Source organism: Streptomyces sp. NPDC055140, from assembly GCF_053607285.1.
Window position 1 is genome coordinate 56,397 of record NZ_JBSGTG010000009.1, and the last position, 55,325, is coordinate 111,721.

Sequence of the window (55,325 nt, forward strand, 5' to 3'; positions counted from 1 at the left end):
GACATCGAGGCCGGCCTGGACGAAGTTCGGCGCCAGCTGCCAGCCGGCGGTGATCCCGTGGTCGTCCAGCCAGTCCGTGAGGGCGTCCTCGCGGTCGGAGGTCTCCAGAGGGGTCAGGACAGGAGCCTTGGACACCTGCTCGGCCGTCCGCTCCTGGATCTCGACGAGTGTCTCCAGCGTGGCCCGCCGGTACGGGCCCGAGGCGATCGCGCCCAGCTTGTGCCGCATGCCCGCGACCCGCTCGCGCAGCGACGACGTGGCCCGCGCCGCCGCGGCGGCCGGGTTGTTGAGCTCGTGGGTGAGCCCGGCGGACAGCGAGCCGAGCGCCAGCAGCCGTTCCCGCTGGCCGACCGTCTGCTGGACGTTCCGCGTACCGAAGAACAGCCCTTCGAGCAGGTGGACGGCCATGGGGAACCATTCCCGCACGACGGCCGCGAAGGTCTCCGCGGGCAGGACGAAGAACCGCGCGGGCTCAGTGACCCGCATCGAGCTGTTGTACGTCTGCGGGGCGCGATCGCCGAGATAGGACTGGAAGGCGCCCGCGTACACACCGCGACTGGAGCTCCGGTTCACCTCCACGTCGTCGGCACCGACGCGGCGCGACATGACGAGCGTGCCCGCAAGGAGCACGTAGAAGCAGGTCGCCGGATCGCCTTCCGCGTACACAGGCCCGGGATCGAAGGCCTCCACGCGGCCCTCGCGGCACAGCCGGTCGAGCTGGTCCGGGTCGAGCTTCTCGAACAGGAACAGTGAGCCCAGTTCCTCGCGGCTGCACGGAACCGGCCGCCCGTTCACGACTGCTCCAGATACCGGTGTACGAGCATGACGGCCATGGCTCCCTCTCCGACGGCGGACGCGACGCGCTTGGCGGACTCGGAGCGTGCGTCCCCGGCCACGAACACACCGGGCACATTGGTCTCCAGGTGGTACGGCGGCCGGTCGAGATCCCAGTCCGCGGGCGGCCGTCCGTCCGGGGTGAGGTCGGGACCGGCCATGATGAAGCCCCGCCCGTCCCGCAGCACCGTCCCCTCCAGCCAGCCGGTCAGCGGCGCGGCCCCGATGAACACGAACAGCCACTGCGCATCCACGAGTTCGGTGTGCCCGCTCGCCACGTCGCGCAGGGTCAGCTGTTCCAGATGCTCGGATCCGTGCGCGGCGTCGAGGACGGTGCCGGTGCGTACGGAGACATTGGGCGCGTCCTCGATCTGCTGGACGAGATAGTGCGACATCGAGGCGGACAGCGACGGGCCCCGCACGAGGAGGGTGACGGACTTGGCGCCCCTGGCCAGGTACATGGCGGCCTGTCCCGCCGAGTTCGCGCCGCCGACGATGTACACGTCGTGCCCCTGGCAGGCGCTCGCCTCGGTCAGCGCGGAACCGTAGAAGACCCCGCACCCCGTGAGTCCCGCGAGGCCTGGGGCGTCGAGCTGGCGGTACGACACTCCGGTCGCGAGGATCACGCTGTGCGCGGAGACGGCGGAGCCGTCGGAGAACAGCACGGTGCGCGCGGGCCCGTTCACCTCCAGGCCCGTCACCTCACGTGCGGTGAGGATCTCGGCGCCGAACCGCGCGGCCTGGCGCCGGGCCCGTTCGGTGAGCTGTGACCCGGACACGCCGTCCGGGAAGCCGAGGTAGTTCTCGATCCGGGAGCTCTGGCCCGCCTGTCCGCCGGTCGCCGAGCGTTCCACGAGCACGGTCCGCAGGCCCTCGGACGCCCCGTAGACGGCGGCGCCGAGCCCCGCTGGGCCGCCGCCGACGACGACCAGGTCGTAGAAGTCGGCCGTCGGCGTCGTGGCCAGGCCCACCCGCGCGGCCAGCTCGGCGTCCTCGGGTTCGACGAGCGCGGTGCCGTCCGGGGTGATCACGAGCGGGAGCCGTGAGCCGTCCTGCCCGGCGGCGGCCAGCAGACAGCGGGCTTCCGGATCCTCGGACGAGTACCACCGGTACGGCACCTGGTTACGGGCGAGGAACTCCCGTACGTCCGACGACCGCGCCGACCACCGGTGCCCGACGACCTTCGTGGTCGCCACGGGCTTGCGGTCGGTGGCCCGCCAGGTCTCCAGCAGGTCCTCCACGACGGGATAGAGCTTCTCCTCCGGCGGGTCCCACGGCTTGAGGAGGTAGTGGTCGAGGTCGACGACGTTGATCGCGTCGATGGCGGCGCTGGTGTCGGCGTACGCGGTCAGCAGGACCCGGCGCGCGCCCGGATAGATGTCGATGGCCTGCTCGAGGAACTCGATGCCGTTCATCTCGGGCATCCGGTAGTCGGCAAGGATCACCGCCACCAGGTCGCCGCGCAGCTTGAGCTCGCGCAGCGCGTCCAGGGCGGACGCCCCGGACTCCGCGCGCACGATCCGGTACGACTCGCCGAAGCGCCGCCGCAGGTCCCGGGCGACGGCGCGGGAGACCCCCGGATCGTCGTCCACGGTCAGGATGACGGTGCGCGCTGGGCCTGCGGCCTGTGCCATGCGGCTTCCACCCCGAACTCATCGGCGTCTCGCCCCGGCGCCGGTCCGCGCGGACGTGCGCGCGCGAGCGGCCGGAGAACCCCATCGTAAGTTCGATCGGCCGGGTTCGCGCTGGAACGCCCGCGGGGTGCGTAACCGCGGGGATGCGTCAGTCCGGGAGGCGTGTGCCCCGCGTGAGGTCGCCGGGGTCCGTGTTCGCGCCGCACATGATCACGGCGACCCGCTCACCGGGTGCGGGCGTGTAGACGCCTGAGGTCACCGCCGCGAGCGCCGTGGCCGCAGCGTGCTCCACCGCGAGCCGCCGGTCGTCCCACAGGGCCTGACGTGCGGACACGATCGCCTCGTCGGTCACGAGAACGGACCGTACGTGGTCCTTGCCCGCCCATTCGAGCGCCATCTCGGAGGTGCGGCGTGCGCCGAGGGAGTCCGCCGCGACGGAGTCGACCGGGACGTCGACCACCGCGCCCGCCTCCAGCGCGGAGTGCAGGGCGCAGCACCGCTCCGGCTCCACGGCCACGACACGCACGCCGTGCGCACGCGCCGACGCGGCGATGCCCGTGAACAGTCCGCCGCCGCCCACCGCGACCAGGACGGTTTCGACGCCGGGCAGCGCCTGAACGAGCTCCTCCATGACCGTGCCGGCACCGGCCGCGATCAACGGGTGGTCGTACGCGTGGGACTCCAGGGCGCCGCTCTCGGCCGCGTACTTCTGCGAGGCCGCCAGCGCCTCCGCGTACTCCGAGCCGACCTGCCGGACCGTGGCGCCCAGCCGCCGGAGCCTGTCGACCTTCACCGCGGGCGCCGTCTCGGGAACGAAGACGGTGGCCTGCACCGAGTGCCGGGCCGCGGCCCAGGCGCAGGCGAGCCCGGCGTTGCCCCCGGAAGCGATGACGACGCCTGCGTCCGGCATCAGGCCCGCCTCGATGTGGCTGCGGACGAAGTTGAAGGCGCCACGCGCCTTGAACGAGCCGGTGTGCTGCATGAACTCCAGCGCAAGCCACCCTTCGGCCTCACCGAAGGCACCGTCGAAAGCCCCGTCGCCCAGCGGGGCCACCACGAGCGGGCGTGTGTGCCCCGCGATGCGGTCGGCCGCGGCCCGTACGTCGTTGAAGGCAATGGTCACGAGCTTCTCCTCGGATGAGCGGGTGGTGACGACCCTACGAGAAGGGGTCGGCGCCCCGGCAGCCGTCACCCGTTGCCCCGCACCGGCGTGCCAGTGCGAACGGACCGGCCTTGAATGGGACGCCCCAGGTGCCCTTCCCCCCGGAAGGGGCGTGGAGCCTCCATGCACGTCCCTCGGAAAGCTGCCGCACGTCCTGTCCGCCCAGAACCCGCTGCTCTCCGCGGAGGGCGACCCGGAAACCCCACCCGCCGAGGTCAAGCGCCCGTAGCAACCGCGCAGGGTCCACGAACTGGACATCTCCGCTTTTGAATGCCGTGTGCAGCTAACCTGTGCCGGTCCATTCGACAGGAGGCGTCAGTGAGCAACGGACGGATCGTCGCCGCCCTCGACGGGGCCTGCGTGCGCAGGTTCACGACGGGCCAGGTCATTCTCGACGACATCAACTGGACGGTGCGCTCCGGCGAACACTGGGCCCTGCTCGGCGCCAACGGCGCCGGCAAGACCAGCGTGCTCCGCCTCATCGGCGCCTTGATGCACCCCACCACCGGCACCGTCGAGGTCCTCGGCCACCGCCTCGGCAAGGTCGACGTACGCGAACTGCGCGCGCACATCGGTCTGGTGTCGAGCGCGCAGCGCGTGCCGCAGGACCTCACCGGGCACGCCGTCGTCCTGACCGGGCACACCGGCACCGTGCAGCCCCTGTGGCGCAAGTACGACGCCGGCGTACGCGAGCGCGCGCACACGCTCCTGGCCGAGCTCGACATCAAGGAGCTCGCCGACCGGCCGTACGGCGTCTGCTCCGGTGGCCAGCGGGCGCGCGTCCTCATCGCCCGCGCGCTGATGGCGGACCCGTCCCTGCTCCTGCTCGACGAGCCCTTCAGCGCGCTCGACCTGCCCTCGCGCGAGGACCTCATCGACACGATGCGTCAACTCGCCGAGGGGCGGCGGGGGTTGGCGACCATCACCGTCACTCACCACCTGGAGGAGCTGTCGCCGGCGATCGGGCACGCGCTGCTCCTGCGCGACGGCCGCGTTCTGGCGGGAGGCCGGGCCGACGAGGTGCTCACGTCCGCCCGGATGACGGCCTGCTTCGGCCGCGCCATCGAGGTGTCACGACACGGGGGCCGCTGGCTGGCCCGCTCGGGCACCACGAGCTGGGGTCCCCCGGTCGCGGGAGCCTGAAGCTACGTCCACCCGGGGGCAGGGGGCCGCTCGGTCCAGCCGGTCGTGGCCACCACCTCGCGGGCGATGTCGGCGACCGTCCGCCCGTCGGTCGCCACTCGCACGGTGTCCGCGGGTGCCTGCTCGTCCAGGAGGCGTGCCTTGCGGGCGCTGCCCCGCAGCTCCGTCTCCAGCTCCGAGCCGAGCTCCCGGGCGGTCAGCCGCTCGGCGGCAGTGGCGTCGGAGGCGGTGAGCAGGACCCGTACGATCCGTACGCCCGTTCCCATCGCACGCTCGAACATGCCGGCCGCCTCGGGCAGCACGCTGACCGTGTTCGTGTAGATGAGGCGGCGGTAGCCGCGCCGGGCGAAGTTGCCCCACACGGCCGTCAGATTGTCCTCGGTGATCCCGGCCCGGTGCGGGTCGCCCTCCGGCGCCGGATGCACCTGCCCCATGAAGTCGCCCTCGATCACGGCGTGTGACACCTCCATGGCGCGCAGGAGGGCCGACACCTCCCAGCCCACGGTCGTCTTGCCGACACCGGCCCGTCCGCCGAGGAGCAGCAGTTCCGCATCACTCATGACAGCAGGGTGACAGGGCACGGCCGACATGCGCGATCCGAAATTGCCGTGATCTTCCCCGCCGCGAGCCCTGGACCTCGAGTGCGGTTCAGTTTCTAGGCTCGGACGCACCGAAGGATCGTGTGCACCGGACGGAGCGAATCAGCCATGGAGTACTCGCACAGCGACGCGGAACTGATCGAGCAGCCCATCGGCTACTGGGCCTGGGCCGCCTACAAGGCTGTCGTCACCCGCACCCGCGGCGCGCTCGCGGAGAAGGGCACCACCCAGCCGCAGTGGTGGGTCCTCGCGCAGGTCGCACGGGCCGACCGCATCAAGACCCGGGCCGAGGTGTCCGACACCCTCAGCGGCTACCTCGACGTGGGCGATGTCGTCCTGGCGGAGGAGATCGACGCGACGATCGCCCACGGCTGGCTCGCCGAGGACGCCGAGGGGCGGCTCTCGCTCACGGCGGCGGGCACAGACTTCTTCGACGAAGTGGCCGTACTCCAGCGGGAGTTGTGGACCGAGCGGCACGCGGGAATCTCGGACGAGGAGTACCTGACCACCCTCAAGGTGCTTCAGCGCTTCATCCACAACACGGGCGGCCACGCCTGGCACCACTGACGGCGGCCGGGCGGTCCGGCCACAGGACACGCCGCCGATGACGTAATCGGACCTCCGTCCCCTGCGACTGGGACACCCTGTGGTCGTTCGACCGCGGGGTGCCCGGCACCGTTCGCCGCACGCGCGGCACACGCAAGGAGGCGGGACGCGTCGTGAGGGATTCCGGAATCGACTACGAGCAGGTGTTCCAGGCGCTGCCCGGCTCGGTCGCACTGCTCAGACCCGACCTCGTGTACGCGGATGCCAACGAGGCGTTCTGCCAGATGTCGGGACGCACCCGTGAACAGCTCGTCGGCCGGTACCTGTTCGACGTCTTTCCTGACAACCCCAGCGACGAGGGGGCGAGCGGCATGCGCAATCTGGAGCTTTCGCTGCGGAGAGTGGCGGCCACCGGGGAACGCGACACCATGGCGCTCCAGCGGTACGACGTCGAGTACCCCGACCGGCCCGGCCGGTGGGAGGAGCGCTACTGGAGCCCGGTCAACGCCCCCGTCTTCGGCCCCGACGGCAGCGTCGTACTGCTGCTGCACCGGGTGGAGGAGGTCACCGAGCTGATCCGCGCCCGGGGCGGCCGCGACGGTGACTGGGCAAGGGTGCTGGAGGCGGAGCTGTACACCCGCGCCAGGGAACTCCAGGAGGTCAACGAGCGGCTGCGCCAGGCCCACGCCCGTGAACGCGAGGTGGCCCTGACCCTCCAGGCCGCGATGCTGCCGGTGCCGGAACGCGTCGTCGGCGGCAGGTCGGCCGTGCGCTACCGGCCGGCGGTGGGCGCTCTGAACGTGTGCGGCGACTGGTACGACCTGGCCGAACTGCCAGGCAACCGGACCGCGGTGGCCGTGGGTGACGTGGTCGGCCACGGCCTGCACGCGGCCGGCGTCATGGGCCAGCTCCGCAGCGCCCTGAGCGCCGCCGTGCTCGTGGCCGACGGACCCGCGGCCGCGCTCGACGCACTCGGCCTCTACGCCCGCTCGGTCGAGGGCGCCGAGTCCACCACCGTCGCCCTGGTGGTCATCGACCACTACCACCACACCCTCGCCTACAGCAGCGCGGGCCACCTTCCGCCCGCGCTGCTGCACACCGACGGCACAGTGGAGTTCCTCGACAAGGCGACCGACCCGCCGCTCGGTGCCCGTCCCGAACCCGCCCCGAGGCCCGAGGCCGTGGTCACCTTCGAAGAAGGCGCAGCCCTGGTCCTCTACACCGACGGCCTGGTCGAGCGGCGCCGCGAGGACATCGACACGGGCCTGACCCGCCTCGCCGACTGCCTTACGCGCAATGTGTCGGCGGACGCGGAACGCCTCGCCGACACCGTGCTTGCCGAACTGATCCCGCGCGGCGGCAATACCGACGACACGGCCTTGGTGATCATCCGTTTCTGAGTGACGCGCCTTACCCGCGCGCGGAGTTGCGGTGCTGGAGGGTGCGGGCGAGACGTGGTCCCAGCCACTGCTTGAGTCTGCGCAGTGACTGCAACTGGTCGGCGGCCTGGTCGATCCGGTAGTAGAGCTGGGGTGGGATGTGGGGGAGCAGCGGGGAGTGCCGCTGGCCGAGCAGGGCGAACATGTGGGCCGGCGGGAGCTGGATGTAGCGGGGGAGGTTCTCGTACCACTGCGCGCTGTGCCGGGCCGCGCTCTGGACGGACAGCAGCTCGCTCTTGCGGGTGCGCTCGTAGTGGCTGAGCGCCGGCTGGATCGTCTTCGCTTCGGCCAGGGAGCCGGCCAGGGCCATCGCGTCCTGCATCGCGAGGGTCGTGCCCGCGCCGATGGAGTAGTGCGTGGTGTGCGCGGCGTCGCCGAGCAGCACCAGATTGCCGTGCGACCAGGTCCGGTTGGTGAGGGTGCGGAAGGTCTGCCAGGGGGCCGGTCCGCCGAGGTCGCTGCGGCCGATGAGGGAGTGGCCGTCGAGGAGCGACGCGAAGATTCCCTCCAGGCGGCGCAGGCTCTCCTGCTGAGGGAGGCGGTCGAGTTCGAGGCCCTGCCAGGTCGCCTTGGAGCACTCGACGACGCAGGTGCTGTGCTCGCCGCTGTACCCGTACGCGTAACACCAGATCCAGCCGTGCGCGGTCTGTGCGAAGGCGAACGTGAAGGAGCGGAACACCTTGGTCGTGCCGAGCCAGAGGTAGGGGTTGCGGCCCAGGGTGGCGTGCGTGCCGAAGTGGCCGGCATGGCGGTCGCGCATGCTGCTGTTTGCGCCGTCACCGGCCACGATCAGGTCGGCCTCGGGCAGCTGCGCGCGGTCCGGGATCTCGTGGCCGTACTCGATGTCGACGCCGAGGGACTCCGCGCGGCGGGCGAGGATGTCGAGGAGCTTGTGCCGGCCGATGGCGAAGCCCTCGTCCCCCTCATGGGTCGTGGTGCGCTCCCCGACGTGGGCGACCCCGTCACGCCAGCGCAGCGACCCGTCGCTGATCGCGGACGCGGAGTGCGGGTCGTGGCGCCTGAGCCGCTCCAGCATGTCCGGCCAGTAGGTGACGCCCCAGCCGTAGGTGGAGCCGGCCGGGTTCCGCTCGAAGACGGTGATGTCGTGCGAAGGGGCCTGAAGCTTCAGCAGGATCGAGAAGTACAGGGTGGCGGGTCCTCCACCGACACAGACAACCTTCACGCACACTCCCATGGTCTTGTCGCGGCCCGGCCTCGGCGCCCGGCGGCATCCGTGCAACGACGGTAGGGGGTAGTGGTTCCGCGAACGCGTACAACACCCGCTAAAAGCACCCGAAGTGCTCAGGGTGCGGTGCGGGCGTAGCGGCCCGGGGTAGTGCCGAGGACCCGCTTGAAGTGCCGGGTGAGGTGCGACTGGTCGTAGAACCCGGCGGCGGTCGCCACCTCGCCCGGCGGCTGCCCGCCGAGGAGCAGGCGGCGCGCCAGATCGACGCGGCGGGACATCACGTACTGGTGCGGCGGGATACCGAATGCGCCGCTGAAGGCGCGTACGAGATGGGTCGGGTGGGCGTGGACGAGACGCGCCGCCTCGTCCAGGGCGATGCCGTCCAGGAGCCGTGCGTCCAGGAGATCCCGCAGGTCGTGGGCGACGCCACGGGCGGGCTGCTCGGTGTCGGTGACCCCGGGGCGCAGGTGGGTGCGCAGCCGTTCGCCGATCAGCGCGAGGCGGCTCTCCGCCTCGAACTCGTCCCCGGGGTGGGCGAGGGCGCTGTGGAGCCGGCCGACGCGGGTGCGCAGGACGGGGTCGGTGAGGTCGGGTCCGTCCACCGCCGCCCCGATGAATGTCTCGTCGAGCTGCGTCATGTCGAGGTAGAGGACGCGCTTGCGGAAGCCGTGTGCGGTGGCGGGCGACCCGTTGTGCGGCACGCGCGGCGGAAGCAGGCTGACGGTGTCGTTCGGTGTGCCGCGCTCATGGCGGTCCAGGTGGTATCGGACCGCGCCGTCGTCGACGATCAGCAGCGTCCACGCGTCATGCACGTGCATGGGGTACGTGTGCTCGGTGAAGTGGGCGTGGAAGACCTCGACCACACCCGCGACCTGCGGGCGCCAGGCGGAGATCTCGGGCCGGGGCACCATGCAAGGAACGTACAAGACCGGACCGGCCTCGACAGAGCAGTCTCGAGGCATGAGAACGATGGACGAGATCCCCACCGACGTCGCGAGCCCGGCGCCGGCCGCGGCGGACGACCATTCCGGCCCCGCGCCGGTCCGTTTCGACACCAAGATCGCCGTCCTGCTGCGCGACGACCTGGAGCCCTGGCAGCGGCTCAACGTGACCGCGTTCCTGGTCAGCGGGCTCGGTACGGCGGCCCCCGAGGTGGTCGGAGCGCCGTACGAGGACGCCGACGCCACCGCGTACCTGCCGATGTTCCGCCAGCCGGTGCTGGTCTTCGAGGGGTCGAAGCAGACTCTGGCCACGGCGCACGGACGTGCGCTGTCGCGCTCCCTGCCGACGGCCGTGTTCACGGCGGAGCTGTTCGGCACGGGCAACGACCGGGACAACCGTGCCGCGGTCCGGGCCGTGCCCGCCGACCGACTGGACCTGGTGGGCATGGCCGTGTACGGCCCGCGCAACGCGGTCGACAAGGTCCTCAAGGGGGCGCGGATGCATCCCTGAGCGACGAACCTCCGGGCCGCATTTAATCGGGTGCCCGGCACCGGTCCGGTTCCCTACACTCGCCACGTATTCACGCCGCTGCCCTTCGTCGCAGCGCGCGCCGTGACAAGTGAGGGGAGCCGGGCCGTGCGTCACCGCACCGCTGTCGTCGTTCCCCGGTCACGGTTCGAGGTGATCCTGGTGTCTCGGTGTGCCCGGCACCGGCTGCGCGGCCGGTACCGGACCCCCGTGACGAACATCTGACACCTCGCGTGTCCGCACGACCCCGAACCGACCCTTCGGCGGGGCCCGTTGCGCTGTCCGTCCGGTAATCGCGCTGCCTCTGTGTGGAACCACCTGAAAGGCCACAGGCGTGCGTACCGACCTGCACCGTCATGACACCGACCCTCTGACCGCCGTCCGTAACGTGGGCATCCTCGCCCACGTCGACGCCGGCAAGACCACCGTCACCGAACGGATCCTCTACACCACCGGCGCCACCTACAAACGCGGCGAAGTCCACGACGGCACCACCGTCACCGACTTCGACGTCCAGGAACGCGAACGGGGCATCACCATCTCCGCCGCGGCCGTCAGCTGCGCCTGGGACGGGCACCGGATCAACCTGATCGACACTCCGGGCCATGTCGACTTCGCCGACGAGGTCGAGCGCTCCCTGCGCGTGCTGGACGGCGCCATCGCGGTGTTCGACGGCGTCGCGGGCGTCGAGCCGCAGAGCGAGTCGGTCTGGCGGCAGGCCGACCGCCACGGCGTGCCGCGCATCGCCTTCGTGAACAAGCTCGACCGCGCCGGTGCCGACCTCGACACGGCGGTCGAGTCGATGCGCCGGCGCCTCGACACGGTCCCGATGGTGGTCCAGCTGCCGGTCGGCCGCGAGGACGCGTTCACCGGTGTCGTCGACCTGATCCGCATGCGCCTTCTCACCTGGCGCGAGGGCGGTGAGACGTACGAGGAGGGGCATGTTCCGCAAGAGCTCAGCGAGGAGGCGCGGCGGCGCAGGCGCCTCCTCGAGGAGACGGTGGCGCAACTGCATCCCGGCGCACTGGAGGAGTTCTGCGACGGATCGGCTCTGTCCGCCGGGACGTTGGCAGGAGCGCTGCGGGATCTGACGCGCAGCGGCGAGGGCGTCGTCGTGCTGTGCGGTTCGGCGTACCGCAACCGCGGTGTCGAGCCGCTCCTGGACGCGGTCGTCGCCTACCTGCCGTCACCGCTCGACGCGCCCGCGGTCCGCGGCGCCGTCGGCGACGACGAGCAGGAGCGGGCCTGCGATCCGGCGGCACCGCTGGCCGCGCTGGTGTTCAAGGTGCAGGCGACTCCTCGCGGGCGTCTGACCTATCTGCGGCTGTACTCGGGAACAGTTCACAGGGGAGAGGCGGTGTGGGATGCGGGCGCACGGCGTACGGAGCGGATCGGCCGGATCCTGCGCGTCCAGGCCGACCGGCACACCGAGGTGGAGCGCGCGGTGGCCGGGGACATCGTCGCGGTGGCCGGAGTGAAGGCCGCCCGCAGCGGCGCGACCCTGTGCGCACCCGACGCGCCTGTCGTCCTCGAACCGCCCACGGTGGCCGAACCGGTCGTCTCCGTAGCGGTCGAGGCATGCAGGAACGCCGACAGTGCCCGGCTGGTGTCCGCGCTGGCACGACTCGTCGAGGAGGACCCCTCGCTCGTCGTCAGGACCGACCGCGAGAGCGGCCAGACGGTCCTTTCGGGCATGGGTGAACTGCATCTGGAGGTGGCGGTGGAGAAGATCCGCCGGGCCCACGGTCTGGAGGTCGGCGTCGGCAGGCCGCAGGTGGCCTACCGCGAGACGGTCTCGCGCGGGGTGTCCGGTCTGGTGTACCGGCATGTCAAACAGGAGGGAGGAGCAGGCCAGTTCGCGCACGTCGTCATCGACGTACGGCCGCTGCCGGTGGCGCAGGACGGTGCGGGCGACGGCGCGGCGGACTTCGTGTTCCGGTCGGTCGTCACCGGCGGACGGCTGCCGCGGGACTACGTCCAGGCCGTGGAGGCCGGGTGCGGGGACGCCCTGAGCGAGGGCCCCCTCGGCGGCCATCGGGTCACCGGGGTGCAGGTCACGCTCACCGACGGGTCCACGCACCCCAAGGACTCCTCGCCGATGGCGTTCCGTACGGCGGGCCGTTTCGCGCTCAGGGCGGCCTTCCGGGCGAGCGTCATGACGCTCCTCGAACCGGTCGTCGAGGTCACGGCCACCGTCCCCGAGGACGCCGTGGGCGGGGTGCTCGGGGACCTGGCGGCGCGACGCGGCCAGATCTCCGCCTCCGCGATGCGCGCGGGCACCGCGGTCGTCACTGCGACGGTGCCGCTGGTCGAACTCTTCGGCTACGCGTCCCAGTTGCGCGGCCGGACCCAGGGCCGGGGCACGTTCACCAGCCGGGCGACCGGCTACGCGCCGGTTCCGGGTGCGGTGTCCGACCAGATGGCTTCGCGGTAGCCGCGCGAGCGATGGCCCCGTCCGTCCGAGGGCGGGCGGGGCCGTCCGGCCGTGGTGCGGGCCAGAGTTCAATCGGCCACGGACAGCACCGTCTTCGCCGGGGCCGTCCGGTTCTCCAGGGCCTCGTGCACCTTGCCGGCGTTCTCCAGCAGCTCGACCGCCGGCAGTGGCTCGTCCAGGATGCCGCGGGCCACCAAGGAGATGACGGCGGTGAGCGCCTTGGTGCAGGTCGCCGGGCGCAGATGGGCGACGCCGCCGATACTCAGGCCGGACACCGTGCGCGTCGCCAGCCAGGTCTCGTCACCGGAGAAGGGCCGGTCGTCGCGGCTGGCGTTGCCGAGGACGACATGGCGTCCGAAGGGGGCGAGGCGCCGGAACGCGGTGGCGCGCAGCGAGCCGCCCACCGGGTCGATGACGACGTCCACCGAACCGTCCGGCGTGAGGCGGTCGAGACCGTCGGCCAGCGCGTCCGCAACCACCACGTCCGTGCACTCGGCCGGCGCCCGGTCCGGGTCGCGGCCGACGACCCCGATCACCTGCCGGGCCGGGAAGAGCGCCGCCATCCGCGCCGTGGTGGCGCCCAGGCCACCGGTCACCCCGAGAACGAGGACCCGGTCCCGGGCGTCGAGCCGGGCGACATCGTGCAGTGCCACCCACGCGGTGACGCCGTTGACGATGGCGGCGGTGACGCGGCGCAGGTCGACGCCGTCCGGCACCGGAGCGGCCATCGTGTGGTGCGCGACGGCGACCTGCGCGTAGCCGCCGGCGCGCTGTCCGCGCCCGAAGTCGTTGAGCAGCGCGGCGACGCTCCGGCCGACGGTGAACCCCTGGACATCGCGGCCCACGGCACGCACCCGGCCGGTGACCTCGATCCCGGGGACCATCGGCGTCCACAGCGGGAACGCCCCGGAGCGCAGCAGCGTGTCGACGAACCCGACGCCCGCGTACGTGACGTCGATGCTGATCTCCCCGGGACCCGGCTCGGGAACGGGACGGTGTGACACGGTGAGAGCGGAGGCGGGCCCGAACGCGTCGACCCCGGCGGCGAGCATGGTCTCGTCATTCATCAGCGGATCTCCTTTCCAGACAGCCCGGCAGTGCATGGCGTCGGGATCCGGCCGCATGCCCGCAGACGCCGCCCCGGACCACGACCGCATCCCCACGGACCGACCTTGCCACCGCGGCGGCCGAACGGCGGGACCACACGGGCGAACACAACACCGGGCCGCCGGTACCGCCTCTCAGGTCCCGCTCCCGGGGCGCGGCGTCGACGGCCTCCCCAGCCGCGTACCTTCTCCCTGTGCAGCTCATCGAGATATCCGATCTGGTCGTGGAGCACGACCCCGGCACGCGTGAACGCCTGCCGGTGCGGGGCGCCGACGTCGTCGCGCGGCTCGCCGCCGCGGGTGACCGCAATGGCGCCCGTATCGCCGCCGGGCTGGCGTGCGACGACGACGGGAACCTCGATCCGCTCGCCGTGGACCGCCGGCTCGTCGCCGTCCACACCGAGCTCCAGCGGCTCAGCGAGGAACTGCGCCTCGGCGACCGCATCGCCGAACTCCTGCGTCCGCTGCTCGCCGTGATCCGCGCCGCCGGGCCGACCGACGGCCCGCTGCGGGTGGTCGACGTCGGCTGCGGCCTCGGCTACCTCGTGCGGTGGCTGGCCGCGTCCGGCGCCCTCGGCCCGGATGTCGACCTGATCGGAGTGGACTTCAACGCGGCCCTGGTCACCGAGGCCGCGCGGCTCGCCCGCGCGGAGGGACTGCCCTGCCGCTTCGTACGGGGTGACGCTTTCGCCCTCGACGAGCCCGCCACCGTGTACGTGTCGACGGGCGTCCTGCACCACTTCCGGGGCGATGACCTCGACGCCTTCTTCGCCGCCCAGGCCACGCCGGGCACCGCCGCGTTCTGCCACTTCGACATCGCCGCCACCGGTCTCGCCCCGATCGGCGCGTGGGTCTTCCACCGGGCGCGGATGCGCGATCCGCTGGGCCGCCACGACGGCGTGATGTCGGCCCGCCGCGCCCACGACGACGAGACACTGCTGGCGGCCGCCGCCCACGCCGACGGGCTGACCCCGCTCGTGTACGAACCACGGGGCCGCAGCAACCCGTTCTGCACCACGCTGCGCCCCGTCATCGGCGTACGCCCCGACCTGCTGCCGCCGCTACGGGCCGAGCTGGGACCCGGACCGTCGGGCCGCCTGGTCGGGCGTGCGGACACCGTGGGCGGGACGCGCCAGGGGGCTTCGGCGGGGGAGGGCGCCGGGTGAACGCCTTCCTGCTCGCCGCTCTGGCGCTCGTCGACGCGGCGTTCGCCGGGTTCCGTGCCTACACCGGTCGGGACGGCCGCATCCGTAAGTCGACACGGGCGCTGCTCGCGGCCCGCCGCGGTCTCGCGATCGGCGCCCCTGTGCTGCTGCTGAGCGCGGCCCTCGCCGTGACGCTGCTCGTCGCCGCGGCGGACCGGGGCGCGCGCTACGCCGAACTCGACGCCGCCGCCCACCGGATGCTCCTGTGCTACGCGCCGTACACGCTGATCGTCGCACTGAGCCTGGGCTGCTACCTGTGGGGCCCGTTCCGGGCCGGCACCCTCGCCGTGGTCGTCGGCCTGGGGCCGCTGACCCTGGTGCGCCCGCTGGTGGTGCTCGCCGGGGCGGTCGCGGCCGCGTGGGGTTCGCTTCCGGCGGCCTCGGTGGCGGTGGTCGCGGCGGTGGGGGTGCTCCTGGTGGAGCCGTTCGTCCACCGACGCTGGTACGCGGAGCCGGTGTGAGCGGCGCCGCGTACCCGTGGACAACTACAGGCTCGCGTCGCGGTGCGTGGGGCGGCCGTCGAGGACGGTGAGCAGCACCGGCAGGTCCGGCAGCGCGGTGTCGGCCGTGGTGAGCGGGTTGTCGGCGAGAACGGTGACGTCGGCGCGACAGCCGACGGCGATCCGCCCGGCCTCGTGCTCCTCGCCCGCCGCGTAGGCCGCGTTGACCGTCAGACCCTGGAGCGCCTCCAGCGGCGTGAGCGCCTGCTCGGGTCCGTGCGGGTCCTGGGTGAGGTCGCGGCTCGGGCGGCGGTGGCGCGCGCCGGCCATGACCCCGAGCGGCGGATACGGGGCGATCGGCCAGTCGGAGCCGAGGAGCACGGTGGCGCCCGAGTCCTGCAGATCGCGGCAGCGCCAGGCGCGCGATGCGCGCTCCTCACCGAGGCGGCGCGACCAGTTGTCGGTGTGGTCGGCCCGGGTGAAGTCGCAGCAGTGGGTGGGCTGCATGGACGCGATGACGCCGAGCGCGGCGAACCTGCCCAGGGTGTCGTCGGGCACGGTCTCGATGTGCTCGACCCGGTGGCGCGCCCCGCGCCCGCCGGTGGCCTGCGCCTTCTCGACGGCATCGAGAACATGGCGTACGGCTGCGTCGCCGATCGCATGGGTGGCGGTGGGCACCCCTGCGCGGTGCAGCTCGCCGATGATCCGCGTGTAGACCTCGGGGTCCGGCCAGAAGGCGTGGGTGGACTCGCCGTGGCAGTCCGGGCGCTCCAGCCAGGCCGTGCCGTTGTCGATGGTGCCGTCCATGAAGATCTTGACGCCGTCGGTGCGCCACAGCGCGCCGCCGTCGCCCTGCTGCTCGATGAGCGCCCGTATTCCTTCGGCGTCGGTGCCGGGCTGGCACCACGGCGCGACCCGCAGCCGGAGCGCGAGCTCACCGGCCGCGTCCAGCTCGGAGAACAGGGCGAGGCTGTCGCCGTTCGCGTCCATGACGTGACCGCCGGTGAGCCCCGAGGCGGCCATGGCGCGCAACGTGGCGGCGAGCCGGTCGCGGCGCTCCTCCCGCGTGGGCCGCGGGGCGACCCGTTCCACGAGCTCGCAGGCGGCGTCCTCCTGGAGCAGACCGGTGGGACGGCCCTGCTCGTCGCAGACCACTTCTGCGGAGGCCTGGTCGAAGGTGCGCGGGCCGTCCACACCGGCCAGTTCCAGCGCGCGCCTGCTGGCCAGCATGGAGTGGGCGTCGAACAGCAGCAGAAGGGCCGGTACGCCGTCGAGGACGGAGTCGAAGGGGGCGATCCCGACGGGCCGGTCGCCGAAGACGTTCGGGTCGAGCCCCCAGCCGTGCAGCCACGCCCCCGGCGCCAGGTTCCGTACCTCGGCGGCGAGCGCCGCGCGCACGTCCTCCACGCCGGTGCAGCCCGACAGGTCGAGCCCGCCCGTCAGCTCGGCGCCCGAGACGGGGTGGAGATGCCCGTCGACCAGGCCCGGGGTCACCACGGCGCCCTTGAGGTCGATCACCGTGGTCGAGGCGTCCACGTGCTCACGTATGCCGTGGTCGTCGCCCAGGGCGGAGATCCGGCCACTGGACACGGCGAGGGCGGTCTGCGGCAGGAACGCGCCGGTGACCGGGTCGAGCAGGCGGGCGGAGAGCAGGACGAGAGGGCTGGGCACAGCGGCTCCTTGAAGGGCGGGTGGGTGGTGGCCGGGACGCGGGACCCTAGCCGGTGGGTGACGCGGTGAGCGTCCCGTGCGGAAGGCCGAGTTCGCGTTCCGCCGTCGTGGCGGCCATGCGCGACACCTCGGCTGGACGGTTGCTGGTGTCGGTGTTGGCGTGCGCTCCGAGGCCGTCGAGCACCACCAGGATGTGAATGGTCGTCACATACGGGTCGTCCGTATGGAATTCGCCCTGGTCGACGCCCTGCCGGATCAGGTCGGTGAGCCGCTCGCGCCAGGCTGCCTCCTGCTCGGCGACCCGGTTGCGCAGGACGGGCCGGTAGCGGCTGAGGTGGCGCGCGTTGATCCAGAGGCGGCTGATGTTGTCGTAGGACGCCCCCGTCGCGCGTGCGAAAAACCATCCCAGGTGCAGCGTGGGCGTCCCCTGGGCCCGTTCGGCGGGCAGGAGGCTGTCGAGCTCGGCGCCGGAGGCGCCGCCGAACGCCTCCGCCACGAGGTCGTCCGCCGAGGGGAAGTAGTGGCTGATCAGTCCGGGGCGGACGCCGAGCTCCTCGCCGATCCGCCGCAGCGTGACGCACTCGAGCCCTTCGGTGAGGGCGACCGAGGCGGCCGCGTCGACGATCTCCGCACGTCGGGCGGCCGGCGTCTTCCGAATTCGCTTGTGCTGGACGCTTGACGGCATACCTGGGATGCTATTGAGTGTGCGACCAATAAGCAAGCGCGTGGCCGGTCAGGGCGTCACTGGCTCACCACCGGCGCAGCGGCCGCCGCGTTCTGCGTCAACGCCGCTCGACACGTCGGCGTCCGTCGGCGCTGACCGGGCCCGCCGATCTACGGCACGTCATACCGCTTGAGCGCGCGGGCGACGGGCTCACCGGACCGCTCGGCGTACGCAAGGCGCTCGCGGATCTCACGCAGGCCGCGGGGCCGGAACCCCGGGCCGCCGCAGCAGCTCTTGTGGAAACCCACGCCCGCGTGCAGCAGAACCGTGAGCGTCCGCCACGCGGCGGTGTCGCGGCGGCGCGGCGCGGCGAAGGCGGACCCCGCATGGATCATCGGCTCGGCACAGCGCGGACAGATCCGCTCCCTTTCCTGGTCGTAGGCCTGCTTGTACGAGACCCGGCAGGGCAGGCACACGTATGAGGTCTTCCCATGGGGCATGCCGCCACAGTAGGCAACACCGTCCGCGGGTTCGACGGAATTCTTCAGCCCGCGTGTGCGTCCGACATGGCACCGGCCGCGGCGAGATGGTCCAGGGCGGAGTCCGTCAAGGTGCGGATGGCCGGGTGCCAGGGGCGGCCCCGGGGTCCGGTCAGCACGAGGCGCCGTGAGGTCTGGGGGTGCAGTGGCAGGAGGGTCAGGTCAGGCGGGATCAGGGAGCGGGACACCTCCGACAGGACGGTCACGCCGATACCGGCCTGCACCATGCTGATCAGGGTCGCCAGATCCCGTACCCGGTGCGTGGGGGTGAACCGCAGCCCGGCGAGGCGGTGGATGGTCCGGATGCGGTCCTCGCAGCCGTTGGGCGAGATCAGGAACGGATCGTCCTCCAGGTCACGGATGTCGACGACCGGCTCGCCGGCGAGAGGGTGGTCAAGGGGCAGCACGGCTCGGTAGCTGTCCGAGGCGAGCTGGATGCCCGGGCCGGGGGGAGGGTCGATCAGGATGGCGGCATCGGCCGTCCCGTTCTCCAGCCATGCGGTGATCTCGGTGCTGTCCCCCTCGAAGACCCTGACGGTGATGCGGGGCTCGTCCTCGCCCCAGTGCTGCAGCAGCCCGGGGATCAGGCCCTGGCAGACCGTGGGGGTTGCGGCGAGGCGAACCGTGCCCGTCATGGTGGCCGCGTCCGACGCGAGTTGGTCCACGGACCGGGCCGCCGCCACGGCGGCCCGGGCGTGCGGCACGACCTGCTCGCCGAGCGCCGTGGTCCGCACCGGGGCGGCACGGACCAGTAGCGGAGCGGTCAACTCGCGTTCCAGCGAGGCGACGGCGTGCGACACCGCCGACTGGCTCAGGCCGAGATCGGCCGCCGCCGCGCTGAAGCCGCCCGCGTCGACGACGGCGAGGAACGCCCTCAACTGGGAAAGGTTCACGGTCATGCGGGGGCCTCATATACCTATGACACGTATGCGTTGGATCAATGGTGCCAGGTCGGTGAGGCTTGGTCCGTGCCGCCGACTCCGGCGGACACACCCCCTCCCACCTGCTCAGGAGCAGCCATGCCTTTCATCCGCGTCACCGTCACGGACACCGCGCTCCCCGTCGGCGTACAGCGCACCCTCGCCGAGGGCCTGACAGGCCTGGCCGTGTCGGCCCTTCGCAAGTCCGGCGCGAGGACCATCGTGCACGTCGACCTGGTTCCGGCCGAGCGCTACTACGTGGACGGCAGGCCGCTGACCGGTGGCCTCGACGCCCATGTCGAGGCCACCGTCACCGTCGGCACGAACAGTGCCGCGGAGAAGGCCGCGTTCATCGCGGAGGCGGGCGAACTGATGGCCAAGACGCTTGGCCCGCTCGCCCGTTCCGGAGTCGCGCTGCATGAACTGCACCCCGAGAGCTACGGCTACGGCGGTGTGACCCAGTTCGACTTCTACCGTCGGGAGGCCGCCCGGCGGTAGCGGCCCCCGCGGCCCGCTCTCACGTGTCGAACTCGCCGTACCAGGCCCGGTCGAGCAGACACTTGGGCAGGTACGGCGACGAGCCGTCGACCGCGAACTCCGAGTCGAAGGCGAGGCACGCCAGCGCGAGCGGGCCGAGGGCCACCCGGCCGTGCGGCTCCGCCGAGCCGCTCCAGTAACGCTCGTGATGGGCCAGCGCCTCCGTGAGCGCCTTTGCGAAAGCCTCGTGGTCGCCCGTCACGAGGCGGTGGAAGAGCGCGACGGGCTGGTAGTCGACCAGGTTCAGGAAGTCCGCGGGTGTGCGGGTCGCGACGTCGGGGTGGGACGTGTTCATGGTGGCGAGCAGCTTCTGGACCACATCGTCCATCGGGCGCTGCAGCCAGTACGTCTGCAGCGTGTCGATCCAGTGGAAGACGTACTCGTCCATGGGCGTGGCCCGGCGCAGGTCGTCCAGCGGCACGTGGCACAGCTGGGTCGTGCGGTCCCGCTCACGGCAGATGACAGCGAGGTAGAAGGCGTTGAGCCAGGCGCGGCCGTCCGCGTACGGAGCGGGGCCGGTGACCGGAAGCGTCACGACGTCGTGCCCGATCCGGCAGGCGACGCTGCTCTCGCGGGAGGTCGTGGTGGCGAACAATGCCGAGCCGACCTGCATGGCGCCGACCCACGCCTCCCAGGTCTCCAGCGCGCCCCCGTCGGGGTCGGACGCGCAGCGCACGTGGCTCAGGGCGAGCGAGGCCGCGAACGCGTCACCGAAGACCGCGGGCGACTGAGGCAGCCGCGCTGTCAACGCAGATGTCGTCAGGGCGAGTTCATCGGCGTTCTGTGCGCGAGCGGCCGTATCCGGCGCGGCATCGGCGGAGTCCTGGCCGCGCAGGGACCTCATCAGGTCCATCAACTCCTGCGGCGGAACCACGGAGAACGACCGGTTCTCGTGGTCGAAGACCGTGAGCGAGACCAGCCGCCCCTGGTGCCACCAGTACAGCCGCGGTGAGAGTGCGCCCGGCCCGTCCTCGTAGGCACCGATGGCGTAGGAGCCCAGGTCGTTCACGGCGTCCACCACGCTGCCGTCCACGATCGGGTGGAACGCCAGCAGATGCCTCGTCGGCATCACGACGAGCGCCCCGGCCTCCGGCAGCTCCCGGCCGGTCAACTCCCTCACCAGATCGGGGAGTACGAGCACCTTGCTGGAGACGAAGAAAGAGTCGCCGTACACGGAGTGCATCAACGCGCCCTGCGGGCCACGGAATTCGTCGTGCTCGACCGGCTCACGGATCAGGTTCGCGCGGCCCGCGGCCCACAGCTGCTCGGCACCGACACGCGCCACGTCCCGGTCGTCGAGGATCCGTACGGAAGTGGCTGCGTCCAGCGCGAGGGCCGCGAGCAGCCCTTCGGCCACGGGCCGCGCATAGCGGAAGCCGTCGGCGGTTTCGCCCGCGAAGGCGTCGTCGGGCAGCAGCCGCCAGCACGTCCGCTCCAGGAGTTCCGTGGCGCTCTCGCCTCCCTGGGAGGAGTTCTCCAGGCCGGCGAAGTGCTGCTCCACGATCCGCGGCCAGTCGTCCTCGGCGGACTGGCGACACCGCTGCGCGAGGTTCGACAGCGGGCTGAGCCTGCCCTCCAGGCGCACCGCGTCCCCCGTCACGGTCATGTGCGTGCCGTGCCGGGCAAGGAAGTGAGCGGCCGTCAGGCTCCGCAGGCGCTCGGCCTGAGGGACGTTCAGCATCGGCAGGTGTGGATCGGGTGCGTGGTGGAGGTTCACCGCACAGACTCTACGAAGAGGTGCGGGAGCCGGTGACAGGCGGGCCTGTGCGTGCGGTCCTGGCCGGGCTCGTGTAGGCGAACCGGGGCAGGAAGAACTGCGTGACGGGCCCGACGGTCAGGGCGTACAGCATGGTGCCGAGCCCCACGCCGCCGCCGAGCAGCCACCCCACGGCGAGTACGGCGACCTCGATGAACGTGCGGACGACGCGGATGGAACGCCCTGTCAGGGCGGACGCACCGGTCATCAGCCCGTCCCGGGGCCCCGGCCCGAACCGTGCGCCTACGTAGACGGCTACGGACAGCGCGTTGGCGAAAATCCCGGCGAGGAGGAGCCCGACGCGCGCGGGGAGCCCCAGGCCCTCGGGGACGAGCGCGAGGCCGAGGTCGGACGAGAACGCGATGACGACGATGTTGGCGGCGGTCCCGAACGTGGGCCGCTGCCGCAGGGGGACCCACAGCAGCAGGACGGACACACCCACGACCGCGGTAAGTGTGCCGAAGCTCAGCGAAGTGTGCTTCTCCAGCCCTTGGTTGAGGACGCTCCAGGGGCTGAGGCCCAGCGCGGCGCGGACCATGACGGCCATGCTGAATCCGTACAGGGCGAGGCCGATGAACAACTGGGGCAGGCGGCGGAGTGGGCGTTCGCCGAAGCGTACATAGGTGAGTGGGGGAGCGGGGCGGTTGCGCCCGATCCCTTTGTCGTCCGGGGCCGCCTGCTCGGAGCGGGCCGTCGTGTCCGTGTCCTGCCGCATATGTGCCTGCCTCCAGCGTGGGGGTCGTGGGCCTTCAAAGCCATTGCGGCAACTCTGTAGAGTGATTGGCCCGGATGACATGGCCAATCTCGGGAGAATGGTTTGACCGACGCGAACGCCTTTCTGCCGGTGGACAGGGTGGGCCGCGCGGACCGGACCCTGGGCAGCCGTCAGCTCGCCGCGATGCTGCCCGACACCGCCGGCACGAGACCCGCCTACCGCCACCTCGCGCAGGCGATCAGCACGCTCATCCTGGACGGACGCATCGCCCTGCACGTCAGACTCCCCGCCGAGCGCGAACTGGCCGCCGCCCTCGACACCAGCAGAACCACCGTCACCGCCGTGTACGACCTGCTGCGCGAGAGCGGCTACGCGCACAGCCGGCAGGGATCGGGCACGTGGACCGCCCTGCCCGAAGGCCGCACCCCCAGTGGCATCACCCGCCTCCTCGGCCCCCAGGACACCGCGATCGACCTTGCCAGAGCCTCCCCCGGGCTCCCGCAGCAGGCACTCGTCGATGCCCTCGTGCACATCACCCCGCAACTCGCCGAGCAGGCACACACCCCTGGCTACCACCCCTACGGCCTCCCCGACCTGCGCGCCGCCATCGCCGAGCGCTACACCCGACGGGGCCTCGCCACCCTGCCCGAACAGATCCTGGTGACGTCGGGCGCACAGCACGCGCTGACCCTCGTCCTGGGGCTGCTGAGCAGCCCCGGGGACCGGGTCATGGTCGAGAACCCGTCCTACCCGAACGCCCTTGAGGCGCTGCGTCGAGCCCGGCTGCGTACCGTGTCCGTCCCCGTGACCGACACCGGCTGGGACATCGAGATCACCGAATCGACGCTCCGCCAGGTCGTGCCCCAACTGGCCTACCTGATCCCCGACTTCCACAACCCGACCGGCTGTCTCATGCCCGAACACGAGCGGGCGCACGTCCTGCGCGCGGCGGAGCGCTCCGGTACCTGGCTGGTCATCGACGAGACGCTGGCCGACCTCGCGCTCGACGTCCCCCCGCCGCCTCCCTTCGCCTCCCACGCCGCGAAGGGTGGCACCGGCCAGGTCATCAGCATCGGCTCGATGAGCAAGACCCATTGGGGCGGCCTGCGCATCGGCTGGCTGCGCGCGCCCGCACGGCTCGTCACCGAACTCGCGGGCCAGCGCGTGGCCACCGACATGGGCGGATCGGTCGTCGACCAGCTCCTGGCCCTCGCCCTCCTGGACCGGGCCGACGGGCTTCTGTCGCCCCGACTTGAGCAACTACGGTTGCAGCGCGCCGCGTTGGCCGCCGCACTGACCGAGCGCATGCCGCACTGGACCTGGCAACTGCCGCCCGGAGGCCTGTCGTTGTGGGTCGACCTGGGTGAACCGGTGGCCTCCGCGCTGTCCGAACGAGCCCTCGACAACGGCGTCCGGATCGAGAGCGGCGCCTGCTTCGCCACCGACCCCGGCATCTTCGAGCAGCGGATGCGCATCCCGTACACGACCCCGGCGGACACCCTGCGCGAAGCCGTCCACCGCATGGCGACCGCGCTCGCGGCCGGCCTTCCGTCGGCGTCCACCGCGCGACGGCCGCACTGGGTCGCCTGAGCCACAGAGGATGAAGGAGATCGCTGGATGGCGTGCGGAGGTGAGCGTCCCGGGACAGGTCCGCTCTTTCGCCTCGCTTGGCGCGGGTCCCACTACCCCGGCCGGCCCGCCGAGGACCTGTGGATCGCCCTCGGCGTGGATGGGAACGGCGGCTGGTGGTTCGACGCGTACTTCCTCGGGCGCCTGCCACTGGGCCAAGGCGCGCCGCGGGCCGCCGAGTTCGCCCGGTGGCTCCTGGTGGCGCCGCCGACGGGCCCGTACGAGCGGGAGTTCACGCTGAACGGCTGTGAACCGCAGGCCGGATCCGCGCGGATCGCCGCCGGAACGCGGCTGACCGTCGAGTTCCTCCTGGGCCGCGAGGAACCCGACGGGCCCGAATATCTCCAGATGCTGCCGTCGGGCGAGACGGCCGTGCGGCACATCGGCTTCGAGGTGGGCGCACCGCTGGAGTGCGAACCGCTGCCGCGCGCCGCCCTCGAGGTGGCGGCCGCCGGACTTCTCGACGCCGCCACCGACCAGGAGTCCCGGATGCGCGAGCGGCGCGGTCCTGTCAGACGAGCGCGCGATCGAGGTCCGCGCCGAGCTGGTGGTACGCCGCGGTGACCGTCTGGGCCAGGAGGACGGCGATGGTCATGGGGCCCACCCCTCCGGGGACGGGAGTGATCAGGCGGGCCCGCTCGGCCGCGGTGTCGAAGTCGACGTCGCCGACGTTGCCCGCGTTGTAGCCCGCGTCGACGACGACAGCGCCGGGCTTGATGTCCTCGCCGCGGATGAGCCGGGGCCGGCCCACGGCAGCCACCACGATGTCCGCCTCCCTCACGTACGCGCTCAGGTCGGCCGTGCGGGAGTGGCAGTACGTCACTGTGGCGTCCCGGGCGAGCAGAAGCATCCCGGCCGGCTTGCCGAGGATCGCGCTCCGGCCCACGACGACGGCATGCCGCCCCGCGACATCGACGTCGTACTCGTCGAGGAGCCGCATGATTCCGCCTGGTGTGCAGGAGACGAACCCGGGCAGCCCGAAGGCCATCGCGCCGAACGAGGTCATGGTGACGCCGTCGACGTCCTTCTCCGGTGCGATGGCCTCGAACGCCGCGCGTTCGTCGATGTGCGGGCCCACGGGGTGCTGGAGCAGGATTCCGTGCACCGACGCGTCCTGCGACAGCTCGCGGAGGGTGGCGACCAGCTCCGCGGTCGTCGTCTCGGCGGGGAGCTGGACGCGCCGCGACTCGATACCGGCCTTGGCGCAGCGGGCCTGCTTCATACGGACGTACGTGACGGAGGCGGGATCCTCGCCCACCAGTACGGTCGCGAGGCAGGGCGCCGAGCCCGTGCGCCTCACCAGCTCCGCCGCTCTGCCCGCGGACTCCTCGACGAGGCGCCGGGCGGTGCCGGTGCCGTCCATGAGGTGGGCTGTCTGTGTCGGGGACATGGTCGCCTCCCAGGCGTCATTGACCATTCGCCCAGGCGCACGGCATACATCGACCCTTTGGTCAGGCCGCTCCCCGGTGGTTCTCCACCCCAGCGCCAGTCACGGCCTGTCCGCCACTGTAACGGTTTCGGTCAGCCGTGCGAGAGCCGTGGCCTCCTCACTGCCCTCCTCGGCGCTGAAGACGTGCACGACCAGGCCCGTCTCGCCGGGCGCGGCCGGTACGTGCAGCGTCTCGAAGTCCAGGGTGAGCAGCCCGGCCACCGGGTGCCTCAGGCGCTTGCGCCCCGCCGCGCACATCACGACCTCGCCGCTGTCCCAGATACGCCTGAACTCCGTGCTGCACGCGGTGAGTTCGGCGATGAGGCCGGCCAGTTCCGTGTCGTCGGAGTAGCGCCCCGACCAGACCCGGAGCTGGCCCACGGCCTCCGCCGCCCGGTCCTCCCACTCCGGGTGGACGACGCGCGAAGCGGGGTCGAGGAACAGATACCGCGCGTTGTTCCGGTCGCGGCGGGCCGGCGCGGCCAGGCCGCCGATCAGCTCGGCGCCGAGGGCGTTCCACGCCACCACGTCCAGGCGATGGTTCGTGGCGAAGGCCGCGAAGCCGGCCATGGAGTCGAGGAGCCGCCGCAGCATCGGGCTGACCCTGGCCTCGGGCGCGGGGCCCTGCCGGGCACCTGCCAGGGTCGCGAGATGCCCGCGCTCGGCCGTGTCGAGGCCGAGCGCCCCGGCGAGCGCGTCGACGACCTCGGCGGACGGCTGGGTGGCGCGGCCCTGTTCCAGGCGCACGTAGTAGTCCACGCTGATCCCGGCGAGCTGTGCCAGTTCCTCGCGGCGCAGTCCGCGTACCCGTCGGCGACGGCCGCCGGAGAGCCCGACGTGCTCCGGTGTGACGCGCGCGCGGCGGGCGCGGAGAAAGTCACCGAGGCCATGCTGCGCGCCGCCGGTGGTGAGGGTGGTGCCCGTGTCTGTCTCCCCGATGTGGTTCACGCCGTCCATGGGCCCAAGTATGCGTGGCCCTCGCAGTACCAGGATGAGCGTTCCGCCGTTGACCAGGGTGCTGGCTGCCCGGACGCGCCTGGGGGAACGTGGTGGCATGAACGACACGACGTCTCGGCAGCCCAAGAAGATCCTCGTGGTCAGCGCCCACCCGGAACCCCGTTCGCTCAACTCCGCGTTGACCGACTTCGCGGTCGAGCACCTGCGCACGGCAGGACACGAGGTGAAGGTGTCCGACCTCTACGCGATGAAGTGGAAGGCGACCGTGGACGCCGACGACTTCCCCGGGGACACCGGAGCGGGCCGGCTGCATGTGATGGCCGACTCCGAGCGGGCGACGCTCTCGGGCGGTCTGTCGCCCGACATCGCGGCGGAGCAGGAGAAGGTGCGCTGGTCGGACGCGGTGGTCCTGCAGTTCCCGATGTGGTGGTTCTCGGCGCCGGCGATCCTCAAGGGCTGGATCGACCGGGTCTTCACGAGCGGCTTCGCGTACGGTCCTGCGGTCCCGCCGCCGTACGGCGAAAGCTCCCTGCCGGGGAGGCGGGCGCTCGTGTCGGTGACCGTCGGCGCGCGCGAGTCGGCGTTCTCCGATCGAGGCATCCACGGAAGCCTCGAGGACGTCCTGCACCCCATCCAGCACGGCCTGTTCTGGTTCACCGGCATGAACCCGCTGGAGCCGTTCGCGGTGTACAGCTCGAACGAGCTTCCCGACGACCGCTTCGTCACGGCACGGACGGAGTACGCCCGACGGCTCGACACGCTCTTCACGGCCACGCCGGTCCCCTTCCGGTCGCTCACGGGCGGGGACTACGGCCACGACATGCGGCTCCTGCCAGGGGTGGAGACGCCGGGCACGAGCGGACTCGACCTGCACGTTCGCGACCGGGTCTGAGGGCCATCTCGTCCAGCCGCCCTCCCCCTATTTGAACGCGTTCAAATATCTGCGTTAAGGTGGTGCCGACACGATGAGGGGGCTCCATGAAGATCGTGATACCCGGCGGCACCGGGCAGGTAGGGACGATCCTGAAGCGTGAACTGGCCGAAGCGGGACACGAAGTCGTGGTCCTCACGCGGCGGCCGGTGCGCGACGGGGAAACGCGCTGGGACGGCGAGACCCTGGGCCCTTGGGCCGAGGCCGTCGACGGCAGCGACGTCGTGATCAACCTTGCCGGACGCAGCGTCAGTTGCCGCTACACCCCGGCCAACCTCCGGGCCATGATGGACTCGCGCGTGCGGTCCGCCGAGGTCGTCGGCGAGGCCATCGCCGCCGCCGCGCGGCCTCCGAGGGTATGGCTGCAGATGAGTACGGCGACCGTCTACGCCCACAGCTTCGCCGCACCGAACGACGAGGCGACCGGCGTGCTCGGCGGCGACGAGGCCGGCGTCCCGGGTTACTGGGGCTACAGCGTCGAGATCGCCAAGGCGTGGGAGCGGGCGCAGGAGCAGGCGGACACCCCGCGCACCCGCAGGGTCGCCCTGCGCTCCGCGATGGTCATGAGTCCCGATCGCGGCGGCGTCTTCGACATCCTCCTGCGCCTGGCCAGGCTCGGCCTCGGCGGTCCGGTCGCGGGCGGCGGACAGTACGTGTCCTGGATCTACGACCGTGACTTCGCCCGAGCGGTCCGGTTCCTGATCGAGCGCGACGACCTGGACGGGCCCGTGAACCTCGCCGCCCCGGAGCCGCTGCCGCAGCGTGACTTCATGCGTGCGCTTCGTACGGCATGGGGTGTTCCGGTGGGACTGCCCGCGACGAAGTGGATGGCCGAGCTCGGTGCGTTCGCGCTCCGCTCGGACACCGAACTCCTTCTGAAGAGCCGCCGCGTCGTCCCGGGCAGGCTGCTCGACGCAGGCTTCTCCTTCGACCACGCCGCGTGGCCCGATGCCGCCGCCAACCTCGCGCGACGTGTACGCGGGGGACGTGACGTCACGCGGGACATGGCGGACGGGCTGGTGTGAGGCGGGGGCGTCTCCGTCGGGCGACCTGCGTCGTCACCAGGGGAGCGGGCCCTCCGCGGCGACGTACGTGCCGGTCGGGCCGTCGGGGCCCAGCCGGGCCATGCGCACGATGATCTCGGCGCCCTCCTCGACGGTCTGGATGCCGGTGTGGGCGTTGAGGTCCGTCGCGGTGTAGCCGGGCTCGACCGCGTTGATCCGCATGCCGGGGAACGCCTTCGCGTACTGCACGGTGATCATGTTCACCGCCGTCTTCGATGCCGGGTAGGCGACTCCGGGGTACGCGTGGGTCGGCGTACCCGCGTCGGTGACCCGGGCCAGCGAGGCCAGGCCGCTGCTCAGGTTGACCACGACCGGCGCGTCGGACTTCTGCAGCAGGGGCAGGAACGCGTGGGTGACACGCACGACGCCGAAGACGTTCGTCTCGAAGGTCGACCGCATCTCGTCGGCGGTCACGTCCGCGGCGCCGATCACGCCGCCGTCCGGGGTCCGGCCCTCGATGCCGGCGTTGTTGATCAGTACGTCAAGGCCGCCGTCGGCCTCGATCGCCTTCACGGCGGCTGCGACGGACGCGTCGTCCGTGACGTCGAGCTGGACCCGGCGTGCGCCGATCTGCTCGGCGGCTCGGCGTCCACGCTCGGGGTCGCGGCTGCCCACGTAGACGGTGTGGCCTGCGGCGACTAGCCGACGGGCGGTCTCGAAGCCGAGACCCTTGTTCGCTCCGGTGATGAGTGTCTTCGTCATGAGACCAGCGTGCGGTGGAGCGGCGCCGTCAGCCAGGCGTCCCGTCTTCCTGGGACCGGCAGTACCAGGCGGGTGCCGGGCGCGGCTCCAGGTGTGCTCCCGAGCGTCGTCCCGAGACTCGTCCCGTCGAGTGTCACCTCGACCTCAGCTTTAGGGTGAGGGTTCGGTGATCTTGTGGGGTACGCATCGTGCAGGGCGCGGCGCGTGTCACCGGCCGCCGAACGTCCTCCGGTAGGCCTCGGGCGGCAGGCCGGTGACGCGGGTGAAGTGTCGCCGTAGCGTGGCGGAGGTCCCCATGCCGGTCCGTGCCGCGATCCGCTCGACGGTGTCGTCGCTCGACTCCAGCAGCTCCTGTGCCTCCCGCACGCGCTGGCTCAGCAGCCACCTCAAGGGTGCCGTCCCGGTGACGGCATGGAAGTGCCGCACCAGGTTGCGGCTGCTCATGCCCGCCTGCCGGGCCATGTCCTCGACGGTGAGCGGCTGGTCGATCCGCGCCAGCACCCAGGGGAGCAGATCGGCGAGCGGATGGTCGCGGCCGTGCGTCACCGGCGCCGGGATGAACTGCGCCTGACCGCCGTCCCGATGGGGCGGCGTCACGAGGTGCCGCGCGAGGGCGTTGGCCACCGTCGCCCCGTGGTCCGTGCGGACGATGTGCAGGCACAGGTCCATCCCGGCGGCCTTCCCCGCGGACGTGAGGACGCTGCCCTCGTCGGTGAACAGCACCTCGGCGTCGACCCTGACGCGCGGGTACCGTTCCGCGAGCCTTGCCGTGTGCGCCCAGTGAGTGGTGGCGCGGCGTCCGTCGAGGAGTCCGGCCGCGGCCAGGACGAAGGCGCCGGTGCACAGCGAGGCGATCCGGGCGCCCGCCGCGTGGGCGGTGCGGAGGGCGTCGAGCAGCTCCTGCGGAGGCTCCTGCTCGACGTCACGCCACGCCGGGACGATCACCGTCCGCGCATCGGCGACGGCCTCGAGTCCGTGGGTGGTGTCGGCCCGCAGCCAGTCGCCGACGCGGGACCCGGCGGGTCCGCAGGTGGTGAACGAGTACCAGGGCGCGGCCAGGTCGGAGTGGTCGGAGCCGAAGACTTCGAACGCCCCCGCGGCCTCGAAGAGCATCGTGCCCTCGGGGAGTGCCATCGCCACGGAATGCGCCACGGAATGCGCAGGGGGGTGTGCAACGGGATGCATGTCCGAAACTGTACGCCCCTCGTCATTCCTGCCACTGGATGGGCGGGCTCGGCGCCAGGATCATTGCCGTCGAACCGCACACCACCGCCCCTCGGACACTGGAGCCAACGATGAGCAACACCCTCTCGGGACCCGCCGCGCACACCACGGCCGGGTCGCTCGCCGGCCGGCCGGTCGTCGTCTTCGGCGCCTACGGACACACCGGCCGCTTCGTCGTGGCGGAGCTCCTGAGACGGGGCGCGACGCCGGTGCTCGTCGGACGGGACGCGGGCAGACTCGACGCGGCGCGCGACCTCGCTCCCGGCGCGCCCGTGCGTCAGGCGTTCCCCGACGACGCGGCCTCCCTCGACCGAGCCCTCGAAGGTGCGGCGGCGGTCATCAACTGCGCCGGACCGTTCCTCGACACGGCCCACCCCCTCGTGGACGCGGCGCTCCGCGCGGGCATTCCCTACCTGGACGTCGGTGCCGAACAGGCCGTCACCGCCGCCTTGTTCGACACGTACGGAGACCGCGCCAAGGAGGCGGGCATCGCAGTAGTTCCGTCCCTGGCGTTCTACGGCGGGCTGGGTGACCTCCTCGCCACCGCGGCCCTCGGCGACTGGCCGGACGCGGACGAGATCACCCTCGCGTACGGCCTCGACAGCTGGCACCCGACGCAGGGCACCCGCCGTACCGGCGAGAGCAACGCCGGGCGCCATCTCACCTACACCGCAGGCAAGTTGATCCCCTTCTCCTACGCGCAGGAAGTCTCCCCGTGGAACTTCCCGGAGCCGCTCGGAGAGCAGGACACCGTCGTGTTCGCGACGGCCGACCAGGTCACGCTCCCGCGTCACGTACGCACGCCCGAGGTGCGTGCGGTGATGAACCTCGCGCCGCTGCGCGACATCCGCGCGGAGGACACCCCCGAACCCGTACCCGCCGACGCCCACGGCCGTTCCGCGCAGTCCTTCCTCGTGGAGGCCGTCGTGACCCGCGGTCACGAGACGCGCCGCGCGGTGGCAGGGGGCCGTGACATCTACGCCGTCACGGCGCCGCTCGTCGTCGAGGCCCTCGCGCGCCTTCTCCGAGGTGACCGGGCGGTGACGGGCGTGGTCGCGGTCGGCGAAGCGTTCGACGCCGAGAATTTCCTGCGCGCACTCACCCCCGAGCACCTGACGCGCCTCGAGCTGCCGACCGGGGCCAGCTGAGCCCGGTGTCTCAAGGGCGAGGCGATCCTGCCGTCGTTCGCGGCCACCGGGCGCGATCCGCAGCAACACGGGGACACCGCCGAGCAGTACGGCGCACGACGCCCGAGCGCCGAACACCTCAGCTTCGGCCACGGAGTCCACCGCTGCCTGGGCGCACCCCTGGCCCGTATGGAAGCCGCGGTCGCCCTCCCGGCGCTCTTCGACCGCTTCCCCGACATGGAACTCGCCCTGCCCGCAGAGTTGTTGGCACCGGCAGGCGGCTTCATCGTGGGAGGCCTGAAGGCGATACCCATGAGGCTGACGAAGGGCTGACCCAGGACCGGGCACGCGCGGCGGCCGGAGCTCCACAGGCTCAGCCGGCCACCACGCGTACCGGGACCGAAGACCAGCCGCGCAGCGTGTTGTGCACGAACGGGGTATCCCGACCGGCGGGTTCCAGGTGTTCGATGCGGCGGACCAGTGCGGTGAGGAGGACCTCCGTCTCGAGCCGCGAGATCGGCTGGCCCACGCATTGGTGGATCCCCATCCCGAACGCCAGATGGCCACTTGCCGCCCGCGTGACCCGGAACGCGTCGGCATCAGGCCCCCATTGCCGCGGGTCGCGGTTGGCCGCGCCGACGAACAGCAGGAGCTTCTCCCCGGCCGGTACCGGGACCCCGCCCGGCCGGGCGTCGCGCGCGGCCGTCCTGTAGAAGGACTGGAAGGGCGATTCGTGGCGGAACGACTCGTCCACGGCGAACCGGATGTTCCCCGGATCCTCGCGCAGCAGGGCCCACTGCGCGGGGGCGTGGGCCAGGGCGCGCAGCAGGTTGCCGATGGCGATCACCGTGGTGTCCAGACCGGCCGACAGCATCGCCCGCACCAGGAGCGTCGCCTGCTCGTCGCTCAGACGGCCCGCCTCGGCATGCTCCCAGATACGCGCGCCGAGTCCGTCCTCGGACAGGGAATCGCGGGCACAGTTGCGCATCACCCACGCGTGGGTCCCCTCACCGGCGGCGAAGTAGCCGCGGTGGAGTTCGTTGTCAGGGCCGAATGCGCTGAAGTTCATCGCGCCGTGCGCCAGGAGGTTCTCGCTGCGACCGGCCCGCGGGATGCCGACGGCGTCACCGAAGACCCGTAGCGGGAAGACCTCGGCCACATCGGTGACAGCGTCGAAGCGGCCGCGGGCGACGACCGCGTCGGCCAAATCCTGTGCGAACGCCTCGAATCCGGCACGCAGGGCCCGTACCGAGCGGGGCGAGATGACGTCCGCCATCGCGTCGCGCATCACGGTGTGGTCCGGCGGGTCGGTCTCCAGGATGCCGGGGGTACGCCAGGCCTTCTCGCGCCGCAGATCGCGGGGGCCGACGCCGGCGCCGGACAGGAACAGCGCGTGGTCGGCCAGGATCTCCCGGCAGACCTCGTGGCGCGTGAAGGCGTGGACCCCGTGGCGAGCGAGCCACACCGCGGGACCGGCTTCCCGCATCCTCGCGAACAGGGGATGCGGGTCGACCAAGTGCTCGCGGGCGTAAGGGTCTTCGTCGAAGACGGGGATTCGCGGGGCCTGGGCGTGCGTCGTCATGGCCTGTCCTCTCACTGAGCTGAGCTGGGCTGATCCGGGCCGGGCCGAGTTGAGCCGGGCCCGGGCCGGGCCGGTCGCCCATTCGGGCCGTGCGTCGGAATCCGCACGGTAGAGACGGCGCCACGCCGCGTGATACCGCTGTTCTCACTCAGTGAGAACGGCGCTGGCCGGGCGGGGTGGCACGGACCGAACCTCTGGACAGGGGCAGGTTGGCCCGTGGGTCCCGGTGGTCGGCGCGGACAGGAGGAAGCCATGGGGGAGACCTCGTCGTTCGAGCGCGGGCTCGCCGTGCTCCGCGACCTCGCGGTCACCGGCGAGACCACCGTCGCCGCGACCTCAGCACGCGTCGGCCTGCCGGTGAGCACCACCTACCGCTACTTCCGGGTCCTGCGGGAGCAGGGCTACACCGAGGAGGACGACGGCGTGTACCGGGCGGGACCCGCCCTGGCCGGGCTGTGGGGCACCAGTTCCGTGCAGGCACACCTCATAGAGACCGGCACCGCCGTCCTGCGCCGGATCGTCGAGTGCGTGGGGGAGACCGCCGTACTGATCATCCGGGTCGGAACCCAGGCGCTGTGCCTGCGGCGCGTGGAGCCGGACAAAGCCCTCAAGTACACGTTCGGAATCAACGAGCTGTTGCCGTTGTACGCCGGTGCGGGGCAGCGCGTGCTGCTGGCCTGGGCGCCCTCGGCCGTCGTGCGCCAGGTGCTCGGCGGCCCCCTCGCCCGGTACACCGATGCGACGCCGGCCCGCGAGCAGCTCGACGCCGTACTGCCGGCTGTGCGCCGTAACGGCTGGGCCGTCTCCCGCGGCGAACTCCATCCCGGCTCGCTCTCCGTGGCCGTGCCGGTCTTCCACCGCGGCGAGGCCGTCTGCTCGCTCGACGTGGCCGGCCCGGCCGCGCGCTGCGACACCCGGGAGTGGATCACTTCCGCCCACGAGACGCTGTTGACGTCGGCCGCCGAACTCGGCGACTCGCTGCACACGTGGGCACCCACGGCCCCGACCGCACCAGCACCCCCTCCCGACTCAACCGACCGACGACGACCGGACGAGGTAACCCATGACAGCTGAACTGCCGCTCCCCGAACCGCTCGTGCGCGAGGGCTCTCCCACCGTTGCCGCATCAGACCCCTTCGTGCTCGACGGCAGCCGTGTGACCCTGCGCGACCTGGTCGACGTAGCCCGGCACGGCCGCCCGCTCCGCGTCACCGCCGAAGCCCTGAAGCACACCCGGCCGTCCGCCGAATGGCTCGGCGGCGTGCTCGACGCGATGGAGCGCGGCGAGCCGGTCGAGCCCGTCTACAGCGTCAACACCGGCTTCGGATCCCTCGCGGGGCGCGAGGCGTTCACCGATCCGCGCGACGCCGCCGAACTGTCACGCCGCCTGGTGATCTCGAACGCCTCCGGTGTCGGCACGACCGTGGACGCCGAAGTCGTCCGCGCCACCATGCTGATCCGGATCGTCAGCCTCCTCCAGGGGCACTCGGCCGTCGGCGTGGCCGTCATCGAGACGCTCGTCGACATGCTCAACCGCGGTGTCCTGCCCGCCGTCCCGGAATACGGCTCGCTGGGCGCGTCCGGCGATCTGATCCCGCTGGCCCACATCGCCCTCGTGCTGTGCCGCCCGGCCGACGCCGAGGACGACGAGCGTGACTCCGGCGAGGCCGTACTCGACGGGCGCGTGGTCAGTGGCAAGGAGGCGATGGCCGCCGCGGGCGTCCCGCGCATCCCGCTCGGGGCCAAGGACGGTCTCGCCCTGCTGAACGGCACCTCGTTCTCCTGCGCCCAGAGCGCGCTCGCCGTGCACGACGCCGCCAATCTGCTGGAACACGCGCACATCACGGCCGCCATGTCGACCGAGGCACTCAACGGGTTCGGGGACGCCTTCATCGCCGACCTTCATCAGGCGCGCGGCCAGGCCGGCCAGATCGCCGTTGCCGCCCGCATGCGTGAACTGCTCGCGGGCAGCGCCTTCGTGGACGGTGACCGGGACCGCGACCCCGGTCGCCAGCCTCCGCAGGACGCGTACTCGCTGCGCTGCGTGCCCCAGGTCCACGGCGCCGTCCTCGACACCCTCGGCTTCGTCACCGGCATCATCGAGAACGAGATCAACGCCGCAACCGACAACCCGCTGATCTTCCCGGGACTCCCGGCGACGCGCCGCCTCAAGGCGGTCTCCGGCGGCAACTTCCATGCCGAATACGTCGCCTTCGCCGCCGACTTCGTGTCGATCGTGGTGACCGAGGTCGGCAGCATCGCCGAACGCCGCCTCTTCCGCCTCGACGACGGCACCCTCAACCGTGGGCTGCCCGACATGCTCGTCCCCAGCCGCACCATCGGCCTGGACTGCGGATACATGCTCCCGCAGTACCTCGCCGCCGCCCTCGTCTCCGACTGCAAGACCCTCGCGCACCCCGACAGCGTGGACTCCATCCCGACCAGCGCGAACCAGGAGGACCACGTGAGCATGGCCAACAACGCGGGCCGCCATGCCCGCACCGTCGTACGCAACATCGAGAACGTCATCGGGATCGAACTGCTCATGGCCGCCCAGGCGCTCGACCTTCGGCTCGAAGCGGCCGGCGCGGACCCCTCCGCCCTCAGCCCCGCCACCCGGACCGCCTGGGAGACCGTACGCGCGGCCAGGTCCGCCGACGGCCGGCCCGTGGACCGCACCGACCGTGACGTCGTGCTGTACCCGCGGGTGCGCCGGGCCGTCGAGCTGGTCCATGACGGCGACGTGCTCACGGCGGTCAACGCCCGTCTGGCACAGAAGGGTCCGGCGCAGGAGCGTCCGGCACCGGAGGGAACGGCATGACGCGGGACTTCTTCGACGTACGCGTCACCGATGTCCGCCCTGCGGCCGAGCGGGTCATCTCTCTGCGCCTGGCGCGCGACGACCGGGGAGACCTGCCTCCCTGGGAGCCCGGCGCACACATAGAAGTGGCCACGGACGATGGCACGGTCCGGCACTACTCGCTCTGCTCCGACCCCGCCGACACCAGGTCGTGGCGGATCGCCGTCCTGCGCGAGAAGACCGGAAGGGGCGGCTCCGAACGTCTGCACACCATGGCCCGCCCCGGGCTGCGTCTGGCGGTCCGCGGCCCGCACCAGACCTTCCCCTACGGGCCGGGCCGACGGCGGACCCTCTTCGTGGCGGGCGGCATCGGCATCACACCCGTCCTGCCGATGCTGGCCGCTGCCGAACGCGCGGGCGCCGACTGGCGGCTCGCCTACCTCGGCGCCGCCGAGTCGTCGATGGCGTTCCTGTCCGAACTCCTCCCCTACGGGGACCGGGTGGAGGCCCTGCCCGCCGCCCGCACGGGACCCGTCGACCTCGACGCACTCGTCAACCGGCTCACCGAAGGCGGGCCCGCAGACCTGATCGCCTGCGGGCCACCGCGCCTCCTCGACGCCCTGGAGCGCTTCACCGCCGAGCGGCCGAAGCTGACACTGACGAGTGAACGCTTCAGCCCGCGGGCGCCGGTCGCGGCCTCAACCTCCGGGGAGGGAGCGGCATTCGAGGTCGAGACACGCGACGGGCGCCTCGTCACGGTCGCTCCGGACGAGTCCATCCTCGACGCCCTCGACCGCGTAGGCGTACGCACCTTGAGCAGTTGCCGCCAGGGAACCTGCGGTACCTGCGAGACGCCGGTTCTGGCCGGTACGCCCGAACACCGCGACGACCTGCTCACCGACCAGGAACACGCCGAGAACCGGACGATGCTGCTGTGCGTGTCGCGTAGCGCGGGACCGAGGCTCACGCTCGACGTGTGACGGAGCCGGTTCGCGGCGACGGGGGCCGACAGGAAGCTGCGCAGGGCGGGCCGTCGCCGCTCGGATGTGTGTCCTGGGAAAGATCCCCCGCCAATGGCGTGGCCAGGAGCGGACGCGGTCGTTGGGCAGCGCATGAACGACCCGCGCAAAAGCGTTCCTGCGCCCCGACCGCGTCACGCTGCCCCGCTGGGCACGGGCGGGGCCGCCTCGCCGACGCCCATCTACGACGCGCTCGTGCACCAATGGCGCGCCCTGCAGCGGGAGGTCCCGCGCCCGCCCACCGCACGGCAGGGCTGGGTGCGCGTCGACCCGCAGGACCTGTTCCACCGTGGTTGAGCCAGTCCCACAAGAGGCATTGCACAAGAGCTCTTGTGTAAGTATTGTCGTCCGTATGGCTCCTCCGATCACCGATTCCCGGGTGCTGGCCGCCATGGCCCACCCTGTGCGCCGCCGCCTGCTCGATCTGCTGAAACTCGACGGCCCTTCCACCGCCAGCGCGCTGTCGCAGGCGACGGGCGAAGCCGTCGGCAATGTGAGTCACCACCTGAAGGCGCTGGCCGCGGCGGGGCTGATCGAGGAGGCCCCCGAACTCGCCCGCGACCGCCGCGAGCGGTGGTGGCGGAGGACCACGCCGAAACTCCTGTGGTCCTCCGTCGACTTCGCCGACGACGCGGCGGGGGAGGCCGTCGCGAACGCCGCCGAGTCTCTCAACCTCGAACGGCAGATCGACCAGGTGCGCCGCTGGGCCGATCAGCCCCAGTCCGAACAGCAGCGCTGGCCGCTCGGCCCCTTCGTCGCCGAGGTGTGGCTGCGGATGACCGATGCCGAACTCGCCCAGTTCAAGGACGAGATCGTGGAAGTCATGGACAGATGGGCCGACCGGAAACTTCCCGACGACGGCCAGAAGCGGGAAACCGTCTTCACCTTCGCCCGTGGGGTGCCGGGTCACCCGTAGTCCGCATCCGCACCCGCATCCGCGAACAGCGCACATGGCATGTACGACCCCTACGGCACACAGATACGTCACACGCAGTCAGTCACGCACACGAAAGCAGGAGACATGTCTGTTTGGTTCATCACCGGCGCCTCGCGCGGTCTGGGTGCGGAGATCGTGCGGGAGGCGCTGGTGCGAGGGCACGAGGTCGTCGCCACCGCACGCGACGCCGAAGCTGTGCGCCGCGCGTTCCCGGACGCGTCCGACGCCCTGCTCGCCGTCGACCTGGACGTCACTGTGGAGGCGACGATACGGGTCGCGGTCGATGCCGCACTCGCGCGCTTCGGCCGCATCGACGTCCTGGTCAACAACGCGGGGCGCGGCCTCCTCGGGGCGGTGGAAGAGGTCTCGGACGAGGCCGTACGTGCCGCGTTCGACATCAACGTCTTCGGGGTGCTCAGCACGCTGCGGGCCGTACTGCCCACGCTCCGGGCCCAGCGGTCGGGCCACGTGATCAACATCGGCTCGGTCGGTGGTTTCGCCACCGCTCCCGGCGTCGGCCTGTACGGCGCGACGAAGTTCGCCGTCGAAGGCATCACCGAGGCGCTGCACGGCGAACTCGCCCCCCTGGGCGTCCACGTCACGGTCGTCGAACCCGGCGGCTTCCGCACCGACTTCCTCGACGCGTCGAGCCTCTACACCGAACCCCGCATGATGGACGACTACGCGCCCACGGCAGGCGCCACCCGTAAGGCCCTCGCGGACGTCAATCACCGCCAGCCCGGAGACCCCGCCAAGGCGGCAGCCGCCGTCGTCGGCCTCGCCGAGACCCCCGAACCCCCGCTCCGCCTCCTGCTCGGCGCTGACGCCGTGGTCCGGGTCGAGGCCAAACTCGACCTCGTCGCCCGCGAGCTCGACCGGCACCGCGCCCTGGCCATGTCCACGGACCTGGCGCCGTCGGACCGTCCGGCATGACGTAGGGGCAGACCCGTCGACCACCGGACCCCGAGCTCACGGACCCCGAGCTCTCCGGACTCGACGCAGTCCAGCCGGGCCCGAGCTGTCCCGCCGGATCGTGACATCTCCGCGCACCAGGGCCCCGCTCCGCTCCGCCAGGTCGGCCGAAGCCCTTCACGCCTCCGATGATCTGCTTGAAGTTGCTCGAAAGTCCCATTGACCGAGCAATTTCAAGCAGATAGCTTTCCTTCGTCCTCAGATCGTCAGTTCCTCGCGTCAGTTCCCCTGGTCACTTCCCGGAGCTGCGCGGGCGGACAGGGCGGTGGGCCGGCGGAACCACCGGCCGCGCCCGCCCTCGTGCAAGGAGAGTCCCGTTGCCGGCGCGCTACCACCTGCGATTCCAGCTGCCTCCCCGCAAGGACCCGGCCGAGGCGGTCGCGCACGCCACCGCCCTGGCCCGGGCCTGCCAGGAGGCCGGGGTCGACGAAGTCGTTCTCCTGCTCGCCGCCGAGGAGGTGTTCGACGGCTATCTCGACGGTGAGGCCGAAGACCGCTGGTACGAGACCACCGCCACCGTCAGCGACATCCTGCGCGACGCCGGACTCGACGTCAGCCTCAACCCCTGGGTGACGACCGGCCACGCGGACCGCGGCCGCAAGGACGCCCACGGCTTCCTGCCGATGGTCTCGCCCACCGGCAGGACCGCCGCCGCGCAGGCATCGTTCATCTGCCCCAGCTGGCGCGAATGGCTGTACGCCCACTACGGACGCTTCGCCGGACTCGGCTTCCGCGTGCTGTGGCTGGAGGACGACTTCCGCTTCCACAACCACGCCCCGCTGGACTGGGGCGGCGGCTTCGAGACCCCCGTCCTGGACCGGCTGGCCGACCTCGTCGGCCGTCCCGTGACCCGCGACGAGGTCGTGCGGGCGATCACCGAACCCGGCCCGCCGCACCCGTGGCGCGCCCTCCTCCAGCAGGTCTGGCGCACCGTCCAGACGGAGATCGCCGAGCGGCTGAGCGAGGTCGTCGAGGAGCGTTCGTCGGGGCGGTCCCGGCTCGGGCTGATGAGCTCGCTGCCCGACGTCCACTCCGTCGAGGGCCGCGACTGGCCGGCGCTGTTCCAGGCCCTGGCCGTACAGGGCCGGGCCACGCACCGCCCGCACTTCGCCCCGTACAGCGACAGCGCCCCGCGCTCTCTCAGCGGTCAGATGTGGCTCCTGGAGTCCCAGCGCGCGCTGCGGCCCGCCTGGGTCGAGTCCGAGCCGGAGATCGAGAACTGGCCGCACACCACCTGGTCGAAGTCGCACGTGCAGACCTGGTCCGAGATGACCACGGCCCAACTGTCCGGCGCGGACGCGCTGTTCCTCAACGTGCACCCCATGCAGGCCGGCCGCCCCGACCGCTTCCCCGGCACCGCTCAGCTGTTGCGCCGCTCACGCCCGGCCCTCGACTGGATCGCGGGACGCCACACCAAGGAGGCCCGGACGCTCGGGGTCGGGCTGCCGTACCGGCAGGACGCCGCGGCCCATGTCCGCACCCGGACCGGCACTCTGGACGAGCTGCGCACCGGCCCGCGCGGGGCAGCCGACTTCCTGCTGCGCTACGGCATCCCGGTGACCGCCTCAAAGGCTCCGGTGCAGGCTGTCTTCGGCGCGCTGGCCTGGGCGTTCGACGACGACGAGATCCGGGAGATGCTGACGGGCGGACTGCTGCTCGACGGAGTCGCGGCCGACGTGCTGGCCCGGCGCGGATTCGGCGATCTCCTCGGTGTCCAGGTCGCCGAGGTCGTCGACCGAGAGGACGCGCAGGCGGCGGACCCCTTCAGCTTCGAACAGATCACCCACCACCCCGACCCCGGCATCGTCGGCACGCTGCTGAGCGTCAACACGCAGCCCGCGCTGGCCCGCCTGCGCCCGCACCCGGAAGCCGTCGTGTGGACGCACATCCTCACACCGGGGGAGGACGCGTGGGGCGCCGGAAGCTGCGGATACGTCAACGAGCTCGGCGGGCGCGTCGCCGTACTCGCCGCCACAGACCCCGCCGACCTGCCCCGTGACGACTTCGGGCAGCGCGTCATCCACGCCGTCATCCGGTTCCTGGAGGGACAGACCCCGACACTGCCGCTGGTCAGCGGCGGACCGCACCTGATCCCGCATCTGTCGCACCAGGACGGGGTGACACGACTCGCCATGGCCAACGGCAGCTTCGACCCCGCCCTGCCCCACGTGGACATCCCCACACCGCCCGACGCGGTGTCGTCGATCCGCCTCGACCCGCTGAAATCCCCGGAACCGGCGAGCGTGCTCCGCGGAGAGGAAGGCATCACGTCCGAGACGGAACTGCCGCATCGCGCTTGGCTGATGCTGGCCTGGTGAGCAACCGGGCCGGACGTCGTGTGACGGGGGGCCGCGTGACTGGGGGCCGCCCGGCCCGCGGCGCCGAAAGCCACTTGATCCGCGCTCCTGAGGCGCAGAGGGTGCAGGCATGACGACGGAGCTTCGCCTGGAGGCGATCACCCAGGCCAATTTCGAGACCGCGACAGCCCTCGAGGTCCGGCCGGACCAGCAACACTTGGTCGCCCCCGTGGTGAAGTCCCTCGCCGAGGCCTACGTGCATCCCGGAGTGGCCTGGCCCCGGCTGATCGTGGACGGCGGCCGGGCCGTCGGCTTCCTCATGGCCTTCTTCGACATCGACTTCGCCGGGGACGGGACGGGCAACGACATACGTTCCGGACTCTGGCGCCTGAACATCGCTGCCCATGAACAGGGGCGGGGGTACGGCCGCTTCGCGGTCGAGTCCGTCGCGGACGAGATCCGGCGCCGCGGCGGAACCTGTCTCACGGTCACGTGGCACCCCGGCGCGAGTGGCCCGGAAGGGTTCTACCTGGGGCTCGGTTTCCGGCCGACGGGCGAGACGAGCGGGGACCAGACGGTCGGGGAGCTGGACCTGGCTCAGGAACCCGCGCCCGGACGGTCCCGGACGGCGTAACTCAGGGCGCCGGGCGGGTGTCCAGTGCGTACGGTCGGCGATGGGCGCCCTGACCGGACGGCGCACCCGGGCGGCCTCGCGGTCCACTTCGCACGTACTGCGAGGCCGCCCATCACCACATCGGGGCGAGGGAGGGGCACTTGTCAACAGGCCCCGGACAGCAGGGACTTCGGCGATCCCGGCAGGGCTCGTACGCGCTCCGGCCGGGGGCCGTCCACGGAGGGTCGGGCGCGGTCCAGGAAGTCTGCGATCAGAGGGGCGATCTGCGGCAGGTGGTCCTCCAGGGCGAAGTGGCCCGTCTCGAAGAGGTGCAGCTCCGCGTCCGGGATGTCGCGGAGATAGGCGCGGGCCCCCGGCTCGGGGAAGAAGGGGTCGTTGACGCCCCAGGTGATCAGCGTCGGCGGCCGGTTCTCGCGCAGCCACTCCTGCCAGGCCGGATAGGCGGCGACGTTGCTCTTGTAGTCGTAGGCCAGGGCGAGTTGGGCCTGCTTGCGGCCGGGCAGGTCCAGGAAGTGCTGGTCCAGCAGCCAGCCCTCGGGGGCGACCAGGGAGGGATCTGAGGTGCCGCCCTCGTACTGGGAGCGGGTGGCCTCTGCGGTGAACAGGCCCATGATGGTCTGTTCGGCCCCGGGAGTGTCCGGGGTGAGTGCGGTGAAGTCACGCGCCGCGTCCGACAGGCCTTCGGCGTAGGCGTTGCCGTTCTGCACGATCAGACCGGTGATCCGCTCCGGGTGACGCAGCGCGAGACGGAACCCGACGGGCGCGCCGAAGTCGAAGAGGTACAGGGCGAACCGGGTCAGGCCCAGGCGTTCGACGAAGCCTTCGGTGACGGCCGCGAGCCGGTCGAAGCTGTACTCGAACCCATCGGGCGCCGACGTGTGACCGAAGCCGGGGTGGTCGGGCGCGATGAGGCGGTAGTGCGCGCCCAGGGCGTCGATCAGGCGCCGGAACTGGTGTGAGGCGGACGGAAAGCCGTGCAGCAGGAGCAGCACGGGGGCGTCGGCGCGCTCCGGAAGGGATTCCCGGTAGAAGACCTCGACACCGTCGACGTCGATGCGCCGGTGGGCAGTTCGGGCGGGAAGGGCGACGCGAGGTGTGGTCCGGGACTCCATGTCACATGCCTCCGATGCGAGAAGATGCATTAGTTATAGCGACATCTCTTCTAACGCGTCAATGGCGGGATATAGCATTAGGCGCATGAGTGACGGTGAACCGCTGACCGGCGAACCCCTGGCCCTGGACCTCGTCAACACCCGACCCACGGGGCCTGACGGCCGCCCCGCCGACCTGATCGACACGCCGCGACGGCTGGCCGTGTGGCTGGACCTCGAAGCGGACCGACTCCCCGGGGACTTCGGCCGTACCGCCCCGAGCCCGGACGACCTCGCCGCCGTCCACGCCGTCCGCGCCCACATCGAGGCCACCCTCCGCGCGGTGACCGACGGAAACGCACCGCCCGCCTCGGCCCTGCGCGCGCTGACCGAGACGCAGCGCCTCGCACCTGCCGTCCGCGAACTGGCGTGGGACGGCGCCGCCGTGACAGCAGCCCCCCGCCGGACCGGACCGCTGGGCGTCCGCCTCGCCGCCCACCTGGCGGAATCCGCCGCCGACCTCCTCACCGACCCCGGGCTCGGCAAGGTCAGGCAGTGCGAGGCCGAGGACTGCGTGCTGCTGTTCCTGCCGGCCCACCCCCGCCGCCGCTGGTGCTCGGCCGCCCGCTGCGGCAACCGCGCCCGCGTGGCTCGCTACTACCAGCGCCACAAGTCGAGCACCATGAACGGCTAGGCGGAGGTGGGGAGTTGAGGGCGGGCCCTTGGTGGCCGCACGTGTCCGTCCGTTCGCGAGGCGTGCTTCCGATCAAGTCCGGAGTCTGTGAAACTTGAACAGTCACGCTCGTCGTGGCAGCACCCCGCCGTCCCATCCCCGTGACGGCGGGGTGCTACGCCGTCACGTCGCGCGGAGCGAGTTCACAGACCGAGATCGGTGAGGCCCGGGTGGTCGTCGGGGCGGCGGCCGAGCGGCCAGCGATACTTGCGCTCGGACTCCTCGATCGGCAGGTCGTTGATGCTCGCGTGGCGGGTGCGCATCAGGCCGTCGTCGTCGAACTCCCAGTTCTCGTTGCCGTATGAACGAAACCAGTGGCCGGAGTCGTCATGCCATTCGTAGGCGAAGCGGACCGCGATGCGGTGGCCGTCGAAAGCCCACAGTTCCTTGACGAGGCGGTAGTCCAGCTCCCGGTTCCACTTGCGCGACAGGAACTCCACGATCGCTTCCCGGCCGGTGATGAACTCGGCGCGATTGCGCCAGCGTGAGCCCTCGCTGTAGGCCAGGGCGACCTTCTGTGGGGAGCGGCTGTTCCAGCCGTCCTCGGCGAGGCGCACCTTCTCGATCGCGGTCTCGCGGGTGAACGGAGGGAGGGGAGGACGTGTGGACATGGCTGCCTGCCTTCGAATGGTCAACTGGGGCCGTTCTACAGGAGAACGTAGGCTTCCGGCGCGTGGGCCACCAGGACAAGTTCGCGTAGGACACGTTCGAGCAGGACAAGATCGAGCAAGGCACGTCGGACGAAGAGCAACTGGGTGCGCAACGCGCGCGTCGCCGCCGAGGCGGCACGGCACCCGGTGTTCAGTCTGGTGCCGTTTGCCTGAGTTCGCGTACTACCGGCCATCCCCGATCGGGGTGTTGCCTGGAGCGGCGTGCGTGGCGCGGCAGACGGTGAAAGTACGATCGCCCAATGTCTGATACGACCGAAACCACGCCCGGCTGGCTCACCTCCGACGATCTTGAGCTGGCGCGCGCACGCATGCCGATCCTGTACGTCGAAGCCGTACCGGTGCGAGTCGACAACAATGGTGAAGTCACCCACATCGGACTGCTGTTGCGCATCGGGCGGGACGGGACGGTCAGCCGTTCCTTCGTCTCCGGCCGGGTGCTGCACCACGAACGCGTCCGCGACGCGCTGCTGCGTCATCTGGAGAAGGACCTCGGCCCGGTCGCCCTGCCCCGCGTACCGGCGTCCCTGCAGCCTTTCACTGTCGCCGAGTACTTCCCGACGCTCGGCGTCACACCGTTCCACGACCCGCGCCAGCATGCCGTGTCCCTCGCGTACATCGTCCCCGTGACGGGTGACTGCCGGCCCCGGCAGGACGCGCTCGACCTGGTCTGGTTCACCCCGGAGGAAGCCTCGTCACAGGTGGTTCAGAACGAAATGCCGGGCGGGCACGGCGTCCTCCTGAAGCAGGCCCTCGCGTACGTGGGGGCCCTTTCCTGAGCATGGAACGGGTGGGCGGCCGGTGAACGCCGTGACGCCCTGCCGGCAACTACCTCAGAGGTAATCGACCCCTCGAATGCCCGCGGGCTACGTTCAGGTCCTCGTCTCCGCACCGCGAGGACCTGAACGAGGGAGCCCGACCGTGCCCGCCTATGGCTTCGCGCATCTCCGCAGCCGCCGGCATCACGCCGACATCATCGAGTACCTGGAACGCATCCAGGCCACGCTCGACCCCTTCGAGGGCCGCTTCGTCATCCACGGCCCGCCCGCCGAAGTGGTCGAGGGGAGCTGGCCCGGCAGCATGGTGCTGATCGAGTTCCCCGGCCTCGTCGAGGCACGTGCCTGGTACAACTCGCCCGCGTACCAGGACATTCTGCGGCTGCGGACCGACCACATCGAGGGGGATCTGCTGCTGATCGAGGGCGTCGGACCGGACTACGACCCGACCGAGCGGGCCGCGAAACTGCGCGCGGAGGCGGGGCGGTCGGGCGAGTAGCCGAGGCCGGAACGCGCCCGCCCCTCAGGACGCTGTCGAGGTCGGGGAGGCGTCCGTGCGGGACTTCGAGCGGGCGCCGTCGCACACGAGGTTGACGATGATCGCGACCGGAGTCGTGGGGGACGCCGCGGTGGTGGGCGGGAGGGTGGCTGCCGCCGTCCAGTTGCCCTTGCGCAGGGTGAGAGACGCGCTGCCCATGTCCGGGCCGCTCTTCCAGCCGTGGTCGGAACGGGCACGGGCGAAGCCGGCCTTCAGGGCCGCGCCGGCCTTCGCCGACTCACCCCGGCCCGACAGCCGCTCGGTGCACTCGATCACGATCTGATCCTGCGGCGCCCGATCGAGCGTGACGCCCTCCGCAGCCAGCGCGGACGTCAGCTCGCGCACCGCGGTGTCCGCCGACAGGCGCGGTTCCGCGGATCGTGCGGGAAGCGGGCCCTTGTCGTCGATGAGGCGGGTGCAGCCCGTCGCGGCCGCTGTCGCGGTCACCGCCATGACCAGTGCCACGATGTGCGTCGTCACCTGACGGCGTCGCATGATCCCGTCCATCCCCTCGAAGCCCTCAACGGCAGACCAGTCTCCCATCCGCGCGCTGCGGGGCTGCCGGGGCCCGGTCCTGCGGGCCGGTGAGCGTGTGTCCCAGGGGAATAGGGGCATCGGATCGGGACTTGGTTCTGTATATGACCGACACTTCGTTCAACCCGCGCACGCTCCTCGCCCAGAGCCGACTCGGTGTTCTCGCCACGATCAAGTCGGACGGCCTGCCGCAGCTTTCCCCCGTCATGCCCTTCTACGACGAAGAGGCCGGCCTTCTTCACGTCTCGATGACCGAGGGGCGGGCGAAGACGGCGAATCTGCGCCGCGACCCGCGCGCCGCACTGGAGGTCACCAGCGCCGACGGCTGGTCATGGGCCACGGCCGAGGGCCCGGTGACGCTCGTCGGACCGGGAACCGACCCGAACGGCCCCGAGGTCGAGGCCCTCGTCAACTATTACCGCGCCGCGTCCGGCGAGCATCCCGACTGGGACGAGTACCGGTCGGTGATGGTGTCGGACCGCAGGGTGCTCATGACGATGACGGTCAAGCGTGTGTACGGGTCCCAGGCGGGCTGACACGTTCGGCGGGTCACGCCTCGTGAGCGAACTCGTCACTGTCGCTGCCCTCTGTGAATCCCCCGCCGGCGCTTCGCCCCCGATTACGCACAGTGTTACAAAGGGGATATGACGCAGTCCCTCGGGCGGCCTGCCGCCCGACAGGAGGGCGCAGTTTCCGGGGAGCCACGGCTTTCCTGGGGACAGAGCCTCCGCTCCCTCGTCAGCGTGCACAGCGTCGCAGGCCAGGTGTTTCTGCTGCAGCTGACACTGACCGTGCTGCTCGTCGTCGCGGCCGGCACGGCACTCGTGCTCCAGGCCAGGGACTCCGCCATGAAGGAGGCCAGTCAGCGCTCGGTCGCGACCGCCGAGGCGTTCGCACACTCCCCGGGGACGCTGGCCGCCATGAAGTCCGCGGACCCCGGCGCCGTGCTCCGGCCCAGCTCGGAGGCGACCCGCAAGGCAACCGGTGTCGCCTACGTCGTGACGTTCAGCCCGACGGGCATCCGCTGGTCCCACCCCGACCCGCATCTGATCGGCAAGCACGTGATCGGCTCGTTCGCGACCGCGCTCGCCGGGCATACGGTGACCAGCACCTTCAAGACATCCGTCGGCCCCGCGGTGAACACGACCGTCCCGGTCATCGACACCGACGGTTCCGTCGTCGGCCTCGTGGGCGTCGGGATCACCGTGGAGAACGTGAACGCCGGGGTGTCGGACAGACTGCCCCTGCTCGTGGGGTCTGCCGTGGGCGCGCTACTCGTCGTGACGGCCGGTTCGGTCCTCGTGAGCAAGAGGGTGCGGCGCCAGACCCACGGCCTGGACCCAGCCGAGCTCTCGCGCATGTACGAGCACCATGACGCGGTCCTGCACGCCGTGAAGGAAGGCGTGCTCATCACCAGCGGGGACGGCCGCCTGCTGCTCGCCAACGACGAGGCGAAACGGCTCCTCGGACTGCCCCTGGGCGCGGAAGGGCGAGCCGTCGCGGAGCTCGGCCTCCCCCCGCACATGGCCGAACTCCTCGTCACCGAGCGTGTCGTGACCGACGAGGTGCACCGCGCGGGCGACCGCCTGCTCGCGGTGAACGTGCGGTCGACCGCCCTGTACGGCGGGCCCGCCGGCAACGCGGTGACACTGCGGGACTCCACCGAGCTGAGGGCCCTCGCGGGCAAGGCACAGGCGGCCAGGGAACGCCTGCAACTCCTGTACGACGCGGGCGTGCGCATCGGTACGACCCTGGACGTCGTACGCACCGCGGAGGAACTGGCCCAGGTCGCCGTCCCCCGCTTCGCCGACGTCGCCACCGTCGAACTCCTGGACGGCGTCATGGGGGGCGGCGAGCCCAGCGGAGACACCGCCGAAATGCGCCGCACGGCGGTCACGGGCATCGCGCGCGAGGACGTGTTCTACCCGGTGGGCGAACTGATCCGGTTCGTCCCCTCGACGCTGATGGCGAGGTCCATGAGCACCGGCCACGCGGTACTCGCAAACGATCTGGGCGCGGCAGGCGCCTGGCGCAAGCAGCACCCCGAGCGGGCCCGGCGGATTCTGGAATACGGCATCCGTTCACAGATCAGCGTGCCCCTGAGCGCACGTGGCGTCGTGCTCGGCCTCGCCAACTTCTGGCGCATGGAGAGCAGCGCGTTCTTCGAGTCGGAGGACCTGTCGACCGCCGAGGAGCTGGCGGCCCGCGCCGCAGTGGCGATCGACAACGCCCGCCGCTTCACCCGCGAACACGCCATGGCCGTGACCCTGCAGCGCAGCCTGCTGCCCGGCGCGCTCCCCGAGCAGTCCGCGCTCGAGGTCGCGCACCAGTACCTGCCGGCCGAGGCGGGGGTCGGCGGTGACTGGTTCGACCTCATCCCGCTGCCCGGCGCCCGCGTCGCCCTGGTCGTCGGCGACGTCGTCGGGCACGGCGTACGTGCGGCCGCCACGATGGGGCAGCTGCGCACCGCCGTCCACAACTTCTCGTCCCTGGACCTGACCCCCGACGAACTCCTGAGCCACCTCGACGATCAGGTCGCCCGCATCGACGCCGACGTGGCACGCGAGGGCGAGGGCGAGGACGAGGGCGCGATCGTCGGGGCGACCTGCCTGTACGCGATCTACGACGCGGTCACCGGACACGTGACGATGGCCTCGTCCGGCCACCCAGGACCGGCCGTGGTCCTCCCCGACGGCACCGTCACCCTCCTCGACGTCCCCGTGTCCCCGCCCCTCGGGCTCGGCGGCAGCCTCCCGATGGAGACCCTCGAACTGCTCCTGCCCGAAGGGTCCCAACTCGTGCTCTACACGGACGGTTTGATCGAGGACCGCCACCGCGACTTCGACACGGGCATCGAGATGCTGCGCGCCGCCCTCTCCCACGGCGCGGACCGCACACCGCAGGAGAACTGCGCGGAGGTCCTCGACGCAGTGATGCCGGAACGGCCCGACGACGACGTCGCCCTGATCGTGGCGCGCACCCGGCTCCTCGACCCCGGCCGAGTCGCCGAATGGGATGTGCCCTCCGACCCGGCGGCCGTCGCGCCCGTACGCTCCGCGTGCCTGCGCCAGCTCGAAACGTGGGGCCTGGACGGGATCGCGTTCACCACGGAGCTCGTCCTCAGCGAGCTCATCACCAACGCCATCCGCTACGGCATCCAGCCCGTCAAGGTCCGCCTGTTGTACGACCGCAACCTCATCTGCGAGGTCTCCGACGGCAGCAGCACTGCTCCCCATCTGCGCCGGGCCGCCACCACCGACGAGGGCGGACGAGGGCTGTTCCTCGTCGCCCACTACGCCGAACGCTGGGGAACGCGCTATTCGCCGCGCGGCAAGGTGATCTGGGCCGAACTGTCCCCGCACGCCGGGGAGCCGGAACCCGCACCCGACCTCGGCGACGACTTCCTGGATCAGTGGGTCGAACCGGAGATCTGAGGGGGCGCCGCGCCCTGGTAGCGCTTGATCAGTCGGTGTCCGTGGCGGCGAGGACGGCGAGCCGGCGACGGTCGGGCGAGAGCGCGGCGATGCCGTAGTCGGTGCAGGCGTCGTTGTGGAACCACTCCGCGTCGGCCTCGAAGTGGAACCACGTGCTCTGGCTCACGTGGCGCTCGACGTCCTCGGCGCTCGCACCCTCGGCGGTCCCGCTGAGGCCCGCCAGCGAACGCCAGGCCCAGAGCCGTCCGTAGGCACCGTGTACGCCCTCGCTGTACATGCCCCCCATCGACGCCGTGGCGAAGAGCAGCCGCCAGATCTCGTCCACCGGGCGGGCCGCGATCTCGAAGCGGGCCGTGGGGCCGAGCCCGTCGACGCAGGGCATGGGAAGGGTCGGGAGGAGAGCCGGCACCTGCTCCGGCGCGATGGCCTGTTCGAGGCGGAAGACCCACGCCCCGTGGTCACCCCACTCCCCGGCCTCCGGGGCGGCGACGATGCTCGTGTGCACGGCCGTGGTGGCGACGTCCTGAAGGGCGGAACGCCGGGACGTGCGTGGTGTGGGCGGATCCATCCGGCCCTCGGTGGGCAGTCCCGACCCGCCACCTCTTGCGGAGCCGCGCAGTGAGCGGCTGGGGAAGTCGACGGCGGTCTCCATGTCGCGGAGCCGGTCCGGCAGCCATGCGAGGGCGGACCAGCCCGGCCGGACGATCGTCCAGGTGCGCAGCGGCCGGAAGTCGTCGATGTCCACGCCGCGAAGTATCAACTCCTGGAAGAGACAGCCCCGCAGCTCGTCGAGGCGGTCCGTGTGGGGACGGTCGAACACGACGGCCGCCAGGTCGGCGGGCTCCTGGTGCTCGGCGAGGAGCGATGCGACGAAGCGCGGATGGAGGCCGGCCGACGCCTGCTTCTCGTCGAGGAGCCGGAGCAACTGCGTGAGGCTGTCACGTCCGCGGGTGAGAGCAAGTACGCGTACGACATGGGCCAGGTGGCGTCCGTACTCCCGCGCCTGCTCGGCGGCGGCCTCGCGTCGGTCGGCGAGCCGCGCCCCCAACTCCCGCAGATATGAAGTGTCACCGCGCGTCGCGCGTTCCTCGACCTGATCCCAGTCGAGCGGGACGAGGTCATCCATTGCGTCTTCCACGGTCGGTCACCCTACGGGGCGGGGTTCGCGTCGGGTCACGACGACCTGGACGTCGTCCTCGTAGATGACGTGGCCCGGGTCGGTGGACCGGACCATGCGGCATTCGACTCCGTGTGCGGCGAGGATTTCCAGGTAGCCGTCGACGCGCTCCATGAGGTGCGTTGCCGACGGTTTGAACCAGGCGGTGGCGGTGGGGTTGACCGCCGGGTCGTAGACCGTCGGGTCCACGTTCGAGGGGTCGGGGTACGCGAGGTCGTACCAGGCGTTGTTCTCGCGCCGGAAGAGTTCCTGCTCCTCGCTGAGCCTGCCCGCGCGGCCGAGGCGGTTGACCAGACCGAACACGCCCGTGAAGTGTCCCCGCTCGTTCGGTGTGACCGCCTGGAAACGTACGTACTCGGTGGGGCCGCCGCTGCCTTGAGTAGTCATCGGGCGATCTTCGCATGCAGGAGCAGGCGGCTTCCGTGCGGTGGCTGGGCAGTGCATTCACTCGGTTTCCGGTCCTGCCGGCCGCCGTGGTCGTCGACTCCCTGTCCCGCAGGAGCCAGAAGGCCGCGGGCCGCGCCTGACGGACCGTCCACCGGCTATGTCGGCCCGGCGGACAGGAACACGGGGGTCACGGACACGGGGAAGCGGACCAGCGACCCGTCACGCGTCACCGGCACGGCGACCCCGAACGCGTCCACGGCGTGAGCCTCCGCATGCGGCCAGGGACGTTCGATCCGCGTGGGCGGCTCGTCCTCGCCGGTGAACACGTCCCCTGCCGTCCACATGACCTCCAGGGGGCCGCGCCCGCTCCGCGACACCTCGAAGACGTACAGGTCCGGACGTTCCCCGGCCGCGAGGCGGCGCACGCGGTCGGCGCCGTCCAGGTGTCCGGCCAGGCGGGCGAACGCGTCGGCCGAAGGGTGGCGTACGGCCGGCGCCGGTCCGTCGTAGTCGAGCAGGGCGAGCTTGCCGAACAGGAATCCCATCATGTTCAGCCGGTCGCGGTAGCCGGGGATCTCGGGCGCGAGGTTCCAGCACACGGTGCGGGTCACGCCGGCGGCCAGGGCGAGAACGTTGCGGGTCACGATCTGGCGGCAGTTGATCCGGTCCCTGCGCGCGGCGAGTTCCGAAGGGCAGTCCTCGAGGAACATCCGCAGCGAGTCGGGGAGTTCGGCCTCCCGGGCGTACAGCGCCCGCATGGTGCTGCGGTCCGGCGGCTCCGCCTGTGCACCGGTGGCGGGGGACGTGAACGCCGCCATCATCTCCTGCTGGAAGACGGCCTGGGCCTCGGGGAACTCGAACAGGGTCGGCCCGTTGTACTCGCCGGCCACCACAGGCCGTTCGTAGCCGTGCCGGCGCATCATCGCGCGCACGGTCTCCACGTGTTCCGGGATGTCGTGCGGGTCGCCGTACAGGTGCACGGAGAAGAGGTCGAACGCGTCGCGGCCGTGCTCCACCACGTGGTCGAAGAAGGCGCGCTCCTCGCTTCCGGGTGGGCTCGACAGCACGTCGTAGCCGCAGCCGCCGAGGACGATCCGCGCGCCGGGGTCGGCGTCACGCACCGCGCGCGTGAAGGCCGTCAGCTGCTCGACGTACTCGGGCGCGGTGCCGTCCCAGAGGAGGCCCGTATTGCTCGGCTCGTTGTTGCACTGCCAGTAGTCGACACGGCCCCTGCAGCGGGTCACCAGGTGGCTCACGAAGCGCGCGTACTGCGCGGTGTCATGTGCCGGGGACGACGGCAGGAACGCCGAAGGGTTCCGCGTGGCCCAAGGCGAGCTCGAACAGACCGTGACCCACGCCTCGTCGGCCGGGTCCAACTGGTCGAGCACCGCGTCCACCACGGTCCAGTCGTAGCGACCGGGTTCCGGCTCGACCTGTCCCCAGTAGACGTAGACACGCACCAGCGAACCGCCCAGTGCCCGGATCTGCGGGACGAAGGGATCCGGCTTGCCGAACATGCCGTAGCTGATCCCCCGGACGATGCCGAGCCGGATCCCGGCGGGTGCGGCGGTTGGGTTCATGACGCTCTCCTCACGCTTACGTTTATGTCATAAACTCTAGCTGATGACATAAACTGCAACCATGAAGGACGAGCGGACAGCGGCCGGAGACTTCGGTACGCCCTTGATCTGGACCCGTGCGGAGCCGCCGAAGCGCCGGCAGAGCCCGCTGGAGCGGGACGACATCGTGCGGGCCGCGACGGCCGTCGCCGACGAGGGCGGAGCGGAGGCTCTGACCATGGCCGCGGTCGCCCGACGCCTCGGGCCGTACACACCGATGGCGCTGTACCGCCACGTGATGAGCAAGGACGGACTCGTCGACCTGATGCTCGACGCCGCCACCGCGGAGGTTCCCGTGCCCGCGGAGCCGGGCCCCGACTGGCGCGCCGACCTGCGGGGGATCGCTGTGGAGAGCTGGGCCATGGCGAAGAGACACCTGTGGTTCGCGCAGCTCGTCCCGACCCGCCCCCCACTGGGTCCCCATATGCTGCGCCGCACCGAGTTCCAGCTGCGGGTGCTCGTCGGGCGTGGCGCCGCACTGGGTGAGGCCGTCGCGTACGCCGCCCTGCTCGACCGGCATGTCTTCGGCGGCGCACAACAGGAGGCCGAGGAACACGCCATGCGCCGCCGGCTGGGAATCGACACCCCGGAGCGGCTGGCCGCGGCGGTCAGCGCGGTCAGGGGGGTGGCGGAGCAGGGCGGGCACGAACTGCTGGCGCGATGGATGGACGAACCATCCGGGCCCGATATGGACGAGCAGTTCGCCCTCAGCCTGACGTTCCTGCTCAACGGCATCGAGGCGCGTCTGCCGAACCCGGAGGAGTGTTAGGGGCCGGCGGGGGCGGGGGCGGGGGCGGGGGCGCGGGTGAAAACCGGTGGACGGGGGGGGTGCGGCGGCGAACGGCTGTGATGGCTCGGAAAGCGTCTCTAGAACTCTGTGTGTGCCTGTGGTTTCCAGGCTTTTCGGGCGCGGCGTGGCCGTGTGCGGTTGCCGTCCGGTGGTCCGATCCTCGGGGTGAGGGGGTGGACTTGGGTGGCGTGCAGGTGGTGGAAGCCGGTCCGCTCGGCGGCGCGGGTGCGTCGTCGACAGGTTCTGCGTGAGAGCCGCGCCCGGCCGGCCGGAAGATGGTCTTCCGGCTGGTGGGGTGCGGGTACTCCATGACCTGGCACCGGCTGGAGTGCTGCGGGTGCCTGGGTGTCATGCCCCGCCGGACGCTGGACCACCCCGGTGGGGGTGGGTGGTGGCGGGGACCGTACGCACTTCGGGCATACGGCGGGAAGTCTTGTGGCCCGGGACCTGTTCGGCGGTGTGCCGGGGGTCTCGGCCACCAGGGCTGGTGGGCCTGCTGGGGGTGGGGCGCCCCTTGCCCGGAGTGGTCTTGGTCTTCGGCCTGTCCGGGCGGGGCGTGGCCTGTTCGGCCTGGCGTTGGCGGCGCAGGCGGCGGGTGGTCTTCTTCGGGCGGCGGACCTGGGTCACGGCGGCGTCCACGGTGGTGCGGATGGTGCGGGTGTGGGTGGCGTGGTCGGTGGTGGTGTGGGCTTGGGCGAGCAGGCCGCGGGAGACGATCCGGCGGGCGGCGGCATGGTCGCGGTCCATGGACAGCCCGCACCCGGTGCAGTGCGCCCACTTCCAGCCGCGTTCGGCCAACCGGTCGGGAGCCGGGTGGTGGGTCAGGGTGTTCAGGCAGCCGGGGCACAGCCTGGAGGTGCCGCGGGCCGGGACGGTGACCACCGCGATGCCCACCCGCGCACCCAGATGCCGCATCGCCTCGGCCACGGTGCCGCGCACCTGTCCGGACAGACGGGCATTGCCCTTGCGGTGACCGCGCGCCTCCAGGGTGGTGAGGTCTTCGAGGTAGATGACACTCGCACCGAGTGCTACCGCCTGGTCGACGGCCCAGCGGGCCGCCGCCCAGGCCAGCGCGTTGTTCAGGTGCCGGATCCGGGCACACGCCCGCCCGTGCTCGACCTCCAGCACCCGGGCCCGGTCGAGATGCTCACCCCAGGCCAGGTGCGGGGAACCCAGCCCGTCCGCGAGAGCCCGGTGGTGATCGCGTTTGGCCGCGAGGTGCTCTCGCACGTCCCGCAGCCGGTGCAGGGCGGCACTGACCGTGGTGGCGTCGAAGACCAGCGGACGCCCGTCGGTGACCACCCGCTTGGTCCGGCCCTGGCCCGTGAGGCGGCCGAGGACGCCGGTGAGCAGGGTGTTGACGCCCCAGTCGAAGCCGAGTGCCACGGTATGCCCGCTCGCCGCGGCGGCCGGGGCGGGCCGGGAGTGCGGCAGATCCACCGCGATCCTTCCGGCCCCGGTGGGGCGCAGGGTGGGGGTGTGCAGCACCGCGTCCGTGGTGACGGTGCCGGGCAGCCGGATATCGATCACGTGCCAGGCCCAGTCGCGGCCCGTGGCGGGGACAACGTTCAGGGGGAGTTTGACCCGCAGCCGGGCGGTGGTCTCATCCACCCTCTGAAGGGTGACCTGCTGGCGGTCCATGGCGGCCAGCAGCACCAACTCGCCGACCTGCGGCGGTCCCTCCAGGACGCACAATCCGGCGGGAAGCTTCCCGTGCCCGGCCACGTAGGCGCGGATCTGGCGGCTGCGGTTGCGGATCTCCGCATCGCTCACCCCGGCGGGCAGCAGCTTCCGCAACGCCGCCCACTCCGCCTCACTGCGCCGACGCGGATCGGCGGGCCAGCTGGCCAGGACCGCGGACACGATGGCGCGCCGGTGCAGGGCCAGCCGCAGAGTCCTGGCCGCGTACTCCTCGGCACCCCGCCGTACCCGGTCCGACACATACACCCCCGCCCAAGGCGTGACCTCCCGCGGCCAGTTGAGACGGCGCATCGCCATCCACCCCTTGGACGGCAGGCCCTCGCCCCGCTCATCCACCCCGCCGGCCAGCACGTCCAGCGAGTCCTCGTCCCACCGGGAAGCCACCAGAGCACCGGTCAGTTCCTGGCTCAACTCCGCCAAAAACCCGACCCGTTCGAACAGCAGGCCCTGCCCGACCCTCTCACCGCTGCTCTCGAGGACACCACGGAAGGCGGTACACGAAGCCGTCGCCATCAACCTAGCCACGACGTTCACCCGCAACTTCGGCTTCGGCTTCGGCTTCGGCTTCGGGGG

Annotated in this window: 55 protein-coding genes and 1 riboswitch (2 of these 56 cut by a window edge); of the genes, 29 read left to right on the forward strand and 26 right to left on the reverse strand. The window is 71.6% G+C overall.

Annotated elements, in window-relative coordinates; genetic code table 11:
- The 3 genes from ACWFR4_RS18910 to ACWFR4_RS18920 form a co-directional block, all read right to left on the reverse strand.
- Positions 1 to 795 carry the 5' portion of an ATP-binding protein gene (locus ACWFR4_RS18910; RefSeq protein ID WP_453469264.1) on the reverse strand. It extends 669 nt beyond the left edge of the window, so the window shows 795 of its 1,464 coding nt (coding positions 1-795); the start codon lies at positions 793 to 795; its stop codon lies off the left edge, out of view.
- A complete protein-coding gene (locus tag ACWFR4_RS18915; protein ID WP_453653402.1) occupies positions 792 to 2,468 on the reverse strand; it encodes an FAD-dependent oxidoreductase in 1,677 nt (558 codons plus the stop codon). The genes ACWFR4_RS18910 and ACWFR4_RS18915 overlap by 4 nt, the downstream gene beginning before the upstream one ends.
- Before the next feature lie 148 nt (positions 2,469 to 2,616).
- Positions 2,617 to 3,591, reverse strand: a complete 975-nt coding sequence (locus ACWFR4_RS18920; RefSeq protein ID WP_453653404.1) for a threonine/serine dehydratase — start codon at positions 3,589 to 3,591, stop codon at positions 2,617 to 2,619.
- A gap of 357 nt (positions 3,592 to 3,948) precedes the next feature.
- Between ACWFR4_RS18920 and ACWFR4_RS18925 the strand changes: the two genes are divergently transcribed.
- Positions 3,949 to 4,773: an ABC transporter ATP-binding protein gene (locus ACWFR4_RS18925; RefSeq protein ID WP_453653406.1), complete on the forward strand. Its 825-nt coding sequence runs from the start codon at positions 3,949 to 3,951 to the stop codon at positions 4,771 to 4,773.
- A gap of 2 nt (positions 4,774 to 4,775) precedes the next feature.
- Here the strand turns inward: ACWFR4_RS18925 and ACWFR4_RS18930 are convergent, their stop codons facing one another.
- Positions 4,776 to 5,333, reverse strand: coding sequence for an AAA family ATPase (locus tag ACWFR4_RS18930; RefSeq protein ID WP_453468665.1), 558 nt, complete (start codon positions 5,331 to 5,333; stop codon positions 4,776 to 4,778).
- 147 nt (positions 5,334 to 5,480) lie between these two features.
- Between ACWFR4_RS18930 and ACWFR4_RS18935 the strand changes: the two genes are divergently transcribed.
- Positions 5,481 to 5,939, forward strand: a complete 459-nt coding sequence (locus ACWFR4_RS18935) for a MarR family winged helix-turn-helix transcriptional regulator (RefSeq protein WP_453653408.1) — start codon at positions 5,481 to 5,483, stop codon at positions 5,937 to 5,939.
- Between the two features lie 152 nt (positions 5,940 to 6,091).
- On the forward strand, positions 6,092 to 7,318 hold the full coding sequence (locus ACWFR4_RS18940) for a SpoIIE family protein phosphatase (RefSeq protein WP_453653410.1): 1,227 nt from the start codon (positions 6,092 to 6,094) through the stop codon (positions 7,316 to 7,318).
- 10 nt (positions 7,319 to 7,328) lie between these two features.
- On the opposite strand, the gene ACWFR4_RS18945 is transcribed toward ACWFR4_RS18940, so the two are convergent.
- Complete coding sequence (locus ACWFR4_RS18945) at positions 7,329 to 8,540, reverse strand: FAD-dependent monooxygenase (protein ID WP_453653412.1); 1,212 nt, start codon at positions 8,538 to 8,540, stop codon at positions 7,329 to 7,331.
- 119 nt (positions 8,541 to 8,659) lie between these two features.
- Positions 8,660 to 9,454: an AraC family transcriptional regulator gene (locus ACWFR4_RS18950; RefSeq protein WP_453653414.1), complete on the reverse strand. Its 795-nt coding sequence runs from the start codon at positions 9,452 to 9,454 to the stop codon at positions 8,660 to 8,662.
- 58 nt (positions 9,455 to 9,512) lie between these two features.
- Between ACWFR4_RS18950 and ACWFR4_RS18955 the strand changes: the two genes are divergently transcribed.
- Positions 9,513 to 9,995 carry a DUF2000 family protein gene (locus ACWFR4_RS18955; RefSeq protein ID WP_382604717.1) on the forward strand — a complete coding sequence of 161 codons (483 nt, stop codon included), beginning with the start codon at positions 9,513 to 9,515 and terminating at the stop codon, positions 9,993 to 9,995.
- 352 nt (positions 9,996 to 10,347) lie between these two features.
- A complete protein-coding gene (fusA, locus tag ACWFR4_RS18960) occupies positions 10,348 to 12,447 on the forward strand; it encodes an elongation factor G (protein ID WP_453653416.1) in 2,100 nt (699 codons plus the stop codon).
- Positions 12,448 to 12,515: 68 nt separating this feature from the next.
- On the opposite strand, the gene ACWFR4_RS18965 is transcribed toward fusA, so the two are convergent.
- A complete protein-coding gene (locus tag ACWFR4_RS18965) occupies positions 12,516 to 13,514 on the reverse strand; it encodes a quinone oxidoreductase family protein (RefSeq protein ID WP_453653418.1) in 999 nt (332 codons plus the stop codon).
- Positions 13,515 to 13,747: 233 nt separating this feature from the next.
- On the opposite strand from ACWFR4_RS18965, the gene ACWFR4_RS18970 reads away from it, so the two are divergent.
- Together ACWFR4_RS18970 and ACWFR4_RS18975 are read left to right on the forward strand one after the other, a co-directional pair.
- The gene (locus ACWFR4_RS18970) at positions 13,748 to 14,719 is read left to right on the forward strand and encodes a class I SAM-dependent methyltransferase (RefSeq protein WP_453653420.1); all 972 of its coding nucleotides are present in this window, start codon (positions 13,748 to 13,750) and stop codon (positions 14,717 to 14,719) included.
- The gene (locus ACWFR4_RS18975) at positions 14,716 to 15,219 is read left to right on the forward strand and encodes a hypothetical protein (protein WP_453653422.1); all 504 of its coding nucleotides are present in this window, start codon (positions 14,716 to 14,718) and stop codon (positions 15,217 to 15,219) included. The genes ACWFR4_RS18970 and ACWFR4_RS18975 overlap by 4 nt, the downstream gene beginning before the upstream one ends.
- Positions 15,220 to 15,243: 24 nt before the next feature.
- Here ACWFR4_RS18975 and ACWFR4_RS18980 read toward each other — a convergent pair whose 3' ends face one another.
- From ACWFR4_RS18980 to ACWFR4_RS18995, 4 genes are all read right to left on the reverse strand, one after another.
- Complete coding sequence (locus ACWFR4_RS18980) at positions 15,244 to 16,869, reverse strand: amidohydrolase (RefSeq protein ID WP_453653424.1); 1,626 nt, start codon at positions 16,867 to 16,869, stop codon at positions 15,244 to 15,246.
- A gap of 46 nt (positions 16,870 to 16,915) precedes the next feature.
- A complete protein-coding gene (locus tag ACWFR4_RS18985; RefSeq protein WP_453653426.1) occupies positions 16,916 to 17,554 on the reverse strand; it encodes a TetR/AcrR family transcriptional regulator in 639 nt (212 codons plus the stop codon).
- Positions 17,555 to 17,703: 149 nt separating this feature from the next.
- Entirely contained in the window at positions 17,704 to 18,033 is a 330-nt protein-coding gene (locus ACWFR4_RS18990) for a deoxyxylulose-5-phosphate synthase (RefSeq protein WP_453653428.1), read from the reverse strand.
- 44 nt (positions 18,034 to 18,077) lie between these two features.
- Positions 18,078 to 18,971, reverse strand: a complete 894-nt coding sequence (locus tag ACWFR4_RS18995) for a LysR family transcriptional regulator (protein WP_453653430.1) — start codon at positions 18,969 to 18,971, stop codon at positions 18,078 to 18,080.
- 120 nt (positions 18,972 to 19,091) lie between these two features.
- Here ACWFR4_RS18995 and ACWFR4_RS19000 point away from each other — a divergent pair, with 120 nt between their 5' ends.
- On the forward strand, positions 19,092 to 19,490 hold the full coding sequence (locus ACWFR4_RS19000) for a tautomerase family protein (protein ID WP_453653432.1): 399 nt from the start codon (positions 19,092 to 19,094) through the stop codon (positions 19,488 to 19,490).
- A gap of 19 nt (positions 19,491 to 19,509) precedes the next feature.
- On the opposite strand, the gene ACWFR4_RS19005 is transcribed toward ACWFR4_RS19000, so the two are convergent.
- Entirely contained in the window at positions 19,510 to 21,246 is a 1,737-nt protein-coding gene (locus tag ACWFR4_RS19005; RefSeq protein WP_453653434.1) for an immunity 49 family protein, read from the reverse strand.
- Between the two features lie 10 nt (positions 21,247 to 21,256).
- Positions 21,257 to 22,000: a membrane protein YczE gene (gene yczE / locus ACWFR4_RS19010; protein WP_453653436.1), complete on the reverse strand. Its 744-nt coding sequence runs from the start codon at positions 21,998 to 22,000 to the stop codon at positions 21,257 to 21,259.
- 102 nt (positions 22,001 to 22,102) lie between these two features.
- Between yczE and yczR the strand changes: the two genes are divergently transcribed.
- Positions 22,103 to 23,590, forward strand: coding sequence for a MocR-like transcription factor YczR (gene yczR / locus ACWFR4_RS19015; protein WP_453653438.1), 1,488 nt, complete (start codon positions 22,103 to 22,105; stop codon positions 23,588 to 23,590).
- 27 nt (positions 23,591 to 23,617) lie between these two features.
- Positions 23,618 to 24,193 (forward strand): hypothetical protein, encoded by a 576-nt coding sequence (locus ACWFR4_RS19020; RefSeq protein ID WP_453653440.1) that lies wholly within the window; start codon positions 23,618 to 23,620, stop codon positions 24,191 to 24,193.
- Here ACWFR4_RS19020 and ACWFR4_RS19025 read toward each other — a convergent pair.
- Both ACWFR4_RS19025 and ACWFR4_RS19030 read right to left on the reverse strand, forming a co-directional pair.
- Positions 24,141 to 25,019 carry a bifunctional 5,10-methylenetetrahydrofolate dehydrogenase/5,10-methenyltetrahydrofolate cyclohydrolase gene (locus ACWFR4_RS19025; RefSeq protein ID WP_453469552.1) on the reverse strand — a complete coding sequence of 293 codons (879 nt, stop codon included), beginning with the start codon at positions 25,017 to 25,019 and terminating at the stop codon, positions 24,141 to 24,143. The two genes, ACWFR4_RS19020 and ACWFR4_RS19025, sit on opposite strands and share 53 nt — an antisense overlap.
- A 22-nt stretch (positions 25,020 to 25,041) precedes the next feature.
- Positions 25,042 to 25,132: riboswitch (ZMP/ZTP riboswitch) on the reverse strand.
- Positions 25,119 to 26,015, reverse strand: a complete 897-nt coding sequence (locus ACWFR4_RS19030; protein ID WP_453653442.1) for a helix-turn-helix domain-containing protein — start codon at positions 26,013 to 26,015, stop codon at positions 25,119 to 25,121. It overlaps the preceding riboswitch by 14 nt.
- A gap of 97 nt (positions 26,016 to 26,112) precedes the next feature.
- On the opposite strand from ACWFR4_RS19030, the gene ACWFR4_RS19035 reads away from it, so the two are divergent.
- Together ACWFR4_RS19035 and ACWFR4_RS19040 are read left to right on the forward strand one after the other, a co-directional pair.
- On the forward strand, positions 26,113 to 26,907 hold the full coding sequence (locus ACWFR4_RS19035; RefSeq protein WP_453653444.1) for an NAD(P)H-dependent oxidoreductase: 795 nt from the start codon (positions 26,113 to 26,115) through the stop codon (positions 26,905 to 26,907).
- Positions 26,908 to 26,993: 86 nt separating this feature from the next.
- Entirely contained in the window at positions 26,994 to 27,971 is a 978-nt protein-coding gene (locus ACWFR4_RS19040; RefSeq protein WP_453653446.1) for a TIGR01777 family oxidoreductase, read from the forward strand.
- 33 nt (positions 27,972 to 28,004) lie between these two features.
- Here the strand turns inward: ACWFR4_RS19040 and ACWFR4_RS19045 are convergent, their stop codons facing one another.
- Complete coding sequence (locus ACWFR4_RS19045; RefSeq protein ID WP_453653447.1) at positions 28,005 to 28,712, reverse strand: SDR family oxidoreductase; 708 nt, start codon at positions 28,710 to 28,712, stop codon at positions 28,005 to 28,007.
- Between the two features lie 207 nt (positions 28,713 to 28,919).
- On the reverse strand, positions 28,920 to 29,846 hold the full coding sequence (locus tag ACWFR4_RS19050; protein ID WP_453468454.1) for a helix-turn-helix domain-containing protein: 927 nt from the start codon (positions 29,844 to 29,846) through the stop codon (positions 28,920 to 28,922).
- 161 nt (positions 29,847 to 30,007) lie between these two features.
- Between ACWFR4_RS19050 and ACWFR4_RS19055 the strand changes: the two genes are divergently transcribed.
- Positions 30,008 to 31,084, forward strand: coding sequence for a saccharopine dehydrogenase family protein (locus tag ACWFR4_RS19055; RefSeq protein ID WP_453653449.1), 1,077 nt, complete (start codon positions 30,008 to 30,010; stop codon positions 31,082 to 31,084).
- 27 nt (positions 31,085 to 31,111) lie between these two features.
- Positions 31,112 to 31,396, forward strand: a complete 285-nt coding sequence (locus ACWFR4_RS19060; protein WP_453653735.1) for a cytochrome P450 — start codon at positions 31,112 to 31,114, stop codon at positions 31,394 to 31,396.
- Positions 31,397 to 31,436: 40 nt separating this feature from the next.
- Here ACWFR4_RS19060 and ACWFR4_RS19065 read toward each other — a convergent pair whose 3' ends face one another.
- Entirely contained in the window at positions 31,437 to 32,645 is a 1,209-nt protein-coding gene (locus ACWFR4_RS19065) for a cytochrome P450 (RefSeq protein ID WP_453653451.1), read from the reverse strand.
- Between the two features lie 252 nt (positions 32,646 to 32,897).
- Here ACWFR4_RS19065 and ACWFR4_RS19070 point away from each other — a divergent pair, with 252 nt between their 5' ends.
- The 8 genes from ACWFR4_RS19070 (at position 32,898) to ACWFR4_RS19105 (ending at position 41,304) form a co-directional block, all read left to right on the forward strand.
- Positions 32,898 to 33,719: an IclR family transcriptional regulator gene (locus tag ACWFR4_RS19070; RefSeq protein WP_453653453.1), complete on the forward strand. Its 822-nt coding sequence runs from the start codon at positions 32,898 to 32,900 to the stop codon at positions 33,717 to 33,719.
- Complete coding sequence (locus ACWFR4_RS19075; protein WP_453653455.1) at positions 33,709 to 35,466, forward strand: HAL/PAL/TAL family ammonia-lyase; 1,758 nt, start codon at positions 33,709 to 33,711, stop codon at positions 35,464 to 35,466. The genes ACWFR4_RS19070 and ACWFR4_RS19075 overlap by 11 nt, the downstream gene beginning before the upstream one ends.
- Positions 35,463 to 36,425 carry a PDR/VanB family oxidoreductase gene (locus ACWFR4_RS19080; protein WP_453653457.1) on the forward strand — a complete coding sequence of 321 codons (963 nt, stop codon included), beginning with the start codon at positions 35,463 to 35,465 and terminating at the stop codon, positions 36,423 to 36,425. Before ACWFR4_RS19075 ends, ACWFR4_RS19080 begins: the two co-directional genes overlap by 4 nt.
- 93 nt (positions 36,426 to 36,518) lie before the next feature.
- Positions 36,519 to 36,761 (forward strand): hypothetical protein, encoded by a 243-nt coding sequence (locus tag ACWFR4_RS19085; RefSeq protein ID WP_453468447.1) that lies wholly within the window; start codon positions 36,519 to 36,521, stop codon positions 36,759 to 36,761.
- Positions 36,762 to 36,816: 55 nt separating this feature from the next.
- Positions 36,817 to 37,380, forward strand: coding sequence for a winged helix-turn-helix domain-containing protein (locus tag ACWFR4_RS19090; protein ID WP_453653459.1), 564 nt, complete (start codon positions 36,817 to 36,819; stop codon positions 37,378 to 37,380).
- A 105-nt stretch (positions 37,381 to 37,485) separates the two neighbouring features.
- On the forward strand, positions 37,486 to 38,334 hold the full coding sequence (locus ACWFR4_RS19095) for an oxidoreductase (protein WP_453653461.1): 849 nt from the start codon (positions 37,486 to 37,488) through the stop codon (positions 38,332 to 38,334).
- 356 nt (positions 38,335 to 38,690) lie between these two features.
- Entirely contained in the window at positions 38,691 to 40,691 is a 2,001-nt protein-coding gene (locus ACWFR4_RS19100) for a hypothetical protein (RefSeq protein ID WP_453469432.1), read from the forward strand.
- Between the two features lie 109 nt (positions 40,692 to 40,800).
- Complete coding sequence (locus ACWFR4_RS19105) at positions 40,801 to 41,304, forward strand: GNAT family N-acetyltransferase (protein ID WP_453653463.1); 504 nt, start codon at positions 40,801 to 40,803, stop codon at positions 41,302 to 41,304.
- A gap of 143 nt (positions 41,305 to 41,447) precedes the next feature.
- Here ACWFR4_RS19105 and ACWFR4_RS19110 read toward each other — a convergent pair whose 3' ends face one another.
- Entirely contained in the window at positions 41,448 to 42,416 is a 969-nt protein-coding gene (locus ACWFR4_RS19110; protein ID WP_453469538.1) for an alpha/beta fold hydrolase, read from the reverse strand.
- A gap of 85 nt (positions 42,417 to 42,501) precedes the next feature.
- Here ACWFR4_RS19110 and ACWFR4_RS19115 point away from each other — a divergent pair, with 85 nt between their 5' ends.
- Positions 42,502 to 43,089 (forward strand): CGNR zinc finger domain-containing protein, encoded by a 588-nt coding sequence (locus tag ACWFR4_RS19115; RefSeq protein ID WP_453469539.1) that lies wholly within the window; start codon positions 42,502 to 42,504, stop codon positions 43,087 to 43,089.
- A gap of 182 nt (positions 43,090 to 43,271) precedes the next feature.
- On the opposite strand, the gene ACWFR4_RS19120 is transcribed toward ACWFR4_RS19115, so the two are convergent.
- Entirely contained in the window at positions 43,272 to 43,739 is a 468-nt protein-coding gene (locus ACWFR4_RS19120) for a nuclear transport factor 2 family protein (RefSeq protein ID WP_453468851.1), read from the reverse strand.
- A 299-nt stretch (positions 43,740 to 44,038) separates the two neighbouring features.
- On the opposite strand from ACWFR4_RS19120, the gene ACWFR4_RS19125 reads away from it, so the two are divergent.
- Both ACWFR4_RS19125 and ACWFR4_RS19130 read left to right on the forward strand, forming a co-directional pair.
- Entirely contained in the window at positions 44,039 to 44,575 is a 537-nt protein-coding gene (locus ACWFR4_RS19125; protein ID WP_116505047.1) for an NUDIX hydrolase family protein, read from the forward strand.
- Between the two features lie 142 nt (positions 44,576 to 44,717).
- Entirely contained in the window at positions 44,718 to 45,071 is a 354-nt protein-coding gene (locus ACWFR4_RS19130) for a DUF1330 domain-containing protein (protein WP_453468850.1), read from the forward strand.
- A gap of 24 nt (positions 45,072 to 45,095) precedes the next feature.
- Here the strand turns inward: ACWFR4_RS19130 and ACWFR4_RS19135 are convergent, their stop codons facing one another.
- A complete protein-coding gene (locus ACWFR4_RS19135) occupies positions 45,096 to 45,605 on the reverse strand; it encodes a hypothetical protein (RefSeq protein WP_453653465.1) in 510 nt (169 codons plus the stop codon).
- 143 nt (positions 45,606 to 45,748) lie between these two features.
- On the opposite strand from ACWFR4_RS19135, the gene ACWFR4_RS19140 reads away from it, so the two are divergent.
- Both ACWFR4_RS19140 and ACWFR4_RS19145 read left to right on the forward strand, forming a co-directional pair.
- Complete coding sequence (locus ACWFR4_RS19140) at positions 45,749 to 46,180, forward strand: PPOX class F420-dependent oxidoreductase (protein WP_453468848.1); 432 nt, start codon at positions 45,749 to 45,751, stop codon at positions 46,178 to 46,180.
- A 108-nt stretch (positions 46,181 to 46,288) separates the two neighbouring features.
- The gene (locus tag ACWFR4_RS19145; RefSeq protein WP_453653467.1) at positions 46,289 to 49,078 is read left to right on the forward strand and encodes a SpoIIE family protein phosphatase; all 2,790 of its coding nucleotides are present in this window, start codon (positions 46,289 to 46,291) and stop codon (positions 49,076 to 49,078) included.
- Positions 49,079 to 49,106: 28 nt separating this feature from the next.
- Here ACWFR4_RS19145 and ACWFR4_RS19150 read toward each other — a convergent pair whose 3' ends face one another.
- Together ACWFR4_RS19150 and ACWFR4_RS19155 are read right to left on the reverse strand one after the other, a co-directional pair.
- Entirely contained in the window at positions 49,107 to 50,204 is a 1,098-nt protein-coding gene (locus tag ACWFR4_RS19150; RefSeq protein WP_453469058.1) for a DUF6183 family protein, read from the reverse strand.
- 18 nt (positions 50,205 to 50,222) lie between these two features.
- Positions 50,223 to 50,642 (reverse strand): hypothetical protein, encoded by a 420-nt coding sequence (locus ACWFR4_RS19155; protein WP_453469057.1) that lies wholly within the window; start codon positions 50,640 to 50,642, stop codon positions 50,223 to 50,225.
- A gap of 14 nt (positions 50,643 to 50,656) precedes the next feature.
- On the opposite strand from ACWFR4_RS19155, the gene ACWFR4_RS19160 reads away from it, so the two are divergent.
- On the forward strand, positions 50,657 to 50,782 hold the full coding sequence (locus tag ACWFR4_RS19160; protein ID WP_453469056.1) for a hypothetical protein: 126 nt from the start codon (positions 50,657 to 50,659) through the stop codon (positions 50,780 to 50,782).
- Between the two features lie 15 nt (positions 50,783 to 50,797).
- Here ACWFR4_RS19160 and ACWFR4_RS19165 read toward each other — a convergent pair whose 3' ends face one another.
- Complete coding sequence (locus tag ACWFR4_RS19165; protein ID WP_453469054.1) at positions 50,798 to 52,222, reverse strand: hypothetical protein; 1,425 nt, start codon at positions 52,220 to 52,222, stop codon at positions 50,798 to 50,800.
- Between the two features lie 61 nt (positions 52,223 to 52,283).
- Between ACWFR4_RS19165 and ACWFR4_RS19170 the strand changes: the two genes are divergently transcribed.
- On the forward strand, positions 52,284 to 53,030 hold the full coding sequence (locus ACWFR4_RS19170; RefSeq protein WP_453469053.1) for a TetR/AcrR family transcriptional regulator: 747 nt from the start codon (positions 52,284 to 52,286) through the stop codon (positions 53,028 to 53,030).
- A 369-nt stretch (positions 53,031 to 53,399) separates the two neighbouring features.
- On the opposite strand, the gene ACWFR4_RS19175 is transcribed toward ACWFR4_RS19170, so the two are convergent.
- Both ACWFR4_RS19175 and ACWFR4_RS19180 read right to left on the reverse strand, forming a co-directional pair.
- Positions 53,400 to 55,265: a zinc ribbon domain-containing protein gene (locus tag ACWFR4_RS19175; protein WP_453653469.1), complete on the reverse strand. Its 1,866-nt coding sequence runs from the start codon at positions 55,263 to 55,265 to the stop codon at positions 53,400 to 53,402.
- A 4-nt stretch (positions 55,266 to 55,269) separates the two neighbouring features.
- Positions 55,270 to 55,325, reverse strand: partial view of an IS607 family transposase gene (locus ACWFR4_RS19180; protein WP_453653471.1) — the end only. It continues 610 nt past the right edge of the window; only the last 56 of its 666 coding nucleotides appear in the window; its start codon lies beyond the right edge, outside the window; its stop codon occupies positions 55,270 to 55,272.

Bases quoted from the DNA above. Each gene is read 5' to 3' on its own strand.
- ACWFR4_RS19040 (WP_453653446.1), top strand. From the start codon at position 26,994: ATGAAGATCGTGATACCCGGCGGCACCGGGCAGGTAGGGACGATCCTG.
- ACWFR4_RS19025 (WP_453469552.1), bottom strand. From the start codon at position 25,019: ATGTCCCCGACACAGACAGCCCACCTCATGGACGGCACCGGCACCGCC.
- ACWFR4_RS19105 (WP_453653463.1), top strand. From the start codon at position 40,801: ATGACGACGGAGCTTCGCCTGGAGGCGATCACCCAGGCCAATTTCGAG.
- ACWFR4_RS19155 (WP_453469057.1), bottom strand. From the start codon at position 50,642: ATGACTACTCAAGGCAGCGGCGGCCCCACCGAGTACGTACGTTTCCAG.
- ACWFR4_RS19075 (WP_453653455.1), top strand. From the start codon at position 33,709: ATGACAGCTGAACTGCCGCTCCCCGAACCGCTCGTGCGCGAGGGCTCT.
- ACWFR4_RS18950 (WP_453653414.1), bottom strand. From the start codon at position 9,454: ATGGTGCCCCGGCCCGAGATCTCCGCCTGGCGCCCGCAGGTCGCGGGT.
- ACWFR4_RS18965 (WP_453653418.1), bottom strand. From the start codon at position 13,514: ATGAATGACGAGACCATGCTCGCCGCCGGGGTCGACGCGTTCGGGCCC.
- ACWFR4_RS18915 (WP_453653402.1), bottom strand. From the start codon at position 2,468: ATGGCACAGGCCGCAGGCCCAGCGCGCACCGTCATCCTGACCGTGGAC.
- ACWFR4_RS19070 (WP_453653453.1), top strand. From the start codon at position 32,898: ATGGGGGAGACCTCGTCGTTCGAGCGCGGGCTCGCCGTGCTCCGCGAC.
- ACWFR4_RS18955 (WP_382604717.1), top strand. From the start codon at position 9,513: ATGGACGAGATCCCCACCGACGTCGCGAGCCCGGCGCCGGCCGCGGCG.
- ACWFR4_RS18985 (WP_453653426.1), bottom strand. From the start codon at position 17,554: ATGCCGTCAAGCGTCCAGCACAAGCGAATTCGGAAGACGCCGGCCGCC.
- ACWFR4_RS19000 (WP_453653432.1), top strand. From the start codon at position 19,092: ATGCCTTTCATCCGCGTCACCGTCACGGACACCGCGCTCCCCGTCGGC.
- ACWFR4_RS19125 (WP_116505047.1), top strand. From the start codon at position 44,039: ATGTCTGATACGACCGAAACCACGCCCGGCTGGCTCACCTCCGACGAT.
- ACWFR4_RS19150 (WP_453469058.1), bottom strand. From the start codon at position 50,204: ATGGATGACCTCGTCCCGCTCGACTGGGATCAGGTCGAGGAACGCGCG.
- ACWFR4_RS19080 (WP_453653457.1), top strand. From the start codon at position 35,463: ATGACGCGGGACTTCTTCGACGTACGCGTCACCGATGTCCGCCCTGCG.
- ACWFR4_RS19095 (WP_453653461.1), top strand. From the start codon at position 37,486: ATGTCTGTTTGGTTCATCACCGGCGCCTCGCGCGGTCTGGGTGCGGAG.
- ACWFR4_RS19120 (WP_453468851.1), bottom strand. From the start codon at position 43,739: ATGTCCACACGTCCTCCCCTCCCTCCGTTCACCCGCGAGACCGCGATC.
- ACWFR4_RS19030 (WP_453653442.1), bottom strand. From the start codon at position 26,015: ATGGACGGCGTGAACCACATCGGGGAGACAGACACGGGCACCACCCTC.
- ACWFR4_RS19145 (WP_453653467.1), top strand. From the start codon at position 46,289: ATGACGCAGTCCCTCGGGCGGCCTGCCGCCCGACAGGAGGGCGCAGTT.
- ACWFR4_RS19165 (WP_453469054.1), bottom strand. From the start codon at position 52,222: ATGAACCCAACCGCCGCACCCGCCGGGATCCGGCTCGGCATCGTCCGG.
- ACWFR4_RS19050 (WP_453468454.1), bottom strand. From the start codon at position 29,846: ATGGCACTCCCCGAGGGCACGATGCTCTTCGAGGCCGCGGGGGCGTTC.
- ACWFR4_RS19115 (WP_453469539.1), top strand. From the start codon at position 42,502: ATGAGTGACGGTGAACCGCTGACCGGCGAACCCCTGGCCCTGGACCTC.
- ACWFR4_RS19160 (WP_453469056.1), top strand. From the start codon at position 50,657: ATGCAGGAGCAGGCGGCTTCCGTGCGGTGGCTGGGCAGTGCATTCACT.
- ACWFR4_RS19135 (WP_453653465.1), bottom strand. From the start codon at position 45,605: ATGCGACGCCGTCAGGTGACGACGCACATCGTGGCACTGGTCATGGCG.
- ACWFR4_RS19065 (WP_453653451.1), bottom strand. From the start codon at position 32,645: ATGACGACGCACGCCCAGGCCCCGCGAATCCCCGTCTTCGACGAAGAC.
- ACWFR4_RS19110 (WP_453469538.1), bottom strand. From the start codon at position 42,416: ATGGAGTCCCGGACCACACCTCGCGTCGCCCTTCCCGCCCGAACTGCC.
- ACWFR4_RS19175 (WP_453653469.1), bottom strand. From the start codon at position 55,265: ATGGCGACGGCTTCGTGTACCGCCTTCCGTGGTGTCCTCGAGAGCAGC.
- ACWFR4_RS18930 (WP_453468665.1), bottom strand. From the start codon at position 5,333: ATGAGTGATGCGGAACTGCTGCTCCTCGGCGGACGGGCCGGTGTCGGC.
- ACWFR4_RS18990 (WP_453653428.1), bottom strand. From the start codon at position 18,033: ATGCCCCATGGGAAGACCTCATACGTGTGCCTGCCCTGCCGGGTCTCG.
- ACWFR4_RS18995 (WP_453653430.1), bottom strand. From the start codon at position 18,971: ATGACCGTGAACCTTTCCCAGTTGAGGGCGTTCCTCGCCGTCGTCGAC.
- ACWFR4_RS19020 (WP_453653440.1), top strand. From the start codon at position 23,618: ATGGCGTGCGGAGGTGAGCGTCCCGGGACAGGTCCGCTCTTTCGCCTC.
- ACWFR4_RS19140 (WP_453468848.1), top strand. From the start codon at position 45,749: ATGACCGACACTTCGTTCAACCCGCGCACGCTCCTCGCCCAGAGCCGA.
- ACWFR4_RS19085 (WP_453468447.1), top strand. From the start codon at position 36,519: ATGGCGTGGCCAGGAGCGGACGCGGTCGTTGGGCAGCGCATGAACGAC.
- ACWFR4_RS19045 (WP_453653447.1), bottom strand. From the start codon at position 28,712: ATGACGAAGACACTCATCACCGGAGCGAACAAGGGTCTCGGCTTCGAG.
- ACWFR4_RS19090 (WP_453653459.1), top strand. From the start codon at position 36,817: ATGGCTCCTCCGATCACCGATTCCCGGGTGCTGGCCGCCATGGCCCAC.
- ACWFR4_RS19055 (WP_453653449.1), top strand. From the start codon at position 30,008: ATGAGCAACACCCTCTCGGGACCCGCCGCGCACACCACGGCCGGGTCG.
- yczE (WP_453653436.1), bottom strand. From the start codon at position 22,000: ATGCGGCAGGACACGGACACGACGGCCCGCTCCGAGCAGGCGGCCCCG.
- ACWFR4_RS19035 (WP_453653444.1), top strand. From the start codon at position 26,113: ATGAACGACACGACGTCTCGGCAGCCCAAGAAGATCCTCGTGGTCAGC.
- ACWFR4_RS19170 (WP_453469053.1), top strand. From the start codon at position 52,284: ATGAAGGACGAGCGGACAGCGGCCGGAGACTTCGGTACGCCCTTGATC.
- ACWFR4_RS18935 (WP_453653408.1), top strand. From the start codon at position 5,481: ATGGAGTACTCGCACAGCGACGCGGAACTGATCGAGCAGCCCATCGGC.